This is a genomic window from Apilactobacillus apinorum (assembly GCF_001281175.1).
In the GTDB taxonomy this organism is placed as follows: Bacteria; Bacillota; Bacilli; order Lactobacillales; family Lactobacillaceae; genus Apilactobacillus; species Apilactobacillus apinorum.
Map to the genome: position 1 here is coordinate 362,484 of NZ_KQ440395.1, position 48,129 is coordinate 410,612.

At 36.1% G+C, this 48,129-nt stretch carries 44 protein-coding genes and 1 tRNA gene; 39 read left to right on the plus strand and 6 right to left on the minus strand.

Going from position 1 to position 48,129, the window contains the following annotated elements; genetic code table 11:
* Positions 1-55: 55 nt before the first annotated feature.
* A tRNA-Thr gene (locus RZ74_RS01305) sits at positions 56-128 on the plus strand.
* A gap of 58 nt (positions 129-186) precedes the next feature.
* Here the strand turns inward: RZ74_RS01305 and helD are convergent.
* Positions 187-2,490, minus strand: coding sequence for an RNA polymerase recycling motor HelD (gene helD, locus RZ74_RS01310; protein ID WP_053949655.1), 2,304 nt, complete (start codon positions 2,488-2,490; stop codon positions 187-189).
* 333 nt (positions 2,491-2,823) lie between these two features.
* Here helD and trpS point away from each other — a divergent pair, with 333 nt between their 5' ends.
* The 16 genes from trpS (at position 2,824) to RZ74_RS01390 (ending at position 18,235) form a co-directional block, all read left to right on the plus strand.
* Positions 2,824-3,843, plus strand: coding sequence for a tryptophan--tRNA ligase (gene trpS / locus RZ74_RS01315; protein WP_053949656.1), 1,020 nt, complete (start codon positions 2,824-2,826; stop codon positions 3,841-3,843).
* Positions 3,844-3,875: 32 nt separating this feature from the next.
* Positions 3,876-4,808: a Ppx/GppA family phosphatase gene (locus tag RZ74_RS01320; protein ID WP_053949657.1), complete on the plus strand. Its 933-nt coding sequence runs from the start codon at positions 3,876-3,878 to the stop codon at positions 4,806-4,808.
* A 91-nt stretch (positions 4,809-4,899) separates the two neighbouring features.
* Positions 4,900-6,159: a hydroxymethylglutaryl-CoA reductase, degradative gene (locus RZ74_RS01325; protein ID WP_053949658.1), complete on the plus strand. Its 1,260-nt coding sequence runs from the start codon at positions 4,900-4,902 to the stop codon at positions 6,157-6,159.
* A gap of 2 nt (positions 6,160-6,161) precedes the next feature.
* Positions 6,162-7,124, plus strand: a complete 963-nt coding sequence (locus RZ74_RS01330; protein ID WP_053949659.1) for a hypothetical protein — start codon at positions 6,162-6,164, stop codon at positions 7,122-7,124.
* 20 nt (positions 7,125-7,144) lie between these two features.
* Positions 7,145-7,852, plus strand: coding sequence for an NAD-dependent protein deacylase (locus tag RZ74_RS01335; protein WP_053949660.1), 708 nt, complete (start codon positions 7,145-7,147; stop codon positions 7,850-7,852).
* Positions 7,853-7,867: 15 nt separating this feature from the next.
* Positions 7,868-8,719: a DUF72 domain-containing protein gene (locus RZ74_RS01340; protein WP_053949661.1), complete on the plus strand. Its 852-nt coding sequence runs from the start codon at positions 7,868-7,870 to the stop codon at positions 8,717-8,719.
* 76 nt (positions 8,720-8,795) lie between these two features.
* Positions 8,796-10,832: a methionine--tRNA ligase gene (metG, locus tag RZ74_RS01345; RefSeq protein WP_053949662.1), complete on the plus strand. Its 2,037-nt coding sequence runs from the start codon at positions 8,796-8,798 to the stop codon at positions 10,830-10,832.
* A 74-nt stretch (positions 10,833-10,906) separates the two neighbouring features.
* On the plus strand, positions 10,907-11,674 hold the full coding sequence (locus tag RZ74_RS01350) for a TatD family hydrolase (RefSeq protein ID WP_053949663.1): 768 nt from the start codon (positions 10,907-10,909) through the stop codon (positions 11,672-11,674).
* Positions 11,674-12,225, plus strand: coding sequence for a ribonuclease M5 (gene rnmV, locus RZ74_RS01355; protein ID WP_053949664.1), 552 nt, complete (start codon positions 11,674-11,676; stop codon positions 12,223-12,225). Before RZ74_RS01350 ends, rnmV begins: the two co-directional genes overlap by 1 nt.
* 3 nt (positions 12,226-12,228) lie before the next feature.
* The gene (rsmA, locus tag RZ74_RS01360; protein ID WP_053949665.1) at positions 12,229-13,116 is read left to right on the plus strand and encodes a 16S rRNA (adenine(1518)-N(6)/adenine(1519)-N(6))-dimethyltransferase RsmA; all 888 of its coding nucleotides are present in this window, start codon (positions 12,229-12,231) and stop codon (positions 13,114-13,116) included.
* 88 nt (positions 13,117-13,204) lie between these two features.
* A complete protein-coding gene (locus RZ74_RS01365) occupies positions 13,205-13,450 on the plus strand; it encodes a Veg family protein (protein WP_053949666.1) in 246 nt (81 codons plus the stop codon).
* Between the two features lie 142 nt (positions 13,451-13,592).
* Entirely contained in the window at positions 13,593-14,441 is an 849-nt protein-coding gene (gene ispE / locus RZ74_RS01370) for a 4-(cytidine 5'-diphospho)-2-C-methyl-D-erythritol kinase (protein ID WP_053949667.1), read from the plus strand.
* A gap of 120 nt (positions 14,442-14,561) precedes the next feature.
* Positions 14,562-15,404 carry a pur operon repressor gene (gene purR, locus RZ74_RS01375; protein WP_053949668.1) on the plus strand — a complete coding sequence of 281 codons (843 nt, stop codon included), beginning with the start codon at positions 14,562-14,564 and terminating at the stop codon, positions 15,402-15,404.
* A gap of 2 nt (positions 15,405-15,406) precedes the next feature.
* Entirely contained in the window at positions 15,407-16,780 is a 1,374-nt protein-coding gene (glmU, locus tag RZ74_RS01380) for a bifunctional UDP-N-acetylglucosamine diphosphorylase/glucosamine-1-phosphate N-acetyltransferase GlmU (RefSeq protein ID WP_053949669.1), read from the plus strand.
* A 124-nt stretch (positions 16,781-16,904) separates the two neighbouring features.
* On the plus strand, positions 16,905-17,885 hold the full coding sequence (locus RZ74_RS01385) for a ribose-phosphate diphosphokinase (RefSeq protein WP_053949670.1): 981 nt from the start codon (positions 16,905-16,907) through the stop codon (positions 17,883-17,885).
* Complete coding sequence (locus tag RZ74_RS01390) at positions 17,885-18,235, plus strand: DUF3899 domain-containing protein (RefSeq protein ID WP_053949671.1); 351 nt, start codon at positions 17,885-17,887, stop codon at positions 18,233-18,235. The genes RZ74_RS01385 and RZ74_RS01390 overlap by 1 nt, the downstream gene beginning before the upstream one ends.
* 50 nt (positions 18,236-18,285) lie before the next feature.
* On the opposite strand, the gene yidA is transcribed toward RZ74_RS01390, so the two are convergent.
* Together yidA and RZ74_RS01400 are read right to left on the minus strand one after the other, a co-directional pair.
* Positions 18,286-19,098 carry a sugar-phosphatase gene (yidA, locus tag RZ74_RS01395; RefSeq protein ID WP_053949672.1) on the minus strand — a complete coding sequence of 271 codons (813 nt, stop codon included), beginning with the start codon at positions 19,096-19,098 and terminating at the stop codon, positions 18,286-18,288.
* Positions 19,099-19,111: 13 nt separating this feature from the next.
* Positions 19,112-20,458, minus strand: a complete 1,347-nt coding sequence (locus tag RZ74_RS01400) for an HD domain-containing protein (protein ID WP_053949673.1) — start codon at positions 20,456-20,458, stop codon at positions 19,112-19,114.
* Between the two features lie 157 nt (positions 20,459-20,615).
* On the opposite strand from RZ74_RS01400, the gene RZ74_RS01405 reads away from it, so the two are divergent.
* From RZ74_RS01405 to RZ74_RS01425, 5 genes are all read left to right on the plus strand, one after another.
* Positions 20,616-21,053: a YwiB family protein gene (locus tag RZ74_RS01405; protein ID WP_053949674.1), complete on the plus strand. Its 438-nt coding sequence runs from the start codon at positions 20,616-20,618 to the stop codon at positions 21,051-21,053.
* 43 nt (positions 21,054-21,096) lie between these two features.
* Positions 21,097-21,678: a DNA-directed RNA polymerase subunit delta gene (rpoE, locus tag RZ74_RS01410; RefSeq protein WP_053949675.1), complete on the plus strand. Its 582-nt coding sequence runs from the start codon at positions 21,097-21,099 to the stop codon at positions 21,676-21,678.
* Between the two features lie 189 nt (positions 21,679-21,867).
* Positions 21,868-23,484: a CTP synthase gene (locus RZ74_RS01415; protein WP_053949676.1), complete on the plus strand. Its 1,617-nt coding sequence runs from the start codon at positions 21,868-21,870 to the stop codon at positions 23,482-23,484.
* Between the two features lie 154 nt (positions 23,485-23,638).
* The gene (locus tag RZ74_RS01420; RefSeq protein ID WP_053949677.1) at positions 23,639-24,913 is read left to right on the plus strand and encodes a UDP-N-acetylglucosamine 1-carboxyvinyltransferase; all 1,275 of its coding nucleotides are present in this window, start codon (positions 23,639-23,641) and stop codon (positions 24,911-24,913) included.
* 101 nt (positions 24,914-25,014) lie between these two features.
* Entirely contained in the window at positions 25,015-25,260 is a 246-nt protein-coding gene (locus tag RZ74_RS01425; protein WP_053949678.1) for a type B 50S ribosomal protein L31, read from the plus strand.
* Positions 25,261-25,310: 50 nt separating this feature from the next.
* Here the strand turns inward: RZ74_RS01425 and RZ74_RS01430 are convergent, their stop codons facing one another.
* Positions 25,311-25,772 (minus strand): low molecular weight protein-tyrosine-phosphatase, encoded by a 462-nt coding sequence (locus RZ74_RS01430; RefSeq protein ID WP_053949679.1) that lies wholly within the window; start codon positions 25,770-25,772, stop codon positions 25,311-25,313.
* Between the two features lie 194 nt (positions 25,773-25,966).
* On the opposite strand from RZ74_RS01430, the gene RZ74_RS01435 reads away from it, so the two are divergent.
* From RZ74_RS01435 to RZ74_RS01455, 5 genes are all read left to right on the plus strand, one after another.
* Positions 25,967-27,337, plus strand: a complete 1,371-nt coding sequence (locus RZ74_RS01435) for a UDP-N-acetylmuramoyl-tripeptide--D-alanyl-D-alanine ligase (RefSeq protein WP_053949680.1) — start codon at positions 25,967-25,969, stop codon at positions 27,335-27,337.
* 158 nt (positions 27,338-27,495) lie between these two features.
* Positions 27,496-29,031: a degradosome RNA helicase CshA gene (locus RZ74_RS01440; RefSeq protein ID WP_053949681.1), complete on the plus strand. Its 1,536-nt coding sequence runs from the start codon at positions 27,496-27,498 to the stop codon at positions 29,029-29,031.
* Positions 29,032-29,131: 100 nt separating this feature from the next.
* Positions 29,132-30,250, plus strand: coding sequence for an alanine racemase (gene alr, locus RZ74_RS01445; protein ID WP_053949682.1), 1,119 nt, complete (start codon positions 29,132-29,134; stop codon positions 30,248-30,250).
* A gap of 19 nt (positions 30,251-30,269) precedes the next feature.
* Positions 30,270-30,494, plus strand: coding sequence for a hypothetical protein (locus tag RZ74_RS01450; RefSeq protein ID WP_053949683.1), 225 nt, complete (start codon positions 30,270-30,272; stop codon positions 30,492-30,494).
* Between the two features lie 60 nt (positions 30,495-30,554).
* A complete protein-coding gene (locus tag RZ74_RS01455; RefSeq protein ID WP_053949684.1) occupies positions 30,555-30,908 on the plus strand; it encodes a type II toxin-antitoxin system PemK/MazF family toxin in 354 nt (117 codons plus the stop codon).
* Positions 30,909-30,965: 57 nt separating this feature from the next.
* On the opposite strand, the gene cbpA is transcribed toward RZ74_RS01455, so the two are convergent.
* Together cbpA and RZ74_RS01465 are read right to left on the minus strand one after the other, a co-directional pair.
* Complete coding sequence (gene cbpA, locus RZ74_RS01460) at positions 30,966-31,607, minus strand: cyclic di-AMP binding protein CbpA (protein WP_053949685.1); 642 nt, start codon at positions 31,605-31,607, stop codon at positions 30,966-30,968.
* Positions 31,608-31,762: 155 nt separating this feature from the next.
* Entirely contained in the window at positions 31,763-32,713 is a 951-nt protein-coding gene (locus tag RZ74_RS01465) for an L-lactate dehydrogenase (RefSeq protein WP_053949686.1), read from the minus strand.
* Between the two features lie 188 nt (positions 32,714-32,901).
* Here RZ74_RS01465 and pth point away from each other — a divergent pair, with 188 nt between their 5' ends.
* The 12 genes from pth (at position 32,902) to lysS (ending at position 47,589) form a co-directional block, all read left to right on the plus strand.
* On the plus strand, positions 32,902-33,459 hold the full coding sequence (gene pth / locus RZ74_RS01470; RefSeq protein ID WP_053949687.1) for an aminoacyl-tRNA hydrolase: 558 nt from the start codon (positions 32,902-32,904) through the stop codon (positions 33,457-33,459).
* A gap of 22 nt (positions 33,460-33,481) precedes the next feature.
* Positions 33,482-37,009 (plus strand): transcription-repair coupling factor, encoded by a 3,528-nt coding sequence (gene mfd, locus RZ74_RS01475; RefSeq protein WP_053949688.1) that lies wholly within the window; start codon positions 33,482-33,484, stop codon positions 37,007-37,009.
* On the plus strand, positions 36,999-38,588 hold the full coding sequence (locus RZ74_RS01480; RefSeq protein ID WP_053949689.1) for a putative polysaccharide biosynthesis protein: 1,590 nt from the start codon (positions 36,999-37,001) through the stop codon (positions 38,586-38,588). Before mfd ends, RZ74_RS01480 begins: the two co-directional genes overlap by 11 nt.
* The gene (locus RZ74_RS01485; protein ID WP_053949690.1) at positions 38,575-38,847 is read left to right on the plus strand and encodes an RNA-binding S4 domain-containing protein; all 273 of its coding nucleotides are present in this window, start codon (positions 38,575-38,577) and stop codon (positions 38,845-38,847) included. Before RZ74_RS01480 ends, RZ74_RS01485 begins: the two co-directional genes overlap by 14 nt.
* Positions 38,848-38,937: 90 nt before the next feature.
* On the plus strand, positions 38,938-39,315 hold the full coding sequence (locus tag RZ74_RS01490; RefSeq protein ID WP_053949691.1) for an FtsB family cell division protein: 378 nt from the start codon (positions 38,938-38,940) through the stop codon (positions 39,313-39,315).
* 95 nt (positions 39,316-39,410) lie between these two features.
* Positions 39,411-39,875, plus strand: coding sequence for a S1 domain-containing RNA-binding protein (locus RZ74_RS01495; RefSeq protein WP_053949692.1), 465 nt, complete (start codon positions 39,411-39,413; stop codon positions 39,873-39,875).
* 73 nt (positions 39,876-39,948) lie between these two features.
* A complete protein-coding gene (gene tilS, locus RZ74_RS01500; RefSeq protein ID WP_053949693.1) occupies positions 39,949-41,313 on the plus strand; it encodes a tRNA lysidine(34) synthetase TilS in 1,365 nt (454 codons plus the stop codon).
* 23 nt (positions 41,314-41,336) lie between these two features.
* Positions 41,337-41,879 (plus strand): hypoxanthine phosphoribosyltransferase, encoded by a 543-nt coding sequence (gene hpt / locus RZ74_RS01505; protein WP_053949694.1) that lies wholly within the window; start codon positions 41,337-41,339, stop codon positions 41,877-41,879.
* 117 nt (positions 41,880-41,996) lie between these two features.
* A complete protein-coding gene (gene ftsH / locus RZ74_RS01510; RefSeq protein ID WP_053949695.1) occupies positions 41,997-43,979 on the plus strand; it encodes an ATP-dependent zinc metalloprotease FtsH in 1,983 nt (660 codons plus the stop codon).
* A gap of 64 nt (positions 43,980-44,043) precedes the next feature.
* Positions 44,044-44,928, plus strand: a complete 885-nt coding sequence (gene hslO / locus RZ74_RS01515) for an Hsp33 family molecular chaperone HslO (protein WP_053949696.1) — start codon at positions 44,044-44,046, stop codon at positions 44,926-44,928.
* Positions 44,929-45,003: 75 nt separating this feature from the next.
* Positions 45,004-46,014 carry a tRNA dihydrouridine synthase DusB gene (gene dusB / locus RZ74_RS01520; protein WP_053949697.1) on the plus strand — a complete coding sequence of 337 codons (1,011 nt, stop codon included), beginning with the start codon at positions 45,004-45,006 and terminating at the stop codon, positions 46,012-46,014.
* A gap of 84 nt (positions 46,015-46,098) precedes the next feature.
* Entirely contained in the window at positions 46,099-47,589 is a 1,491-nt protein-coding gene (lysS, locus tag RZ74_RS01525) for a lysine--tRNA ligase (RefSeq protein ID WP_187291389.1), read from the plus strand.
* Positions 47,590-48,129 lie beyond the last annotated feature (540 nt).

A 48,129-nucleotide genomic window follows, 5' to 3' on the forward strand; every position in this document is an offset into this window, starting at 1 on the left:
TGCCGCGCAATTAAAAAAGTCTTCGATGAATAATCGAAGGCTTTTTCTTAACTATGCCGTTTTAGCTCAGGAGGTAGAGCGTTTCCATGGTAAGGAAGAGGTCCCGGGTTCAAATCCCGGAAACGGCTTAATAATTATTATCACATACATAAAAAGCCATCTTCATTATGAAGGTGGCTTTTTTGATTATTGTTGATGGTCAATTTTAACTTCATTAATTGGAATGTTTGCATTCGCAATAATTGGTGAAATTGGTCCATTACTGATTAATGTTAAATGATGCATTGCACGAGTAGCAATTGTATATAAAGTTCCAATGTATTGGTCATTAGGGAAGTTATCTTTTGAAACATCCCAGGCAATCACTGAATCAAACTCTAGTCCTTTTGCTAAGTAGATAGGCATTACAATAACTCCTTTAGGTAATGATCTATCGGTATCAGCTAGCAGAGTTGGATTTAATTGTTTATAAATATGTTGATGTAATTCCTTAGATTGCTTCAAGTTTTTTGTCACGATTGCGACAGTGCCTTCTTCAGTTAATTCTTGTTTAGCACATTCCACTAAAGCGCTTAAACTTTGCTCAATATTATGTCTAACGAATAATTCAGGCGTTTTTCCCGGACGGTTAAATGCTTCAATTTCATCTCCTTTAGGTAAAAATGATTTCGCAAAGTTTGTAATTGGATAAGTCGAACGATATGAACGATTTAATGTAACTAAACGGGACTTCTTAGTTGAAAAAGCTTCGTTTAATTTATTCAATAAGGCTTGTGGTGCTTCGACTTCCTTAAACAATGCTTGCTCACTGTCACCGATTAAATTAATCTTGGTTTCAGGGAAAGCATGCTTAATGTAAATTAATTGTGCAATTGAGTAGTCTTGCATTTCATCAACGAATAGGTATTGCATCTTACGGTTTTGACCTCCACCGACCATTAAATCACGTAGATATAATAGGGGAGCAGCGTCATCTAAACGGACTTGGTGTAACTCTAGCTTATCTTCAAAGTCTTTTTCATCTTGATTCCATTTATCGACATTTAGTTGTTCTGGTAATACTACTTGTTGCATGAATTTTTCATATTGACGATAGGCATCAAAGAATGAATTATTGTATAACGCATCATAAACTTTTCTGAATTTTTTAGTAACAATCTGTTTAGCGATGTAGTAACGTTCGTCATCTTGATCTTGAAAACTACCTAATTGTTTGCCAGTCATGTAATCATGGTATTGTTCAGAACTAAGTTGATCAATTTCTTCATCAACCCAAGGTTTATAAACTTCAATTTCAATTCTTTTTTTCAATATTTCAATTAAACGGTTCTTTGTTTTTAAGAATTTATCAGCCGGTTTCATCAACTTAGGCTGTTCAGCGTATATGTTTCTAATGACATCTTTATCAAAGAAAATATTTCCATCAACTAAAATACTTTGAAAAGCGATATCTTCATTGAAGATAGTTTTAATATATTCTTCAATTCGTTGCATGTAGGCATGACTTTGTTTAAAAGCTTGAATTTCTTTATCATCAACACTATATTGTGTTTCTAATTCGTATTGGTCAAATAAGCTTTGTACGTTGATTCCTTCTAAACGGTGATCAATAAATTCTTGTAATGTCACCTGTCTCATATTACGTTCACCCAAACTAGGGAGAACATCTGAAATATAGTGTGAGAACAAACGGTTAGGGGAGAACAATATGATTTGGTCTGCTTCAAGTGAACTTCTACTGTGATATAACAAGAATGCAATTCGTTGAAGAATAGCAGAAGTTTTACCTGATCCAGCGACCCCTTGAACGACTAGTAAATCGTTGTAAGTATCACGAATAATATCGTTTTGTTCTTTTTGAATTGTAGAAACAATGTTTTGCATTACTTCATCATGTTGTTGACCTAAAACATTTTGCAACATTTCATCACCAACGGTTTCGTTGGTATCAAACATGTTATCAATATGGGCATTACTAATTTGAAATTGACGTTTCTTAATTAATTCTGTTGATTGGGTTCCAGCGGGCGTTTGGTATTTTACTTTTCCTAACGTTCCGTTGTAATAAATACTAGAAATTGGTGCACGCCAATCATAAACTAAGAAGTTTTCGTCGTCATCAACGAATGAAGCAGTTCCAATGTATAAGCTATCAGAATCGGTTTCATCTTCATCTTGGATATCAATTCGACCAAAATAAGGTGAATCAGCTAGCTTTCTGTAAGTATCTAGTTGGTTCTTGATGATTGCTTCGCTTTGGACTACTTTATTAACTAATCCTCTTTGTTGTTGTAAATCGGCAGAGGTTTCAATTCTATCATCGACTTCGACGTAGTTAACGGAGGTATTATTACCGTAGTTCTGTTGAACACGCTTAGTTTCGTTATGTGCTTTATCGTATTCAATTTGAGTCTTATCAATGCGATGATATAGTTTTTCAACAACTTCATCGACACGGTTTTGCTCATTATTTAAATCGTTATTGCCCATTTTTTCCTCCTTACTCGAACTCGAAAATCCGTTCATTTATGCTCTACAATTCTAATGAGAATTTAGGCTTGTGTCAATTAATATCCTTTTTGACATGCCCTATTAAATCCAGTAAAATATAGTTAATATTAAAGTAAGTAGCGATGTCATTTACAGAGAGATTATTACGTAGTGAAAGTAATCACGACTAGCGAAATGGATGAATAACGGGAATGCACCCTTATCGCAGAGTGGCAAACGAATTACGTTTGCAAGTTAGGTGGTACCGCGCTAAAGCGTCCTATTGTTTTTTTAACAGTGGGACGCTTTTTTTCTAGAAAGGAAGTTTCAAAAATGGCAGATAAAAAAGTAATTTTAACTGGTGATAGACCAACAGGAAAACTACACATTGGACATTATGTTGGTTCTCTAAAGAACCGTGTTCAACTACAAAATTCAGGCGAATATGACACTAATATTATGATTGCGGATATGCAAGCATTGACTGATAATGCTCGTGATCCTGAAAAGATCAGAAATTCGCTATTACAAGTGGCATTAGATTATTTAGCTGTCGGAATCGACCCTGAAAAATCAACTATCTTAGTTCAATCACAAATCGATGCTTTAAACGAATTAACTATGCACTACTTAAACATTGTTTCAGTTAACCGTTTAATGAGAAACCCAACTGTTAAAACTGAAATTCAACAAAAGAAATTCGGTGAAAGTGTGCCAGCTGGTTTCTTAATTTACCCAGTCAGCCAAGCAGCTGATATTACTGCGTTTAAAGCTGATACAGTTCCAGTCGGTGAAGACCAAGAACCAATGCTAGAACAAACCAGAGAAATCGTTAGAAGTATTAACGGTATCTACGGAAAAGACGTATTAGTTGAACCAGAAGGTTACTTCCCACCAAAGGGAATGGGACGTATTCCTGGTTTAGACGGGAATGCTAAGATGAGTAAATCATTAAACAACTGTATTTACCTATCAGACGATGAAGATACTATTCAAAAGAAAGTTATGTCAATGTACACTGACCCTAACCACATTCACGTTGAAGATCCTGGTAAGGTTGAAGGAAACACTGTTTTCACTTACTTAGATATCTTTGCTGAAGATAAAGCCAAAGTCGCTGATCTAAAAGCCCAATACGAACATGGTGGTCTAGGGGATGTTAAGATTAAACGTTACCTAAACGAAGTCCTACAAGCTGAATTAGCACCAATTCGAGAACGCCGTATGGAATTTGAAAAGGATCCACAAGGCGTTTACGATATTCTAAAAGCTGGTAGCGAAAAAGCTAGCAAGGTTGCCAACCAAACTCTAGACGAAGTTAGAGATGCTATTGGTATCAACTACTTCAAGTAATGCAAATTATTTTATAGTTTAGGGTGAATCGGATGGAAAACTTAGTAATTGTTGACATCGGTTCTAATTCTGCTCGAATGTCTATTTACCGAATTGAAAGTGACGGATACTGCGTCGAAATTAAGCGTAGTAAAAGCGATAGCCGACTTTCAGAGGGGATGGGTAAAGAGAAGATGTTACAACCGGTTGCAATTAATCGGACAATCAATGCGTTAAAATCATTTAAACGAATTTATAGTGCAATGAATAATACAACTGTAATTACGATTGCGACCGCTGCTGTTCGTCAAGCCGAAAATCAAAAGGCCTTCCTTAGAAAAGTACGTAAGAAGGTTGGATTAGACATTCGGGTTCTCTCTGGTAGAGAAGAAGCTTATTATGACTACTTAGGAGTCGTTAATAAGATTAAGATGAATGATTACATGGTAATGGACATCGGAGGTGCTAGCATTGAGTTAGTACGTGTCCAAGGTAAAAAGCGCCGTGATTTAATTAGTTTGCCAATCGGAGCGGTTAATATTTCAGAACGTTTTAAACTAAATAACTCTGTGCATGCTGCAGATTTATTTAATGCTCAACGTTTCTTAAAGGAAAATATTCACCGTGTTCCGTGGTTGAAAAAAGCGGACCATTATCAATTAGTTGTATTAGGTGGTGCGGCACGTAGTCTAGCGCGTATTAACCGCAGTTACCAACACTTCTCAAATTCAGATAATTTAAATGGTTATCATTTAAATCAACGACAAGTCATGGGAACCTATGAATTGTTGTTACGAAAGAACTTACACAATCGAAAAGAAATTCACGGATTAGAAAATGAACGTGCAGATATTATCTTAGGTGGGCTACTACCATTAATTACTGTCATCGATGAAATTGATTCAAGAAGAATCGTTTTCTCAGAAGGTGGCGTACGTGAAGGATTAATAGCTGAATATCTAAAGAAACATTATCGACACTATTAATCAGGTTTTTAATCCTTTGGGGATTGAAAACCTTTTTAAATCTAAATTCAAACATACGTGTTATTATGAGCATTGAATAGGAGAGAAATCAATGGGCACATTTAAGCATTTTTATCATCGTGATTATCAAGAACGAACTGACTTAATTAGTGAATTCGCACAATTATCAGATGCACAAAAACAGCAACTAATTTCAGATCACCAAGCCAAAAACGATCAATTAATCGAGAACTATTTAACTGATTACGCTCTGCCAGAAGGAGTCGCGGTTAATTTAGTGGTTAATGGGGATGAAAAAGTGGTTCCGATGGTGACTGAAGAACCCTCTGTAATTGCCGCAGCTAGTAATGGTGCGCGTTTATTAAGTAGTTATAACGGGATTGAAGCCAAAGTATTAGGCCATAACCTAATGGGCCAAATTGTCGTTAAGACGGATAATGTCAATCTATTGATCGGCTTCGTCAACACTCATTTTGATAAGATGATTGAAGTTGCTAATCAAGCGCATCCATCCATCTTAAAATACGGTGGCGGTGCCAAAGAAGTGCGTGTCCGTAAACTTGATGAAACTTATTGCTCAATTGATTTATTCGTCAATGTCGGTGAAGCAATGGGTGCTAACATGATGAATACGATGTTAGAAGCACTAGCTGCTTTTCTAACCGATAAAATTGAAGGAACCATTTTAATGAGTATCCTTTCTAATTACGGCGAAGACAGTTTAGTGCAAGTCCAAGGTGCCGTATCAGTTGCTAAGCTATCAACCGCTGGAATTGATGGACAAACAGTTGCCAAACAAATTGTGGCTGCGTCACACATCGCCCAAATTGATCCATATCGTGCAGCAACGCATAATAAAGGAATCATGAATGGGATTGATGCGGTCGTAATGGCGATGGGAAATGATTGGCGTGCAGTGGAAGCTGGTGTTCATTCGTTTGCTAGTCAAAGTGGTCAATACCGTGGTCTATCGGATTGGCAAATTGATGGTAATAAGTTAGTTGGTAAGCTCACGATTCCGTTGTCATTAGGTTTCATAGGTGGGGCTACTAAGGTGTTTGATAAAGTTAAAACTAACCAACAAATTGCCAAAATAACTTCTAAGAAAGAGCTAAGTGAAGTGGTGGCTGCCATTGGATTAGCTCAAAATCTTGCAGCTTTAAAAGCGCTCGTGTCAGAAGGAATCCAAAAAGGCCACATGGGACTTCAACTAAATTCACTAGCGATTACAGCTGGTGCGACTGAAGATGAAGTCAGCCAAGTGGTCCAACAATTAAAAGAACAACATCAAGCTGATTTAGCATCGGCAGAAAAAATCTTAAAATCAATTAGAAATAATGAAGGTGAATAAATATGGAAATCGAATTAAATCAAGATACACAAAGTTTAATTAACGTGGTAAATAAATTCTTCCCAGGAACCATCGAAGTTCAATTTATCGGTCAATTACAATCAGGATATGTGCGACATGATCAAGCCCAAGTGGTTCAAGATGGCAAGAACCTATACGTTCAAATCTCAGATATGTCAGCACCAAACTACACAGCATCTCACGAATTAATTCATTTATTAATGACACTTCGTGGATTCCCACAAATCTTCTTTACTTTATCAACTGGTCAAGATGACTTAGATGAACAACTAGAAGTAATGGGAACTGAATTATTCGACATCATCGCACACTTCGTTGTCGTATCAGAACAACGTAAGCACGGTTTAATTGATGATGAAATCGAACAAATGTATCTAAAAGGAATTCAAAACACTATCAAGCCAGAACCAGAAAAACTAGATAATGAAATGGAATTACGTTTACTAACTTTAATTGATGCGCGTGTCTTCTTCGGTGACAAGTTTGATCAACTAGCACGTAAGACTTTAGAAAAGGATTACCCAACTGCACTAGCCGCGGCTGATAAGATTTACGATATCATTACTGAAAAGCCAACTGATTCACCATTTGGTTTCAGAAGAAACGTAGTGAAATTATTCAGAGTCTTTGATGAACAACTAACTAAGTGGGGCTTACCAGCACTACACAACAATGAATACGCTACTATTTCTAGTGTTGTTTCAGAACGTCAATTGAACTTAAACGTTAAACAACAATTTGAAATCTTCCATTCAGAATTGCACGATAAGGAAACTAACCGTCGTGCATACGTTGGATTCAACAAGTCTGATGACCAAAATTCATTTGTAATTCCAGCACCAACTGGAATGGATGATAGTCCTGAATACTTTAAGAAGTTATACGCAATGACTGTTAAAGACCTATTTAAAGAACTAAAGATGCCATACATCATTAGAAAATAGTTTTTGAGGGAGGAATTGTTTTGGATAGTAAAATTCAATCATTATTTGATGAAGCCAAACATATTGTATTTCTGACTGGAGCGGGGGTTTCAACAGCTTCTAACATTCCAGATTACCGTTCTAAAAACGGCTTGTATGCGACTGATACAACTGGGAAACCAGCAGAGTATTATTTAAGTCATGCTTGTTTAGTTAATGAACCAGAAGTCTTTTACACTTTTGTGAAAGAAAATATGTATTATCCAAATGCGAAACCTAACGTTATTCATCAAAAACAAGCGCAATTAACCCAGCAAGGAAAAGCAAGTGTGATTACTCAAAACGTTGATGGATTATATTCAGCCTGTGGTACTGAGAACTTAATTGAGTTTCATGGCACTTTATACAATGTGATTTGTCAGAAGTGTCATCAATCAGTTGATTGGCATGAATATATGCAAAGCGATGTGCATAATGATTGTGGTGGTCGTTTGAGACCTGGCATCGTGTTATACGACGAAGGATTAAATCAAAAGAATATTGTCGACAGTATTGAATTAATGCAACAAGCTGATTTAGTGGTGATTGTCGGTACTTCCATGCGTGTATATCCGTTTGCAGGATTATTAGATTATCGTAATTCAAGCGCAAAAGTGATTGCGGTGAACCAAGAACGTTTGAATCTAGGTATCGATTTTGAAATGATTCGAGGGGATGCCACAGAATTCTTTAGAGAGTTAAATTGTTAGAAAGCAGATGAGGAAATGATAACTTTAGGTGTGACTACTTGGAGTGAACATCCAGCACTGATTAATGGAGAAGAACGACCAGTGAAGTTAAATGAATATGCTGCTCATTTTCCAGTAGTTGAAGTGGATAATCCATTTTACGGGATCCCACAAAATAAGACGGTGCAACAATGGATGCGTCAAGTTCCAGAATCGTTTCAATTTATTTTAAAAGCAAATCAACTGATGACGAAACACGATATGCGTTCTAGTCTTGCTGCTGATGATGATCAACGCAAGAAAGCGTTTAGCGATTATCGTAATATGATTCAACCGTTGTTAGCAACTAATCAGTTGAAGACCATCTTGTTTCAATTTCCACCATACTTTGAACGAAGTAATGAAAACATTCGCTACTTAATGGAAATCCGCCAATTGATGGGACCGAAAACACCAATTGCGGTCGAGTTTAGAAATCCCAGCTGGACCGAAGCAAGTTTACGCCAATCAATGGCCGATTATTTAAAACGCCTTGGAATCACCTATGTGATTGCGGATGAACCACATAACGTTAATAATGGGGTTGAATTCTTGCCACTAGTATCGACTAAGAAATTAGCGTTTTTAAGACTGCATGGACGCAATGCTCAAGGTTGGTTTAACCAGGATAAGAACTGGCGAAGCCAAAGAACACTTTATAATTACAGCAAAGAAGAACTACAAGCATTTGCAAAAATGGTCCAAGATTTAAATGAACAAGTTGATGAAGTATGTGTTATTTTCAACAACAATTCGGGTAGGGATGCAGCGCCAAACGCACTGCAACTACAAGAATTACTGCATGTTTCATTTAATGATTTAGCACCAATGCAATTAGATTTGTTTTAACATCAATATAATTGCTAAATTAATTATGATATACTATTAATTAATATTAAGATTACTGGTTGAAAGGATGATAAAAATGGCAGATAACAAAACATTTTATGTTACAACGCCAATCTATTACCCATCTGGACGTTTACACATTGGGAACTCATACACTACTATTGCGTGTGATGCATTAGCCCGCTACAAACGTGCAGAAGGATATGATGTGTTCTTCTTAACGGGGACAGATGAACATGGATTAAAAATCGAAGAAAAAGCAGAAAGTCTAGACATGACTCCACAAGCTTATGTGGACCAAATGGCTGCACAAATTAAGGATTTATGGAAGGCTTTAGATATTTCTAACGATAAGTTTATCCGTACTACTGACCAACAACACAGAGAAGTAGTTCAAAAAATCTTCCAACAACTATTAGACCAAGGTGACATTTACCTAGGCGAATACAGCGGTTGGTATTCAGTATCTGACGAAGAATACTTTACTGAATCACAACTAGCAGAAGTATACAAAGACGACAACGGTAACGTGATTGGTGGTAAAGCACCATCTGGCCACGAAGTTGAATTAGTAAACGAAAAATCATACTTCTTCAAGATGAGTAAGTATGCTGATTGGTTGTTAGATTACTACAAGCAACATCCTGATTTTATTCAACCAGAATCAAGAATGAACGAAATGATTAATAACTTCATCAAACCAGGACTAGAAGATTTAGCTGTTTCTAGAACTTCATTTAACTGGGGAGTGCCAGTTAAATCAGATCCAGAACACGTTGTTTACGTGTGGATTGATGCGTTATCTAACTATATTACTGCACTAGGTTACGACACTGATGATGATTCATTATTCAAGAAGTTCTGGCCTGCAGATATTCAAATGGTCGGAAAAGAAATTGTTCGTTTCCATACTATTTACTGGCCAATCATCCTACATGCATTAGGTTTACCATTACCAAAACATGTTATTGGTCACGGTTGGTTAACCATGAAAGACGGTAAGATGTCTAAGTCTAAGGGAAATGTTATTTACCCAGAAGTACTAGCAGACCGTTACGGGTTGGATGCTGTTCGTTACTACTTACTAAGAGCAGTACCATTTGGTAACGACGGAATCTTTACTCCTGAAGACTTCGTTGATCGTATAAACTACGATTTAGCGAACGATTTAGGAAACTTATTAAACAGAACTGTTTCAATGATTAATAAGTATGAAAGTGGAGTCATTCCAGAATTCAAACCAGGTTTCTTAGATGCTGATAAAGAATTGGAAGTACTAAGTGACGAAGTAATTGCTGAATACAAGACTAAGATGGATGAATCTCGTTTCTCAGACGCCTTAGCTGCAGTATGGCAATTAGTATCACAAACTAACAAGTACATTGATCAAACTACCCCTTGGGTATTAGCAAAACTTGAAAATGATGATGATGCAGACAAATTAGCTGATGTAATGGCTCATTTAGCAGCTAGTTTACGTGTAATTGGTCTTTTAATTAGCCCAATTATGACTAAAGCACCTCAACAAATTTTTGCTCAATTAGGACTAAGCGACCAACAATTGGACTTAACTAACATTTCAATCAAGGACCTACCAACTGGTGTTAAGGTGGTTGAAAAGGGAACTCCAATCTTCCCTCGTTTAGATAAGGATGAAGAAGTCGACTTTATCAAGAACCAAATGACTAAGTCTGACAAACAAAAAGGTCGTGCAGCGAAAGAAGAAGCTAAGAAACAGGCTCAAGTCGCTCAAGATGGCGCTGAAAGTGCTGCTGATAAGAAAGAAATTAAATTCGATGCTTTTGAAAAGGTAGAACTAAAGGTAGCCGAAGTTAAGAATGTTGAAACCGTTGAAGGGGCCGACAAGCTATTGAAGTTCACTTTAGACGCCGGTAAGACTGAAACCACTCAAATTCTATCTGGAATTGCTAAGTGGTATCCAGAATATACTGAATTAGTCGGTAAAAAAGTAATCATTGTTTCCAACTTGAAACCAAGAAAGATGCGTGGCCAATTAAGCCAAGGAATGCTATTGTCTGTTGAATATGATGACGGTAGTATTGAACTAGTAACAATTGGTAGCCAATTCGAAAACGGAGCCACTTTGGAATAATGGTATAGTCATAAATCAAGATAGCCATTGATTCTATTGAATTGATGGCTATTTTTACGGATAGGAGTAGAATAATGCAAATTTTTGATTCTCATACTCATTTAAATGATGATGCGTTTCGTGATAACGTCCAAGCATATATTGATCATGCCGCCAAATTAGGGGTTACTAAGATGGCAATCGTCGGTTCTAACCGTGCGATGAATGAAGAAGCAATTCAATTAGCTCATCAATACGATAATTTATATGCGATAGTTGGATTTCATCCCGAAGAAGCACTAAATTATAATGACGAAGAAGAAGCTATCTTACGCCAACAATTGGCTGATGAGAAAGTCGTTGGATTAGGTGAAATTGGCTTAGATTACTATCAAGACCAAACACCTAAAGTAGCCCAATTTAATGTGTTCAAACGTCAAATTAAAATAGCCCAAGAAATGAATTTACCAATTTCTGTGCATAATCGTGATGCGTTTGAAGATACTTACGCCATTTTAAAAGAGTGTGGAGTTAATAACGGTATTATTCACAGTTTTAACGGGGATGATGAATGGTTAAACAAGTTCATTGATTTAGGGATGTATGTTTCTTATTCAGGTGTTGCTAGTTTTAAAAAGACTAAGGAAATTCATGATGCGGTTGCAAAGACCCCTAGTGATAAGATGTTAGTGGAAACCGATGCACCATACTTAGCACCGGAACCATTACGTGGTCATCAAAATGAACCTGGCTTTACTTTATACACTGTTGAAGCAGTTGCACGTTTCCGCGATACTACTCCAGATAAAATTGCCGATATGACATATCAAAATGCTTTAAGAATTTTTGGATTGGAAGATTAATGGATAAGATTAAAGAAGTAATCGTGGTGGAAGGCCGCGACGATACCAAAAGAATTAAACAAGCAGTCGATTGTGACACAATTGAGACCCGTGGATCAGCAATTGATGATGACACGATTGCTTTAATAAAAAAACTAGATCAACAACGTGGTGTGATTGTGTTTACTGACCCTGATTTTAATGGGGAACGAATTCGTAAGATTATTACGCAAGCAGTACCAAACGCCAAGCATGCCTTTGTTGACCGTAAGAAATCAGTACCAACTAAAAGTGACGGTTCACTGGGGGTTGAACATGCGAGTGTTGAAACCATCAGAGAAGCGCTAATGAACGTTTACACGGCTAGCGATGATGTTGCGGGGGGAATTACCTTAGACAATTTAAAATCCGCCAGAGTGATAAATGATCCGCATGCAAAGACACGCCGTACGCAACTTTGTGATATTTTGAAAATTGGTTATGTGAATGGAAAGCAACTCTACAAACGTTTAGAAATGTTTTCAATTACTAAAACTGATTTTGACAACGCTGTTAACCAAATTAAGGAGTAAATTATGCCAAATAACCCAGATATTGCCAGTCCAGCAAGAACCCAAGCGATTTTAAATCGTTTCCACCTATCAGCTAAGAAGAGCTTAGGACAAAACTTTTTGACCGATTTAAACGTGTTATCAAAAATTGTTGATGCTGCACATTTAACTAAGGATGATAACGTAATCGAAATCGGTCCTGGTATCGGTGGTTTAACTGAATACATTGCCAGAAGTTCCAAACAAGTACTAGCTTTTGAAATTGACCAAAGTTTATTGCCGGTTTTAGCCGAAACACTAAGTCCCTATGATAATGTCGAAGTCATAAACCAAGATATCTTACAAGCCAATTTACCAGCGATTATTGATGAAAAATTTAATAATGAACGTCCAATTAAAGTGGTAGCGAACTTACCTTATTACATCACGACACCAATCATTTTGGATCTATTAAAAGGGAATGCTGAATTTGATAACATTACCGTCATGATGCAAAAAGAAGTTGCCCAACGCTTAGAAGCTAAACCAGGAACTAAAGACTACGGTTCATTATCAGTCATCATCCAATACCTAAATGACACCAAGATTGCCTTTGAAGTATCTAGAAAGGCATTTATTCCAGCGCCTAAAGTTGATTCTGCAATCGTGACTTTAGAAAAACGTGAAAATATTGAAAACGAAGTGTATGATGAAGCTGCTTTTGCTGGATTCGTTCGTGGTTGCTTTAACCATCGTCGTAAGACACTTTGGAACAACTTACAAGGAGTCTTTGGTAAAGATGAAGAAACTAAGGCAAATGTCCAATCTGTATTAGAAGAATTTAATATCGCACCAAGTATTCGACCTGAAAAACTTACAGTGGATCAATATGTAGATTTAACCAATCGTTTCCATGAAAAAAATATGTTATAAAATGATTGAATATTAAAAAAATATGTGATATAATTTTGAATTTTTAATAAATTTATGGTATAATAAGAGACCTAGAGAGGTGAATATTATGCCAACCAGTTTGACAGACATTAAGAACCACTTGGACAATCGCTTAGGCGAAAAAGTAATTGTAACTGTTCAAGTCGGTAGAAACAAAACACTTGAACGCCATGGAATGCTAGCTGAAACATTCCCTGCAGTTTTTGTTGTTGAGTTAGAAGAAGATGAAAATCTAAAGCGTGTGTCATATAGTTACACCGATATCCTAACCAAAAACATCGAAATGGACTTCGCTGAAGAAGTTAATGAATAAGCAAATCAAACAAGAAGCTAATTATTTTAATTAGCTTCTTTTATTTTTTACTGACACAATAAAAGTAAAAGATACACTGACTTTTTAATTTAACTTTAGTATAATGTTAATAACTATTAAGTTGAATTGGGGGGTGTGATACTTGAAGACTGTTGAGAAAGCATGCGCCAAACTTAACCTAGGGTTGGATACACCTTTTCGTCATGATGATGGTGAAATTGAATGGGAAATGTTAATGACATCAATTGATTTAGCTGATTATGTCGAAATTATTACCGGCAAAGGTAATGGCATTTCCGTTCATTGTAATCGTGTATTTTTACCACAAGATCAACGTAATTTGGCGTATCAAGCGGCACTTCTACTTAAAAAGAAGTTTAATATTCATCAAAAAGTCGAGATTAATATCAAAAAGAACATTCCAGTGGCGGCTGGAATGGGTGGTGGATCATCTGACGCTGCAGCAGTGATTCGCGGATTAAATCGACTATGGGATTTACATATGTCTAATCAAGAGATGGCCACATTTGGTCTTCAGTTAGATTCTGATGTACCATATTGTGTTTATAGCCAAACGGCAATGGTCACCGGAAAAGGTGACGACATTGAATTAATGCCGAAGTTACCTAAGATGTATTTTGTGGTGGTCAAACCAAAAGTGAGTGTTTCGACACCAGAAATACTAAACAAAATTAATTATGATAAGTTAAATCACGTTGATATTGATGGATTAGCTAACGCTGTATCAACGCAAGACTACGACGATATCGTTTCACACATGGGCAACGTGTTAGAACCATTATCTTCAAAGCATCATGCAGAAATAAGACGTATCAAAGAAAAATTCGAAAAATACGGTGCGGATAACGCTCAAATGAGTGGGACGGGGCCAACCGTATTTGGAATTTGTAAAACAGAAAGCCAAGCCAAACATATCTTTAACAGTATCCGTGGATTCTGTTCAGAAGTTTACATTGTGCGACCAGTTTAAAAATATCCGTTTAGGTATGAACCTAAACGGATGTTTTTTATTTATTTCAATAAAAAAGTGTCTAAAATCCGAACATTATGATAAAATTTAGATGTAGTTTTTACTTAATGAGGTGAAAGAATGAAAGCAAAACGTAGTGCGCGTCTAGTAGATATGACTCGCTACTTAATGGAGAATCCTAATACGGTAGTACCATTGACTTTTTTTGCAAACCGTTACGGTTCTGCTAAGTCATCTATTAGTGAAGACCTAACCATTTTAAGAAATACATTTATGGAAACCGGTACTGGTGTCTTGGAAACAATTCCTGGCGCTGCTGGCGGTAGCATGTTTATGCCTGGTATTCAAAAAGCTGAAGCCAGTCAATTTATCGATGAAGTACAATCAGCTCTAGCTGATAACACCAGAGTATTACCTGGTGGATATGTATATATGAATGACTTATTAAACCGACCATCAATTTTACGTCAAATTGGTCGTGTGATCGCAACTTTATACAGTGATAAAAAAATCGATGCTGTCTTAACTGTCGCAACTAAGGGGATTCCCATTGCACAAAGTGTAGCGACATTGTTAAACGTGCCATTTGTAATTGCTAGACATGATTCTAGAATTACTGATGGTTCTACTATCAGTGTGAACTATATTTCAGGTTCTCAAAAGAGAATCGAAAAGATGGTGCTATCAAAACGTAGTTTACCAGCCAACTCAAACGTTTTAATCGTAGATGATTTCTTACGTGGTGGAGGTTCAGCCGATGGATTATGTAGTTTAATTCGCGAATTTGATAGTCAAGTGGCCGGAATTGCATTTGTTGCAGAACGTGATTACGAAGGTCAACGTAAGATTAGTGATAATGATTACACATCATTATTCAAAATCGATACTAATAATGGGGACATTAAAGTTGAATTAGGTAACTTTACCTATGACAAGTTTAGTGATTACACCAAGGAGGATTAATCATGGCGACTAGAAATACAATTATTTTAGCGGCTGGTAAGGGAACTCGTATGAAGTCAAAATTATACAAAGTTTTGCATCGAGTTTGTGGCCGTACGATGGTAGATTGTGTTTTGTCACAAATTGAAAAAATCGAAATGGACAACATCGTTACCGTTGTAGGTTTCGGTGCTGAAGATGTCGAAAAACAATTAGGTGATAGAAGCCAATACGCATTACAAGAAAAACAACTAGGAACTGGGGATGCAGTTAAAAAGACTGCTAGCATTCTAGAAAATGTCGAAGGTTCAACTATGGTAGTTAGTGGAGACACTCCATTATTTACCGCTGAAACATTTAAGAACTTATTTGATCAACATGAAGAAAGTCATGCTGTTGCAACTGTTCTAACTTCTAAAGCACCAAACCCATTTGGTTATGGTCGTATTGTTAGAGATGAAAAGGGCAACGTTAACAAGATTGTTGAACAAAAAGATGCTTCAATGACTGAACAAACAATTGATGAAATCAATACAGGGGTTTACGTATTTGATAACCATGAATTATTTGAAGCATTAAAACAAGTTAACAATGATAACGCTCAAGGTGAATACTACTTACCTGACGTTATTGGTATCTTTAAAGACCAAGGCAAGAAGATTGGTGCTTACCAAATGGATGATTTTGATGAATCTATGGGTGTAAACGACCGTGTTGCCTTATCTAAAGCAAACCAAGTTATGCAACAAAGAATCAACGAATATCACATGCGTAATGGTGTTACTATGGTTAACCCAAGTGATACTTACATCGATTTCGGTGTTGAAATTGGTCAAGATACTATCGTTGAACCTGGTGTTCACATTACTGGAAACACTAAGATTGGAATGGACTGTAAGATTGGTGCTAACTCTGAAATTAGAGATTGTATCATTCATGATAATGTGACGGTTACTGCTTCACTATTAGAAGAATCAGAAATGCTAGAAGGTTCAAATATTGGACCATACAGTCATTTAAGACCAGAAGCAGTTATCGGTAAGAACGTTCACTTAGGTAACTTTGTGGAAGTTAAGAAAGCCCAAATTGATGAAGGAACTAAGGTTGGTCATTTAACTTATGTGGGTAATGCTCACCTTGGTAAGAACATCAACGTTGGTTGTGGTGTGATTTTTGCTAACTACGATGGTAAAAACAAACACAATACTGAAGTGGGGGACGATTCCTTTATCGGAAGCAACGCCAATTTAATTGCTCCATTGCATATTGATGATCATACATTTATCGCTGCTGGTTCAACTATCACAGATGATGTTAAACAATATGAAATGGCAATTGCTCGTCAAAGACAAACTAATAAACCGGGATACTTTAAAAAGCTTCCTTACGCTGATTAGTATTGGATAGATGAATTATTGTTTATTATTTCTATAATTTTTGAATGAAATAAATTGAATTATAGTGTAAAATTAATTGTGAATTAGAAACGAATATAGAATTGATTGTTAGGTGGAGGACTTTATGGCTGAAAGATATTCTGATCCTAAATTAAAGATTTTTGCTTTAAACTCAAACATCCCATTGGCAGAAAAAATTGCTGACCGTGTCGGTGTTGACTTAGGTAAAACATCTGTAGACAGATTTAGCGATGGCGAAATTAGAATTAACATTGAAGAAAGTATCCGTGGGGATAACTGTTACATTATTCAATCAACATCAGCTCCTGTTAATGATAACTTAATGGAACTAATGATTATGATTGATGCACTAAGACGTGCAAGTGCAAAGACTATTAACGTAGTGATTCCATACTACGGTTACGCTAGACAAGACCGTAAAGCGCGTTCAAGAGAACCAATCACTGCAAAGTTAGTAGCTAACATGCTAGAAACTGCTGGAATTGACCGTGTAGTTGCTCTTGACTTACATGCTGCTCAAATCCAAGGATTCTTTGATGTTCCAGTTGATCACATGATGGGTGCACCATTATTAGCAGATCACTTTATTAACAAAGGCTGGGATTCAAATGCAGTCGTAGTTTCACCTGACCATGGTGGAGTTGTACGTGCCCGTGCATTAGCTGAATTCCTAAAAGCACCAATTGCGATTATCGACAAGCGTCGTCCTAAAGCAAATGTTGCTGAAATCATGAACATCATTGGTGATGTTAAAGGTAAATCATGTCTAATGGTCGATGATATGATTGATACTGCCGGAACCATTACACTAGGTGCTCAAGCACTTATGGATGCTGGTGCAAAAGAAGTTTACGCTTGTTGTACCCATCCAGTATTATCTGGTCCAGCCATTGAACGAATTGACAAATCACCAATCACTAAGCTAGTGGTTACTGATACCATTCGTTTACCAAAAGAAAAACAAATCGACAAGATTGAACAAATTTCTGTTGCTCCACTTATTGGGGATGCTATCAAACGTATTAATGAAGACCGTGCAGTTAGTCCATTATTTAGCAACCGTTTCAGAAGTGACGCTGAATAATGAATAAGGCTAAGCTATACGGATTATTGATTGCCGTGATTGGAGTAATGGTTGGTTTAATTGCCGTACTATTGCATGTCAAAGTAGTGACAGTTAGCAACTATTTCTTCTTCATTGGGTTATTATTTTTCCTAGTTGGTGCAATCGCTGTTTTATCAAAAGGACATCTATTCACTGGATGGCGCATTTTTCACCGCAAGGGTGATAAAGAACGTTTTGAAAATGAAAAGATTCCAGCGGATAAAATCGGCGGCATTAAGAATGCTAAGATTATGATTCGTCCAACTGCGCAATTAACGTTAATCATCGGAGTAATCTGGATTGCATTTGCAATTGTGATTACGCTATAAAAAAAGAACTGATTTCATTTGAAATCAGTTCTTTTTTGTTTGCTTAAATTTTATTTTAAAGCAAAGTTTCTAATGGCGTATGCAACACCATTTTCTTTGTTAGTCTTAGTTTCCTTGTTAGCAACAGTTTTTAAATCATCAGCTGCATTACCCATGGCAACACCTAATCCGGCGTAAGTAACCATGCTGATATCATTACCTTGATCACCAATGGCCATAACATTATCAGCAGTGAAACCTAAACGAGTAGCTAGTTTACTTAGTGCAGCACCTTTAGAAGCTTTTTGGTTCATGAACTCAATGAAAACAGGTTCACTTCTTACCATTGAAAGGTGGTCTAAGAATCTTTCTGGAACAGCAGGAATTGCTTTAGCTACAATATCTGGATCAGCAATTAGCATAGCTTTAACGATTTCCATATCTTCAGTAATTTCTTCAGGAGTTCTTACTTTGATTGGCATGTTAACTAGGTAACTTTCCATGACACTGTAAGGGCTGATATCACGGTTAGTAGTGTAGATGAAATCAGTAGTTTCAATTTGGAAGTTAGTGTTTAATTCGTGACTTATTTTTTCTAGTTCCACGAAGTCTTTGTGGTCTAAATCAAACTTTTCGATGATGTTAGCATCAGCATCTTGAACTTGAGCACCGTTAAAAGTAATCGCATATTCATCGTGACCACTGATACCTAATGCTTTTAAGTATGGCTTTACACCAGTCAATGGACGACCGGTACAAAGAACAACTTTGATACCGTTATTACGAGCTTCGGTAACTGCATCAATAGTTTCTTGAGCTAAAATGTTTTGTTCGTTTAGAAGGGTACCATCGATATCAATGGCAATTAATTTAATATCACTCATGGGAAAAACTCCTTTAGTTAATTAATTCATCATTTTTAATGTGTTTTTGGAACTCTTGATAAACCGGTTCGAATAAATCAATGTTATTGTCGACCGATAACATTTCCTTAGGAAAGAAGAAACGTTCATCTCCTAAGTGTTTACCAGTAACGGCACTAACTAATTGAGAAATCTTTGATAGTTCAATCATGGAACCATCATTTCGGCGTAGTTCGATTTGTGTCGTGTGATGTTTTTTATTTGGATCATATGCATCATACGGTAAATCAAAACTGTTGTTAATTTCGGTGTAGTAGGTAACATCGAAGCCAGCTTGTTTGATGTAATCACGCATATTGGGAATTAGGTATTTAGTTTCATCGTTAAATTCGACTGACTTGAATGGTTTACGATTGATAAAACGATCAGCTAAATCAGATAGGACTTTATCATCTGAATCAATCCAGTGGATAAAGTAAGTGTTTAAAACACCATCATCTAGTTTTAAATAATCATCAATGTCGAATTCACCTTTGAAGAACGGCATCAATAAGTAAGGAGTAGTACTATCATTTTTATCTAGATTAGCAGATAGTTCTTTCGCACGTCTTAAAAGATGGTCTAAGATGACTTCCATTGAACGTGAAACGGGATGGAAATATACTTGCATGTACATTTGTAAGCGAGAAATAATGTAATCTTCAACGGCATGCATACCACTGATTTCAAAACAGATACCGCCTTCATAAGGACGCATTACTCGCAAAATACGGGTTAGATCGAAATTACCATAATTAGCTCCGGTGTTATAAGCGTCACGAAGCAAGTAATCCATTCTATCCGCATCGCATTGACTAGAAATCATTTGGACCACTTGCGGATTGCTATAGGTATGGTCAATCACACTGGCCACATCCTTAGCAAAATTAGGACCGATTTTGCTCAAAACTTGGTTCACTTCAGTTTTAGGGGAAGTAATAATTTCTTGAGTAATTTCTTCATGATTAGTACCGAAGATATGTTCAAATGTATGTGAGTAAGCTCCGTGACCAATATCATGAAGCAAGGCGGCACATAATGCGACTAATCTTTGGGAATCGTCCCAAAGACCATCGCCATCTTCTTGGGTAGGGTAGTTTCTTAAAAAGCCATCACAGATACGACGGGTAATTTCATAAACCCCTAAACTGTGAGTAAATCTTGAATGTTCAGCACCGTGGAAAGTAAATGATGCTGGACCTAGTTGTTTAATTCGTCTTAATCGTTGAAATTCTTTAGTATTAATCAAGTCTAAAATGACTTGGTGTTGTACGTAAATGTAGTTAAGAACCGGATCTCGAAAAACCTTTTCTCGAGTCAGTAGTTTTTCTTGGTATTCCAAATTCTTACCTCCTTACTTTGATATGGTTACTTATTTAAGCTTATTATAACAAAGATTGTCGATAAATAATTAATTTCCAACTATTAATTAATGCATTTATTGGCATCTCCGTATATAATGATAGTCTGTGATGAAAATGAAACGAGGTGTTGATTAGATGGAAGAAGAGAAGAATAATCAAGTCGCCGTTAACTTAAAGACGACCATATTTCAAGATGGTGAACGCCAAGATTTTGAATTCGTGGAACAAGGTAACTTAGTTAAGATGTCCAATGGACTATACTTACGTTTTAAAGAACATCAAGATGATAAAGAAGTGGCTACAGTAACCATTAAGATTACTGATGAACATGTTCAATTGACTCGTAAAGATGAGATGGGACATCAATCTAGATTAATTTTCAATGAAGAAAAGATTCATAAGACTGCTTACCAAACTCAATTTGGGGCACTTAAAATTGAAGTGAAAACCAAAGAAATTAATTGTGAAATCATTGAAGATGACAACTCTGGAAGCCTAATGATTGACTATGAATTATATACTGGCGGAATGATTGTCGGAGAATATAATATTAGATTGCATTTTTCTGCTTAAAAAGGTATGATATTAATAGTATTTTGAAAGGACGTGCACCGCATTGAAATTAGAAGCCTTAGAAGGTAAAGATAAAAAAGAATTATCAATGGTCGAAGTTGCTCACGCAATTCTATCCGAACATGGTGAGGTAATGGCCTTTGCTGATATCGCCAACGAAATCCAAAAGTATTTGGGTGATTCTGATGAAGAAATCCGCAAACGATTGGTACAATTCTACACAGATATGAACGTTGATGGTAGTTTTATTTCTTTAGGTGATAATCTTTGGGGACTAAGAACATGGTATCCATACGATTCAATCGATGAAGCTACTGTTCATCCTGAAGATGAAGATATTGATCGTCCTAGAAAGAAAAAGCGTCGTAAGGTTAACGCATTCTTAGCTGATGCTTCTGATGATGACGATGTTATCGATTACGATGATGATGATCCAGAAGACCAAGACGATGAATTTGAAGACGCTGATGAAGGTGTCGATGAAACCGATAAGTATCACAAAGATTTAGATGAAATTGACGAAGAAAATGACGTTGACGAAGACGATGTTCCTGACGGTATTGAAGGTGAATTATCTGAATTAAATGAAGATGATGACATCGACGACGAAGACGACAAAGATTAATTAATTCGAAAATAATGATTATATTTCTTGACTATATATTAGGAACAATGTAATATTATTTTTGGGCTCCTTACAAAAGAGTATTTTGTAAGGACAATTGATCGATTATAGTAATCAATGACTCCCTATTCTAAATGAATAGGGAGTTTTTAATTTTTACCCTAATAGATTTTATGAGGAGTTTTACACATGACTAAATATGTTTTTGTTACTGGTGGGGTTGTTTCTTCACTAGGAAAAGGAATTGTTTCTGCATCACTAGGCCGTTTACTAAAGAACCGTGGTTTAAACGTAACCATTCAAAAGTTTGATCCATACGTAAACGTCGACCCAGGTACTATGAGTCCATACCAACACGGTGAAGTGTTCGTTACTAATGATGGTACTGAAACTGATCTTGATTTAGGTCACTACGAACGTTTTATCGATAATGACTTAAACAAATACTCAAATGTAACTACTGGTAAAATTTATTCAGAAGTTTTGAGAAAAGAACGTCGTGGTGATTACCTAGGTGCCACTGTTCAAGTTATCCCTCATATTACCGGAATGATTAAAGAAAAGATTATGCGTGCCGCTAAGGTATCAAACGCTGATATCGTTATTACTGAAATTGGTGGTACTGTTGGTGATATCGAATCACTTCCATTCTTAGAAGCTATTCGTCAAATGAAGAGTGAGGTAGGGGATGAAAACACATTCTACATCCACACTACTTTAATTCCTTACTTACGTGCTGCTGGTGAAATGAAGACTAAGCCAACACAACATTCTGTTAAAGAATTACGTGCAGTTGGTATTCAACCAAACCTATTGGTTGTTAGAACTGAACAAGATATTACTGATGCAATGAAGAGAAAGATTGCGCTATTCTGTGACGTTAAGCCAGAAGCAGTTGTTGAATCAAAGGATGCACCTACTCTATACACCATCCCATTGATGTTAGAAGCTCAAGGTATGGATCAACAAGTTGTTGACCACTTTGGTATTGACGCTCCTAAGGCTGACATGACTGAATGGAAAGCACTAGAACAAAAAGTACAAAACTTGAAGAACGAAGTAAACATTACTTTAGTTGGTAAATACGTTAAACTAAAGGATGCTTACATCTCAATTACTGAATCACTAGAACATGCTGGTTACCCAGTTGATGCTAAAGTGAACCTAAAGATGCTTAACTCAGAATTAGTTACTGAAGATAACGTTAACGAACTACTTGGTGATGCCGATGGTATTATCGTTCCTGGTGGTTTCGGGGACCGTGGTATCGAAGGTATGATTACTGCTGTTAAGTATGCTCGTGAAAACGATGTTCCTTACCTAGGTGTATGTTTAGGTATGCAAATCGCAAGTATCGAATTTGCTCGTGATGTATTAGGTTACAAAGACGCTAACACTACTGAAATTGATCCAGATACTCCACACAAGATTATCGATTTAATGGCTGACCAAGCTGATATCGATGGTATGGGTGGAACTCAACGTCTTGGTGCTTACCCATGTAAGCTAAAACCAGGTACTGTAACTGCTGCTGCCTACGACAACAAGACTGAAATTTCAGAACGTCACCGTCACCGTTACGAATACAACAATGAATACAGAGAAGAAATGGAAGCCCACGGACTAGTTATTGCTGGTACTTCACCAGATGATCACTTGGTTGAAGTTGTGGAAATTCCAACTAACAAGTTCTTCGTTGCTGCACAATACCATCCTGAATTCCTATCTCGTCCAACTAGACCAGAAGGTTTATTCAAGGCTTTCGTTGCTGCTTCATACGACCAACATGTTGAAAACAACAAATAATTAACAAAAAGACTAGGATAATTCCTGGTCTTTTTTAATTATTTGTTAAATCTAGGTTTATTTTTATGCAAAGTATTGTATTTTTAACTTTTATTATTTATGATGGTTATTGTTCACTGAAATCGGTGAAACTGTAAGCGAGGAATTTTAACTAATGAATAAAATGATAATAAAAGGCGGACATCGACTATCTGGTAGTGTCACAATTGGTGGAGCTAAAAATAGTACGGTAGCATTAATTCCAGCTGCCATTTTAGCAGATACAAAAGTCCAATTTGACATGGTCCCAAACATCTTAGATGTACATAATCTAATGGTGATTTTGGAATCAATGAATGTCTCATCAGATTTTGCCGATGGAATACTAAACGTCGACCCAACAAAAATAGTAGAAAGTGCTTTACCTAGTAAAGCAATTAAAAGTTTAAGAGCATCATATTACTTCATGGGAGCATTATTAGGCCGTTTTGGTCGTGCGAGAATTACGTTCCCAGGTGGTGACAACATTGGACCTAGACCAATTGATCAACACATTAAAGCTTTCCAAGCAATGGGAGCTAAGGTAGTTAATGACGGGGATGAAATCATTATTACTACTGATGAAAATGGCCTACATGGGGCACAAATTTTCTTAGATGTTGTATCAGTCGGGGCAACTATTAATGCTATTCTAGCTGCAGTTAAGGCTGATGGTCACACTGTAATTAGAAATGCTGCAAAAGAACCAGAAATTATTGATGTAGTTACATTTTTAAATAATATGGGGGCAAAGGTACGCGGTGCCGGAACTGATGTAATTAGAATTGAAGGGGTTGAATCTCTTCGTGCTAAGAACACCCACATTATTATTCCAGATCGAATTGAAGCTGGAACTTATTTGTCGATGGCAGCAGCCTATGGGGATGGTGTAACCATCAAAAATGTCATTCCAGAACATTTGGAATCATTTATCGCCAAGGTTCAAGAAATGGGTATCGATTTAGAAATTAATGAAGATAGCATTTATGTACCAAAGACAGATGAACTAAAAAACATTGAGATTAAGACAATGCCATATCCTGGTTTTGCCACTGATTTACAACAACCAATTACACCATTACTATTGATGGCCAAAGGGGATAGTACCATTATTGATACTATTTATCCTGAACGAACTAAGCATATCGAAGAATTGAAAAAGATGGGTGCTAAGATCAAATATGACCATGGTAATGGGACTATTATCGTTAGCCATACTGACAAGTTAGTCGGTTCTCAAATTGAGGCTGGTGAAATTCGTGCCGGAGCATCAGAAATGATTGCTGGTTTAATGGCTGAAGGAACTACAGTGATTGATAATGCTGATAACATTTTACGTGGTTACGATAACATTATTGATAAACTTACTAATCTTAATGCAGACGTTGAAATGGTACACAGTGAAAGTTAATTTTATGTTGAATTAACTCTTATTTAGTGTTAATATAATCAAGTCGACTAATCGATAATCTCTGAATCAACATATGATACAGGGCAAAGGAGCGATTTATAATGAAACAAGGAATTCATCCTGAATACCGCCAAGTGGTATTCCAAGATTCAAGTACTGGTTTTAAATTCATGGCTGGTTCAACTATGAGTTCAGCTGAAACTATCACAATGGATGATGGTAATGAATACCCATTAGTACGTCTTGAAATTTCTTCAGATTCTCACCCATTCTACACTGGACGTGAAAAGTTCACTCAAGCAGATGGTGCTGTGGATCGTTTCAACAAGAAATACGGTTTCAAGTAAAGATAAAAAAGAGATATCCAAGCGGATATCTCTTTTTTTGTGCTCATATCTTAAATGTTTAATACATAATCTAGCCATTTTGGCATGGCAGCGTTAATTTGGTTATATGTTAAAGCAAAATTACCTGTGTACCATGGGTCAGCGATAGCATCACCTTTTTGATTTTCCATAATATCTAGGCATAAGTGAATTTTATGAGCTTGATCTTTAGGACACCAGTGAAGGAGGTTTTTGATATTTTCATAATCCATTCCAATGATTAAATCATACTTGATGAAGTCACTGGATTCGATTTGACGAGAAGATTGTCCTTGATAACTAATATCTAAGTTATCTAATATTTTTCTGACCTCAGGGTGTGGCGGGTTGCCAATTTCTTCAGTGCTAGTTGCAGCAGAGTTTACTATCACTTCGTTTTCTAAATGTCTTTGCTTAATTAATTGATTGAAAATTGCTTGTGCCATTGCTGAACGACAAACATTTCCGTGGCAAACAAATAAGACTTTTTTCACAGTAGTCACATCCCCAAATATTTTATTCCATAAAATATATTAACAGTGTTTTATGGAATAGTTAATAGTTTTTATAAGTCTGCATTAAACATATATTATTAATTAATCAAGCCTGATTAAAACAATTTTGCGTTTCATGTTATAATATATGTAACACTAATTCGAAAAAAAGAAACATAGGAGAACGATTTAATATGAAAATGTCACTTACAGAAGTAAGTCGAGCAGTTGCTGCGCAAAATGATACTAGCGAATATGAAGAAAATGATATTACTAGTGTTGCTTTTGATAGCAGACAACTAGAAGAAGACGCATTATTTGTACCGTTAGTTAGTGAAAACGACGGCCATGATTATATTCAAAGTGCTATTAAAAATGGAGCTGTTGCTACATTCTGGCAAGCAGATCATGAAAATGTCCCAACTGATATTCCCGTCATTATCGTTAATAATACTTTGGAGGCACTTCAAATGCTTTCTCAATATTACTTAGCTAAGATTAATCCAAAGGTAGTTGCAATTACCGGAAGTAATGGTAAGACTACTACTAAGGATATGGTGGCATCAGTACTATCAACCCAATTTAACGTTACTAAGACTAATGCTAATTTTAACAACGAAATTGGGGTTCCAATGACGATTTTAGACATTGAACCTAACACAGAAATTCTAGTTGTTGAAATGGGGATGGATCGTCCGGGTCAGCTAGACTTATTAAGTCATTTAGTTGAACCAGATGTTGCTGCAGTTACTATGATTGGTGAAGCCCACATCGAATTCTTCGGTACTCGAGATAAGATTGCTGACGCTAAGATGGAAATCGTTAACGGACTAAAAGAAGATGGTATTTTCGTTTATAACGGGGATGAACCATTACTAGCACAACGTAGTGAAAACTTACCATTCACTAAAACATTTGGGCTAAGTGAAGATGATGATTTTACTGCATATGACATTACATCAACTCCACAAGCTACTAGTTTTAAAGTAAAACAAATCGAAGATACTGAATTTAAAATTCCAATGCTAGGTTCATACAACGTTAACAACGCTTTAGTAGCAATTGCGATTGGTTCATTATTCAGAATTCGTGAAGAAAATATGGCCAAAGCATTATTAGAAGTGGACCTTACTAATAACCGAACAGAATGGATTGAAGGAACTAAACACGAAAAGATTCTTTCAGACGTATATAATTCCAATCCTACAGCTGTTAAAGAAGTGTTGAAGGCATTTACTGCTGATAAGATTAACGGTCGTAAAATCGCTGTTTTAGGCGATATGTTGGAACTAGGTGATCAGTCTAGTCAATTGCACGCATCATTAGCGGATTCACTTAACCCTGATGAGGTGCAAAGTGTTTATTTAATTGGGGATGAAATTAAGGTTTTATATGATAAATTGGTGGATGTTTATCCAGCCCAAAATTTATTCTATTTTAAGGCTGACCAATTAGATGATTTATATGAACAATTGAACTCAGAAATCTATGAAGGTGACGAAGTTTTATTAAAGGCTAGTCATGGAATTCATTTGGAACAACTATTAGCTAAATTAACTGATTAATTAATTTGCTTAATTATGGTAAAAGAGTTATATTAGTTTAGTTACATTTTTTAGAACACGGAATTTTTTAATCAAGTCATTAGCGCACCAAAAGGAACGGATTCTTCCTTAGCTAGTGATGGTATTATTGAAAATGTTTCGTTTAGGAGGAAACATATTTGAAGTTTAGAGAATTAGGTCTATCAGAAGATCTATTAAAAGCGATTGAAGACAAGGGTTTTAAGGAAGCCACTCCAATCCAAGCAGAAACAATTCCTTTGACCTTACAAGGTAAGGATGTTTTGGGACAAGCACAAACAGGTACAGGTAAGACCGCCGCTTTTGCTCTTCCCATCATTGAACATGTTGATTTAGACAACCCTAATGTTCAAGCTTTAGTTATTTCACCAACTCGTGAATTAGCTATCCAAACACAAAGCGAAATTAGTCGCTTCGGAAAAGAAAAGGGCGTTAAGGCTGTATCAGTTTTTGGTGGTTCTGACATCAGAAGACAAATTCAAAGTTTAAAACGCCGTCCACAAATCGTGGTTGGTACTCCAGGTCGTTTATTAGATCACATTAACAGAAAGACTTTGAAATTAGATCATGTAAAGACATTAGTTTTAGATGAAGCTGATGACATGTTAGACATGGGATTCTTAGATGATATCGAAAGCATCATCAAGCAAGTTCCAGAAGACAGACAAACACTGCTATTCTCAGCAACTATGCCTGCTCAAATTAAGCGTGTTGGGGTTCAATTCATGAAAGACCCACAACAAGTTACTATCAAAGCCAAAGAATTAACCACTGATTTAGTTGATCAATACTACATCCGTGTAAAACAATTTGAAAAGTTTGATATCATGACTCGTTTCTTTGATATTCAAGCACCTAAGGTTACTATCGTATTCTGTCGTACTAAGCGTCGTGTTGATGAAGTTTCTAAAGGACTTCTATTACGCGGTTACCGTGCTGCCGGAATTCATGGTGATTTAACACAAAACCGTCGTTCACAAATCATGAAAGATTTCAAAAATGACAAGATTGACGTATTAGTTGCCACTGACGTTGCTGCCCGTGGAATTGATATTTCAAGTGTTACTCATGTTTATAACTATGACATTACTCAAGACTCAGAAAGTTACGTTCACAGAATTGGACGTACTGGACGTGCCGGACGTCATGGTGTTTCAATGACTTTTGTTGAACCAAACGAAACTAGTTACTTAAGAGATATCGAAAAGTTAACTAAGGTAAGAATGTTACCTCTAAAACCACCTTCGGCTGATGAAGCTCTAAAGGGTCAATTAGAAGTAGCTACTAAAGAAATTGGTTCACTAATTGAAAAGACTAAGATGGATGCCTTTGCTGATTCTGCTGATGAATTATTGTCACAATATGATGCAAAAGATTTAGTATCAGTATTACTAAGTAAGATGACTAGAAACCAAGTTAAGGTTCACATCTCTGCTGAAAAACCATTACCTAACAAGAACAAGCGTGGTCACGGTGGTGGCTATCGTGGAAACCGTGGTGGCGGTAACCATCGTCGTAATGGTGGCGGATACCGTGGAAACCGTGGTGGTGGAAATGGTAATAACCGTCGTCGTTACAGTGGTAACGGTAACCATAGAGATGATCATAAGAATGGTGGTCGTTCATCAAACGGTAAACGTCCTAACAAATCATTTACAATTAAAAACAAAGATTAATTAAAAAAAGCCATTGATATTGATATAGTCAATGGCTTTTTTGTACATAAAGACTTACAATGAAATAAATATTCCATTATTAATTGGAGGAAAGATTAATATGGTTGTAGGAAATCACAGAAATGCACAGATTTTAATTAGTGAAAGTGCTGTGCAACATAACATAAGACAAGAAAGAAAACGTTTAAAAGATTCAGACAGTTTATTTGTAGTCGTCAAAGCTAATGGATATGGTCATGGTGCTGTGAACATTGCTAAGATTGCTGAACAAGCGGGGGCAGATGGATTTTGCGTTGCTATTTTAGATGAAGCCTTGGAACTACGTGAAGCTGGAATTGAAAAACCATTACTAGTATTAGGGTTAACTGACGTTCAATATTCATCAATTATGGCTGAAAAGAATATTTCAGTTACCATTTCTTCTTTAGAATGGTTAAAAGAAGCAGATGCGTTATTAGAGCATCAAGGTTTACCAAAATTAAATGTGCATGTCGGTTTAGATACCGGAATGGGAAGAATCGGTTTCCAAACTAAAGAAGAATTTTCAGAAGTTGTAGATTACTTAAAATCTTCGCCAAATCTGAATTTTGAAGGTGTTTACACTCATTTTTCAAAGGCAGATTCTAAAGATGAAGAATATTTTAATTTGCAAGTTGAACGATTTAATGATTTAATTTCTGTTATAGATACATTACCTAAGTATGTACATGTGTCTAATTCTGCTACTAGTTTATGGCATGCTAGCTGCAATGGGAATATGATTCGCTTTGGGGTGGCAACATACGGATTAAATCCGTCAGGTGGAGAACTAAAAGAACCATTTGATTTAAAGCCAGCAATGAGCTTAACTAGTGAGGTTATTTATTGTAAAAAGATTGAAGCGGGTAGAGCTGTTGGCTATGGTGCTACATATGTAGCACCTGCTGCTGAATGGATTGGCACGGTTCCATTAGGTTATGCCGATGGAATCGTGAGAAAATTGCAAGGATTTAAACTATTGGTAAACGGTAAATTTTGTCCAATTGTCGGAAGGATTTGTATGGATCAGTTAATGATTCGTTTAGATGAACCTGTGCCAGTTGGAACTAAGGTTACAATTGTGGGTCAAGATGGTGGAGAAAATATTTCTTTGCAAGACATTGCCACATATTGTGATACAATTCATTATGAAGTAGCTTGCTTATTTACAAACAGACTCCCACGGATTATTGTCAAATAATGATTTTGAGGAGACCAAAATGCCAGCAAAGAATCAATTTATTTACTCAGTAAATCGCATTTCTGTTTTAAAAGCCAGTTCCAATCATACTTGTGATGACTTAAAATTAAGTCAAAGTAGGGTTGTGATTAGTCCGTGCTTTAACGATTATTTAATCGTTAAGGGACTAATTGCTGGATATACTGAAATGACCGAAATTAACCGTGAAATATCTGAAGAATTCACATTATGTGATGATCTTTAGAAGTATTACGATAGATTAGATCGTTTTTATGAAGTTAAGAATGGATAGGGGATGTTTACAATGGCTAACGTTGATATTAAACGTGGCGATGTGTTTTATGCTGACCTATCACCTGTTGTTGGTTCAGAACAAGGTGGGATGAGACCGGTATTGATTGTACAAAATAATATCGGTAACCACTATAGTCCGACCGTGATTGTAGCCGCAATTACTGCTAGAATTTCAAAACCAAAAATGCCTACTCATGTGGCAATTAGCGCTGATAAGACTAGAATCGAAAAAGATTCCGTCATCTTGTTAGAGCAAATTAGAACAATTGATAAGCAACGATTACATGATCGAGTTGATCATTTAAGTGATAAGTTTATGAAACGGGTAGACGAAGCGCTGAAATTAAGTGTGGGTGTTCAGTAATAATATACATAAAAAAAGGATGCGAATTATTCGCATCCTTTTTGTTTGGGATAATGATTATTTTTCGTCAGCTAAATCTTCAATTTCAGCAACTCTGAAACCTTTTCGTTCTAGAGCAGCAGTAATTCGTTTTAGTAACTCTAAATCAACATCTGCAGGGAGGGTGAACATAACTCTGTGAACTAGTTCGCCTTCTTGCGCGTCTAAACTGATAACGCTGGCAATTGCAGTGTACTTAGTAATGATCTTAGACATTGCTTCTAGATCACCACGATTACCTGGAGCTAAAACTGTGACTACATAACTACCAACATTGACATTCCATGATTGTGATAGCATATCCAATAATCGAGTATGAGTTAGAATACCATAAAAACGATTATTATCATCTAAAACTGAGATATATGGTAAGTCTTTGATTGAGAAGAAAATGTGGAAGAAAGCGGAGTTTACATTAATAAACTTAGTAGCATTCTTTAATAGTGTTGTAACAGGTTGTGACATATCACCACCTCGTGATTTGTGACGGTAGATATGCATTTTATAGATGTTACCTCTAAAAATGGTTCCAGTTTCATCTAGAATAGGGATACATCTGTATCCCGAATCTTCTAATGTTTTTAACGCTTCCTCTAATGAAACATTTTCGGAAACAGTAACTAAACTCCCTTTAGGCTTAACTAATGACTTCAAAAGCATATTAAAACCTCCCTTTTAATTATTAGAATTTTTCTCATAAACTAATTTTAACATAAAACTAAATTAATGTGTCGACAAATATCATTTAATTCAAAAGAAAAAGCCGAGGCGCAATGCACCTCGACTTAGTTAATCTAATTAATTTATTAATTAGATTATTTTAAAGCTTCCATACCCTTTTCGGCAGTTTCCTTTAAGGTCTTACCAGAAGCTTGCATTTTAGCTTTTTCTTCGTCACTTAGTGGAACTTCGATTACTTGTTTGATACCAGAAGCGTTAACTACGGCAGGTGTACCAATGTAAATATCGTTTAGACCATATTCACCATTAACTGGAGCACCAACAGGTAATACTGAGTTTTCATCACGTAAGATAGCACGAGAAATTCTCATTAGGGCAGTAGCAACACCGTAGAAAGTAGCACCTTTCTTGTTGATGATTGTGTATGCCTTATTTCTAGTTTCATCTTCTAATTGTAGTAAGTCATCTTTGCTTACGCCAGCATCTTTAGCAACGTCTAGTAATGGACGTGAACCAACAGTTGCTTCGTCAATAGCAGCAAATTCTGAGTCACCATGTTCACCCATGATGTAGGCGTTAACGTCAGCAGGGTTAATACCTAACTTCTTAGCAACAGCAACTTGGAAACGAGTAGTATCTAGTGAAGTACCAGAACCAACAACCTTTTCCTTTGGCCAACCTGAAAGTTTTTGAACACCGTAAGTTAAGATGTCAACTGGGTTAGCAGCAACTAAGAAAATGCCCTTAAATCCTGACTTAACAACTTCAGGAACGATTGATGAAAGAATCTTTAAGTTCTTTCCAACTAGATCTAGTCTAGTTTCACCTGGTTTTTGAGGTGCACCGGCAGTGATAACAACTAAGTCAGCATCTGCACAGTCACTGTAATCACCAGCGTAAATGTTCTTAGGAGCAGTAAATACTTGAGCATCTTCTAAGTCAAGTGCGTCTCCTTCGATACGATCTCTAATAATATCAACGATGACGAATTCTTCGCCTAGTCCTTGTTGCATCATTGCAAATGCGTATGAAGAACCAACGGCACCGTCACCAACTAAAACAACTTTTTGATGTTTTAAAGCCACAATAATCATCCCTTCAAAAACATATTTAAATCTACAACTGAATTATATCATTAATTTGGAAAATAGTAATTACAAAGCATGAAAAAATATCAGGTTTTTCCAGATTTCGATAGGTTTCACTTCGGATAATAGGGGCCAGACTATGATATAATTTACATATTATTGTTACGAAAAAGGAGCGTTTTTTTATGAAGATGATTGTGGGATTAGGAAATGTGGGACCACAATATAAAGAAACCAGACATAATACTGGTTTTATGGCAATCGATGCATTTGCTGAAAAACACGGAGTAGAGTTAAATACTCAAAAGATGGAAGCTAAAATTGGCACTACCACCATTAATGGTGAAAAAGTAATGTTAGTGGAACCACTTACTTTCATGAATGAATCAGGTCGTTCAGTCGGACCACTAATGAAATACTTTAAGTTAGATTTAAGTGACTTAATAGTAATATATGACGATATGGATTTACCTGTCGGCAAAATCAGATTAAGAACACACGGTTCAGCTGGTGGTCACAATGGAATTAAGAGTCTAATTGCGCACCTACAGACTGATAAGTTTAACAGAATCAAAGTGGGAACTGACCACCCAACTAACGAAAGTGTCGTTAACTATGTATTAGGTCAATTTACTAAGGATCAAAGAATTGATTTAGATCCTGCATTAGATCGTACTGTTGATGCAATCGAAGAATTTATTGATGGGGTCGACTTTAACAAGTTGGAAAACAAATATAATTAATTAATCAGAGGGGATAACGGTTTTGGAATTAAGTCAATTTTTTACACAATTACCACAGTTTGAAACAGTTGTAGAAGATTTACAGCCGAAGCATCGTCAACTAGTGACCGGATTATCTGGTTCAGCTAAGACAATGATGATTGTGGCTTTATTTAATGAAACTAAAAAGAATATCTTAATCGTGACAGATACGCTTTCCAGATGTGATGATATCGTAGAAGACTTGCAAAACGTTATTGCTGAAGATGATGTAATTGAGTTTCCAGTGGAAGAAGTTTTAGCAGCTGAGGTTGCTACTAGTTCACCTGAATATAAGGCTACTCGTGTGCAAACATTGGCGGCGTTGTTAGGGGATGAACCTAAAATTGTGGTGACTTCTGTTTCTGGAACCAAGCGTATTTTGCCATCAGTAGATGATTTTAAAGCTGCTAATTTAACGATTAAAGTTGAAGATGATATTGATTTAGATCAAGTTCGGAATCAGCTTTATCAAATGGGATACGTCCCAGAAAAAATGGTGGCAGCGCCGGGAGAATTTTCTTTCCGTGGATCAATTATTGATATTTATCCATTGAACTCAGATTATCCGGTGCGAATTGATTTATTTGATACTGAAGTGGATTCATTACGTTATTTTGACGTTTCCAACCAACGAAGTGTTGAAAATATCGAATCGATTAGTATTTTACCGGCAACAGATATGGTGTTAACTGCCAATCAAAAGGATGAAGCCATTAATAAGTTGTCTGATTTATTGGCAAAACGTCAACCTCAATTATCGGATGAAGAACAACAATTACGACTATCCAATACAGTCGAAGGACTTCTATCAGATGCGAGACAAGGTGTCATCACTCCTGATTGGTTAATGTATGCCAAATTAATTTATGATAACGAAACCACGATTTTTGATTATTTAGATCAAGAAGGAGTGGTCTTATTTGACGACTACAGCCGGATTTTAGAAAACAATCAACAATTAGTCGAAGAAGAACAAGCGTGGGCGGATGATAAGTTTGAACATGGTGAAATCGTTGCTAATGATTTATATACAGTTGATTTTAGAGAACATTTTCACCAAATTAAGCAAGCAGAAGTCTTATTATCATTATTTCAAAAGGGATTAGGAAACTTAAAACTCACCCAGTTAAATGATATTAAAGTGCGTCCAATGCAAAAATTCTTCGGTCAAATGCCATTGTTGAAGACTGAAATCGACCGTTGGCACAGACAAGATGATACCGTTGTTATTTTGGTAAAAGACAAAGCTAGAATGCAAAAGGTGACCCAAACGCTTGCTGATTTTGAAATTAAGGCAACGCAAACTAACGGTGATGAAATTCTAGAACACCAAGTGCAAGTTGTTAATGAACGATTAAAAAATGGTTTTGAATTACCAATCAAACAATTAGCGGTAATTACTGAATCAGAAATGTTTACGACCGTGCATAAAAAAAGAGCCCGTCGTCAAACCTTCTCTAATGCCGAAAGAATTAAGAGTTATACCGATTTAAAACCGGGTGATTACGTTGTTCATGCTAACCATGGGATTGGTAAGTATGAAGGTATGAAAACAATGGAAGTCGATGGTAAGCACCAAGACTACATGACCATTGCTTATCAAAATAATGCCAAGTTGTTTATTCCGGTTACGCAATTAAACTTAATTCAAAAATATGTTTCATCCGAAGATAAGCATCCGAGAGTTAATAAATTGGGTGGAAGTGAATGGCAAAAGACGAAGTCAAAAGTTCAAGGCAAGATTGAAGATATTGCCGATGACTTGATTGAACTTTATGCTAAACGTTCTAACCAACAAGGCTATGCTTTCCCTGAAGACGATGAATACCAAGAAGAATTCGAAGCAGCGTTTCCATATCAACCAACACCTGATCAAGTGAAGAGTTCAGAAGAAATTAAACGTGATATGCAACAACCACATCCGATGGATCGACTATTAGTTGGGGATGTTGGTTATGGAAAGACAGAGGTTGCCTTGCACGCTGCATTTAAAGCAGTCGAAGCAGGAAAACAAGTTGCCTTTTTAGTACCGACAACTGTTTTAGCTCAACAACACTATGAAACAATGGTCAATCGTTTTGAAGGATTCCCAGTCTCAGTAGCGGTGCTTTCAAGATTTAGAACTAAAAAACAAGTCGAAGAAACTAAAGCAGGTTTATTGGATGGTTCAATTGATATCGTTGTTGGAACGCATCGTTTATTATCAGATGATATTAAATTCGCTGATTTAGGACTATTAATGGTTGATGAAGAACAACGTTTTGGGGTTAAACACAAGGAAAAGATTAAGCAACTTCGTTCCAATGTTGACGTTTTAACCCTAACTGCAACACCAATTCCTAGAACATTGAATATGTCGATGATGGGAGTGCGTGATTTATCAGTTATCGAAACCCCACCAGCAAACCGTTATCCAATTCAAACTTATGTAATGGAAGAAAACGCCGGAGCAATTCGTGAAGGAATCACCCGTGAAATGCATCGTGGTGGACAAGTCTTCTTCATGCATAATCGTGTTTCAGATATTGAAGAAACGGTGATGAAGCTACAATCCTTGGTACCAGATGCACGAATTGGTTATATTCATGGTCAAATGACCGAAAACCAATTAGAAACAATTTTGTATGATTTTGTGAATGGTGAATATGATGTCTTAGTAACTACTACGATTATTGAAACCGGAGTTGATATTCCGAACGCGAATACATTATTCGTAGAGGATGCTGACCACATGGGATTATCTCAGTTGTATCAAATTCGTGGAAGAATTGGCCGTTCCAATCGAGTTGCCTATGCTTACTTTATGTATAAACCAAATAAGGTACTAACCGAAGTATCAGAAAATAGGTTGGAAGCAATTCGTGATTTCACTGAACTGGGATCCGGTTTTAAAATTGCGATGCGTGACTTATCATTACGTGGTGCCGGTAATTTATTAGGAAAGCAACAATCAGGATTTGTCGATTCAGTTGGGTATGATATGTATACCCAAATGCTAGCGGATGCCGTCGCCACAAAACGTGGTAAAAGAGCTGAACAACGAGTGGATACTACCGTTGAAGTTGATGTTGAAGCTTACCTACCTAGTGACTACATTGATGACTCACAACAAAAAATCGAATTGTATAAACGTATTCGTCAAATGCAAAATGATGATCAATACCGTGAATTACAATCTGATTTAATCGACCGTTTTGGTGATTATCCAACGGCAGTTGAAAACCTATTAACGATTAGTCGAATTAAAATGTATGCGGATGCTTCATTAATTGAAAAGATTCGCCAAGTACCAAAACAAATTGTAATTACACTATCGAGAATTGGAACAGAATTTTATGATAGTAAGCAAGTCTTAAAAGCCATTGCACAAACTAGTTTTAGATCAATGGTCGGGACTGCCAACGATAAAATGCAAATAACTTTGATTATTCAACCTAATATGGATGAACAAGAATGGTTAGCTGAATTAACTAAGTTTGTCGTGTCATTAGATAAAGAACATACAGGAAACTTAAACAATGAAAAATGAAAATAAATTAGCGATTATTATGAAGGGTGCGATGATTTTATCAATCGCATCTTTAATCAGTAAGGTCTTAAGTGCCGTTTATCGAGTGCCATTTCAAAACCTAGTAGGGAATGTGGGCTTCTATGTTTTCCAACAGGTTTATCCTATCTATGGAATTGGAATGGTGTTTGCGTTAAGTGGTATGCCAATGCTGATTTCACAAGTGATATCTGAACAAGACTCAATCGAACAGCAAAAAGGACTACTGCGCCAAATATTTATTATTTTGGCCGTCTTTGGGGTAGTCGTCTTTTTGGTTGCACAATTGAAAGCCACATCCATTGCGGCAATGATGGGCGACATTCGATTAGATAGTCTAATTCGTGCAGTTAGTTGGATGTTCTTAATGATGCCAATTCTTGCTTGTTTGCGAGGATACTTTCAGGCTACTTTAGTGATGAAACCAACGGCATACTCACAAGTGATTGAACAAATTATTCGAGTCGGTTTAATTATTTTAGCAGCGTACGTTGGGGTTCATCACGGCATTGATCCATATACAATTGGAACTTATGCGATGATTGCCACACCTTTATCTGAATTATTTTCAGTCGCAATCCTGGTTAAATACTACGTTAAAGATATTAAACGATTACCGAAAATCAAAGTGCTATCATATCGAGTATTATTCAAACGAATGGTATTTGAAGGTGGAACCATTTGTTTACTGTCATCTTTGATGGTACTAATGCAGTTAATTGATTCATTCACGGTCCGCAAAGGATTAATTATGAATGGATTATCGATGTTAGATTCACAGGTTGTTAAAGGAATTTATGATCGTGGCCAACCATTAGTTCAATTAGGTTTAGTGATTGCGACATCATTTGCTTCTGCAATCTTGCCGTCATTAAGTTTGGCATACAGAAAAAAGAAACTTAAATCATTTCATCATTTGGCATCTGAAATGCTACGCGTTAGTATGTTTTTAACTGTTGGTGTGGCTGTAGGGATGATTAGCCTAATGCCGCTGATTAATCGCTTATTGTTTAACAGTGTTCAACAGAATACAACAATTAGTATTTTCATGATTAGTGTGATTTTAACTACGATGATTACCATCTATAGTAGTATTTTGCAGAGTGCAAATCATTTTAAGGTTACGATTATATCGATTATAATTGGTTTAACAGTGAAGTTATTAATCACTCAGACGATGGTAATCTATATGGGAATTATCGGAGCAAGTATTTCAACGGTGGTTAGTTTATTGATTATGCTAATGTTTACCGTTAAATTTGCTCCAAAGACAATTGTTAATATCGAACAAAAATGGTTATTTATGTTTAAATTAGCCATCATGGCGATTGTGATGTTGGTAATTGAATTAGTATTAATGCAATTCTTAGGCCAATACGTATTTATCCGTAGTAGAAGATTACAAGCCATCATCTGGTTAGTATTATTTATCCCAGTTGGTGCCGCAGTATTTGGTGGACTAGCAATCAAGATGAAATTATTAACTTATCAAGAATGGCAGTCAGTCCCAGTAATAAATAAGTTTATAGATAAGTGGGGATTAAAGAATGAGATTAGATAAATTTTTGAAAATTTCAAGAATCATTAAAAGAAGAACAGTAGCAAAAGATATTGCTGATCAAGGTAGAATCACAGTTAATGACCGTGTTGCTAAATCATCATCAAACGTTGTCTCTAACGACATCTTGGTGATTAAATTTGGTAATAAAACTTTAACGGTTCAAGTAAACCAACTGTTTGAAACTACTAAAAAGGCAGATGCAGATAGAATGTATACTGTCTTGGATGAAAAGTATGAACGTGACTTTTCTGAAGAATAATTAAATTTACATTAAAAAAGCTAATTATTTGTTTATTTTTTTAAGGAATCAATTATACTAATAAATAGTAATTTGAGAGGAGGAATCGATATGGCTGTCAATAATGTTCATCATCTAGATAATCAATACACTAGAATGAAGCAGTCTAGACACAAAGAAATTCTAAAAAGTAGAAAAAAACGTGGAATTATCCTAGTGTCATCATTCCTCTTAGTATTTGCTGTGTTGGCGTTTCAAATTATTACAACGAAACAAAAGGTAAACAGCATGTCTGAACAGCAAGTACAGTCTCAACAAGAACTAAAGAAGAGTAAAGTTGATAACAAAAAGCTAAAAGAAAATATTAAGCAGTTACATGATAATGATTACATCCAAAAAATCATTCGTGAAAGATACTACTACACTAAGCCAGGAGAAACGGTATATAGCCTTCCTGGGGATGTTTCAAAAGATGTAACCCAAAATTAAAATGGTATGAAAAAATACCATTTTTTTTATACAATTATCATTTAAATGGTGCTATACTTAAATTACTAATCATTTCTAGGAGGAACATTTTTTTTATGGCAATTGAAGTTGGAGCAAAAGTTTCCGGCAAAGTATCAGGAATCACTAATTTTGGTGCTTTTGTTGATCTAGGCGAACACAAAACAGGATTGGTTCACATTAGTGAAATTTCTGATGGCTATATCAAAGAAATTAAAGATGTATTAAAGGTTGGCGACGACGTTAAGGTTAAGGTTTTAAGCGTAGGTGATGATGGTAAGATTGCACTATCAATCAGACAAGCTACTGATAAACCAGCACCAAAAGAAAAACCAGCAGCACAACCTAATAAGATGGCAAATAATCGTTCAACTCATGGTAAGTTTGGCGATAATCGTCATCACAATGACAACCATAAAAATAATAAAGCTAATTTCGATGACTTAATGGATAGTTTCCTAAAGGAAAGTGAAAGTCGTTTAGCAACAATCAAGAAGAATACAGAAGGTAAGCGCGGAGGCCGTGGCGGTCGTCGTAGCTAATCATAAAAAATGATTGGGGGAAACCTTAATCATTTTATTTTTACCTAAAAATATAAAAGGGGATGAGTTTGGGATGGTAAAACCAGAAAAATTGCAACAGCGCTTTAACTTGTATGTGAAAAATAAAAATTGGTTTACGCCCAAACAAACCGTTGTAATCGGAGTATCAGCTGGGGTGGATTCAATGAGTCTATTGAATCTAATGATGAATTTACCAGCCGAGAATAAACCACAGATTGTGGTCGCCCACGTTAATCATCAGTTGAGAGAAGTTAGTGATGAAGAAGAACAATATGTAAAAACTTTTTGTGATAATCATGGATTAACACTTAAGGTAGCTCATTGGGATATAGAAAATCATCCACAAAATGGCGTCGAAGAAGCTGCTCGTAAGTTTAGATACGACTTCTTTTTAGAAGTGTTGAAGAAATATCATGGGGATATCTTAATCACTGCGCATCATGAAAATGATCAAAGTGAAACGGTGTTGATGCGATTAATCCGTGGTACGTTTATCAATCATTTAAGCGGGATTAAATCAGTAAGAGACTTTCATGGTTATCAATTAGTGCGACCATTACTACATTTTAAAAAGCAAGAATTAAAACAATACGCTTTGGATAATGCAATTATATGGTATGAAGATGAGACCAATCAAGATTTAGCAATTACTAGAAATCGGATGCGACATCAACTAATACCACTAATTGAAAAAGAAAATCCGCAAGGAGTCGCCCATATTGCAGATTTTGCTGATCAAGTAGAATTGATGCAAAAGCAAAATGAGTATTTAATTAAGCAAATCATCAAACAAATTGATGATGAAAAAAGATACGATTTAAATCAATTTTTAAGTTATCCAGAGTATATTCAACAAGGGATAATTGATTTGATTTTAAATGAAAATGTTCCTAATCAATTTAATTTATCACTAATCAAACAAGTTATGCAGTTACTCAATAACCGAACTAAACCACAAGGTCAGGTTCAATTAGCACATAATTTTGTCATAAAAAAGCAATATAATTATTTTTTTGTCGAAAAAATAGTTAAAAAGCAAATATCAGGATTAAAAAATGAGTGTTTTGTGGTAACATTGAATCAATGGTATTCAGGTAATCATTTTAAGTGGATGCTTACTGATAAATCAGACTACCATGACGAATTAAACAAACGAGAGGCAACTATTTATCTGAGCGATGAACAGTTTCCAATCACTGTACAGCCCACCAAAAACGATGATAAAGTGACGCTAAAAGATGGTGGACATCAGATGGCTAAGCGCGTATTTATTAACGGCAAAGTACCGATTAAAGATCGAAAGCAGTCCCAAACATTGGTAGACAGTAGTGGGAAAATATTAGCTATCCTAGGTTATCGTGAATCAGTTTTTAGCGCGGATGTACAGAAGCAAAAATATGTATTAATAATTAAATAATAACGATGTGGAAGGAGCAGCTAATGAACAACGACATTCTAAAAACCTTGTATAGCAAAGAAGATATTCAAGATGCTTGTCGCAGATTAGGACAACAAATTACTTCAGACTATAAAGGTAAAAAGCCAATTGTAATAGGTGTATTAAAGGGTGCTATTTTCTTCATGACTGATGTTGTAAGAGAAATGGACGTATACATTGATATTGATTTTATCGATGTTTCAAGTTATCACGGAGGAACAGCATCTAGTGGTTCAATTGAACTTGTTAAAGATGTTGAGCTTGATGTGAAAGGCCGTGATGTTATCTTTATGGAAGATATCATTGATACTGGTCGTACTCTAAAATATCTAGAAGATCTATTAGCTGAACGTGGTGCTAAGTCAATCAAGGTATGTACTTTAATGGACAAACCAGAAGGACGAGTTGTTGATGCCAAGGCTGACTATGTTGGTCTAGAAGTACCAAATGAATTTGTTGTTGGATACGGATTAGATTATAAAGGGATGTACCGTAATCTTCCATATGTGGGTGTATTAAAGCCAGAAGTATATTCAGACAAATAAATGGAGTATTTGTTTCAAAAATGATAATATATGTTTCGTGCAATGTATTGAAGAAAGTGGCGGTCTCACCACGTGATTTTTAATACATAGACAAGCATTAAACACAGGAGGCAATTGATGCGTAATAACAACAAAGGATTATTCAAGAACAGCTTGTTTTACATTGTTTGTTTCTTGATAGTCTTGGGAGTTACCTTCTTTGTAACATCTAAGAACGGTCAACCTCAGACTCAAGATTTACAATCAAGCCAGTTTGTTCAAGAACTAAAAGATAATAAAATTAAGAGCTTCTCAATTCAACCAGAAGACGGTGTTTACACAGTTACTGGTGAATACAGAAAAGCACAAAGCGTTAAATCAGATTCTAACAGCAGCATTTTATTTACTGGTGCTAAGAGTGAAACTAAAGTTTCTTCATTCAAGACTAAGGTATTGAAGAACAATAGTACTATCAATGAAATCACAGAATATGCTAAGAAGAACGGCGTTAAGATGGGCGCTAAGGGTGCAGATACCGATGGTGGATTCTGGTCAAACCTAATCTTCTCGTTATTACCAATGTTAATTATCATCGTGTTCTTCTTTATTATGATGAACCAAATGGGTGGTAAGAACGGTAGTAAAGGTGGCATCATGGGTGTTGGTAAGTCAAAAGCTAAGCCAACTAAGAGTGATGTTAGATTTAGTGATGTTGCTGGTGAAGAAGAAGAAAAGCAAGAACTTGTTGAAGTTGTTGAATTTTTAAAAGATCCTAAGAAGTTCACTAAATTAGGAGCTAAAATTCCACATGGTGTCCTATTAGAAGGACCTCCAGGAACTGGTAAAACTTTACTAGCTAAAGCTGTTTCAGGTGAAGCAGGTGTACCATTCTACTCAATCTCTGGTTCTGACTTCGTTGAAATGTTCGTTGGGGTTGGTGCTAGTCGTGTTCGTGACTTATTTGAACAAGCTAAGAAAGATTCTCCAGCCATCATTTTCATCGATGAAATTGATGCTGTTGGTAGAAAACGTGGTAACGGTATGGGCGGTGGCCATGATGAAAGAGAACAAACATTGAACCAATTATTGGTTGAAATGGATGGTTTCTCAGGTAATGATGGCGTAATTGTAATTGCTGCTACTAACCGTGCTGACGTATTGGATCCTGCTTTAACTCGTCCAGGTCGTTTTGACCGTAAAGTGCTTGTTAGTTATCCAGACGTTAAAGGTAGAGAAGCAATTCTTAAGGTCCATGCTAAGAACAAGCCAATCGCTGATAACGTTGACTTACATGCAATTGCTCAACAAACTCCAGGTTTCGTTGGTGCTGATTTAGCTAACTTGTTAAACGAAGCTGCATTATTAGCTGCTAGAAGAAATAAGTCAGAAATTGGCCCAGCTGAACTTGATGAAGCTGAAGATAGAGTAATCGCTGGTCCTGCTAAGAAGGATAAAGCTGTAAGTAAGAGAGAAAGAAACATTGTTGCGAACCACGAAGCAGGACATGCTATTGTTGGTTTAGTATTAAACGATGCTCGTGTCGTTCATAAGGTAACTATCGTACCTCGTGGACGTGCCGGAGGATACGCAATTATGCTACCTAAAGAAGACCAATACTTCTTATCAAAGAAGAATGCAATGGAACAACTTGCTGGTTTAATGGGTGGTAGAACTGCTGAAGAAATCGTTTTCGACTCTCTAGATTCAGGTGCTTCTAATGACTTTGAACAAGCTACTAATCTAGCTCGTTCAATGGTTACTCAATACGGTATGAGTGAAAAACTAGGAACTGTTCAATTGGTTAACCCAAGTGATGACCCATACGCAAGAAGATACTCTGAAAAGACTGCCGCAATCATCGATGAAGAAATCAAACGCATTATCGATGAAGCTCATGGTCAAGCTCATGATATTATTGCACAACACCGTGAACAACATAAGGCAATTGCTGATGCATTACTTGAATACGAAACTCTAGACGAAAAGCAAATCTTAAGTCTATATCGTACAGGTAAAATGCCTGAAGAAGAAGAAACTAATGAAGATTCTTCTTTTGAAGAAAGCAAAGAAAAACTAGAACAAAAAGAAAACCAACATCAAGAAAACAATGATGAAGACTAACTAATAAAAGCGTGGGTTGAATTTATTTGACTCACGCTTTTTTAGGTGATTAGGAGGAATAAAATTGACTGATTATTTAACTAAAAGTGTAACTAAAGACGGAATGTTTAGAGCATATGCTATGGAAGCTACTGGTGTAGTGAGTGAAGCTCAAAAGGATCATCAAACATGGCCAGTATCATCTGCCGTATTAGGACGCTCATTGGTTGCTAGTTTATTACTATCAACTTCTGTCCTTAAGGGTAAAGAAACTATGACGGTTAAAATTCTAGGGGATGGACCTGCTGGTGGCATCGTGATTGATGCGGATGCCAATGGACACGTTAAAGGATACATTCATAACCCACGTGTTGATTTACCATTAAATGCCCACCATAAATTAGACGTAGGTGGAGCTGTTGGACAAGGTAGCCTAGAAGTAATGAAGAATCTAGGCGGGGATGAACCATACGTAAGTAACGTTCAATTAGTTTCAGGAGAAATTGGTGATGACTTTACTTTCTATCTTGCTCAATCGGAACAAATTCCATCTGCAGTAGGTGTTTCTGTTTATGTTAACGAAGATGGTACGATTGGTGCAGCCGGTGGATACTTAATTCAAGTATTACCAGGTGCATCCGAAGATGCGATTGCAAAGTTGGAAGAAAGATTAAAATCAATTCCGATGATTTCTGAATTATTCCTATCTAAACAAAAACCAGAAGATATTTTAAAATTAATTTTCGGTGAAGATAACATCGATATTTTACAAAACATGCCAGTTGAATTTAGATGTGATTGTTCAAAAGAAAAATTTGCTGAACGTATTTCAGGAATTAACGATGATGAAATTCAAGCGATGATTGATGAAGATCATGGTGCAAAAGTATTATGTAATTTCTGTCAAAGTGAATATAATTATACTGAAGACGATTTAAGAGCGCTTTTAAGTAGTAACAAAGATGAATAATTGAAGTTAGGTAGTTTATTAATTAGTGTGATATTATATTTATCATATTAGATGTGTTTAATAGAGGTGAATAAAATGGAATGGAAAATAGGAGACGTTAAGATTCCTAATCAAGTAGTTGTTGCGCCAATGGCTGGGGTAACAAACACTGCTTTTAGAATGATTTGTAAAGAATCTGGTGCCGGTCTAGTAGTCTGTGAAATGATTTCAGACCGTGGACTAATGCACAAAAACAAGAAGACCTTAAGTATGTTAGATATTGACCCTAAGGAACATCCAATGAGTATTCAAATCTTTGGTGGAACTAAGGAAACTTTAGTTGAAGGTGCGAAGTTTATCGATCAAGAAACTGAAGCAGATATTATTGATATCAACATGGGTTGTCCAGTAAACAAGGTAATTAGATCTGATTCAGGTTCAAAGTGGTTACTAGATCCAAACAAGGTATATGAAATGGTTTCATACGTTACTGATGCTGTTAAAAAGCCAGTTACTGTTAAGATGAGAACTGGTTGGGATGAAGACCACGTTTATGCTGTCCAAAATGCTTTGATGGCAGAAAAAGCGGGAGCATCTGCAATTGCTATGCATGGTCGTACTAGAAAACAAATGTACACCGGGGATGCTGATTGGAACGTTTTAAAACAAGTTGCTGATGCATTAACTATTCCTTTCATGGGTAATGGGGATGTTAGAACACCACAAGAAGCTAAGAAGATGTTAGACGAAGTTGGAGCTGATGCTGTTATGATTGGTCGTGCAGCAGAAGGGAATCCATGGATGCTAGAACAAACTAGACACTACTTAGAAACTGGTGAACTTTTAGAAGAACCTTCAGTGGATGAAAGAATCGAAACTGCTAAGGAACATCTACACCGTTTAGTAGGGGTTAAAGGTGACTTTACAGGTCCTCGTGAATTTAGGGGCCAAGCTGCATATTACCTAAAGGGAATTTCACATTCTGCTAGAGCTAAGGTAGCACTAAACAATGCAGAAACAGAACAAGAAATGATTGATATTTTCGACGAATTTGTTGAAAAAACACATAAAAGACAAGCAAAAAATGCAGATTTAAGTGAAATCTAATTTTTTGATATATTTTATGGTATTATGTAAATAGATATAATAATTTATTCTGATGGAGGTTTTACTGTGGCACAAGAAAAGCAAATGAATGACCAATTGCGAGTTCGTCGCCAAAAGATGAATGAATTACGAGAAGAAGGCGTAGATCCATTTGGTAGCCGTTTTGAACGTACTCATTTAGCTAAACAATTACACGATAACTACAAGGATTGCTCAAAAGAAGAGCTTGAAGAAAAAGATATTAAAGTAGTTATTGCAGGACGTATGGTTGCTAAACGTGGTAAAGGTAAGGTAGGTTTCGGTGATCTACAAGACCGTACTGGTAGAATTCAACTTTACGTAAGAAAAGATGAAGTTGGAGAAGATAACTATCACTTCTTCAAACGTGCCGATTTAGGTGATCATTTAGGAATTGAAGGGGACTTAATTAAGACTGACATGGGTGAACTAACAGTTAAAGCCACTCACGTTACTTTCTTATCAAAAGCACTTCGTCCATTACCTGATAAATACCATGGACTACAAAATAAAGAACAAAAATACCGTCAAAGATACTTGGATCTAATCTCTAACCAAGATAGTTTTGACCGTTTCCAAAAACGTAGCAAGATAATTTCAGCAATTAGAAATTATCTAGACAACGAAATGGATTGTACAGAAGTAGAAACACCAGTGCTACATAACCAAGCTGGTGGTGCTAGTGCACGTCCATTTATTACTCACCACAATGCATTGAACATTGATTTATACCTACGTATTGCGCTAGAACTTCACTTAAAACGACTAATCGTTGGTGGAATGGAAAGAGTATACGAAATTGGTAGAGTATTTAGAAATGAAGGGATGGACCAAAACCACAACCCAGAATTTACTGAACTAGAATCATACATTGCATACTTCGACTTCCATGATGTTATGGATGAAACAGAAGGTATCTTTAAGGCAGCTGCTAAAGTAGTTACTGATAATGGAATTATTTCATACCGAGGGGATGAAGTAGACTTCAACAAGCCATTTGAAAGATTACACATGGTAGATGCAATTAAAGCAGAAACTGGAATCGATTTCTGGCAAGAAATGAGTTTAGAAGAAGCAAGAAAACTTGCTGATAAACATCACATTCAATACCAAGACTTCTGGACTGTTGGACACATCATTAACGAATTCTTCGAAGAAAAAGTACAACCTAAGATTACCAACCCAACATTCATCTACGGTCATCCGGTAGAAATTTCTCCATTGGCTAAGAAGAATGCAGAAGATGGGCGTTTTACTGATCGTTTTGAATTGTATGTAGAAGGAATGGAATACGCTAATGCCTTCTCTGAATTAAACGATCCAATCGATCAAAAAGAAAGATTTGAAGCACAAGCTGCAGAAAAAGCAAACGGTAACGATGAAGCTCAACCTGTTGACTTAGACTATGTTGAAGCTCTTGAATACGGTATGCCACCAACTGGTGGATTAGGTATCGGTATTGACCGTCTTGTAATGTTATTAACTGATGCAGAATCAATTAGAGATGTTCTATTGTTCCCAACTATGAGACCAGAAGACAACTCTGTAGAAAAATAAATATTTTAAAAAGAACTTTAAAGATTGAATTTCAATTTTTAAAGTTCTTTTTTTGTAAAATCGGTTGACGATGTTCCACAAAATTGATACTATATTAAATGTTGTTTGAAAAAACAAAACGAAAAAAATAAATATAAAAACATGTTGACTTTATAGTCATTAGATGGCATAATATTTATTGTTGTCGTTAAGGAAAACGACTCATCAAGTTAATAAAAAAGTTGTTGACTATGTTTCACAACTTTGCTATACTTAATAGGTCGTCAGAAAAGACAAATTGGTAGATCTTTGAAAACTGAACAAGATTGATAATCGATGATGTGTAAGGAATCTTACAACGAAGTTTGTAAGAATTAAACATTGCGAAGTCAATTCGCTTATAAAATAACAATTTATTCAGAAGAGCTAAGTTAAGCTTTTCATCTTAAGATGAGAGTTTGATCCTGGCTCAGGACGAACGCTGGCGGCGTGCCTAATACATGCAAGTCGAACGAGCTCTCCCAAATTGATTTTATGCTTGCATAAATGATTTTTGGATTT

Excerpts from the sequence above, each read along its gene's own strand:
- ftsH (WP_053949695.1), top strand. The coding sequence starts at position 41,997 with ATGCGTAATAACAACAAAGGATTATTCAAGAACAGCTTGTTTTACATT.
- RZ74_RS01365 (WP_053949666.1), top strand. The coding sequence starts at position 13,205 with ATGCCAACCAGTTTGACAGACATTAAGAACCACTTGGACAATCGCTTA.
- rnmV (WP_053949664.1), top strand. The coding sequence starts at position 11,674 with ATGGATAAGATTAAAGAAGTAATCGTGGTGGAAGGCCGCGACGATACC.
- RZ74_RS01340 (WP_053949661.1), top strand. The coding sequence starts at position 7,868 with ATGATAACTTTAGGTGTGACTACTTGGAGTGAACATCCAGCACTGATT.
- RZ74_RS01415 (WP_053949676.1), top strand. The coding sequence starts at position 21,868 with ATGACTAAATATGTTTTTGTTACTGGTGGGGTTGTTTCTTCACTAGGA.
- alr (WP_053949682.1), top strand. The coding sequence starts at position 29,132 with ATGGTTGTAGGAAATCACAGAAATGCACAGATTTTAATTAGTGAAAGT.
- RZ74_RS01495 (WP_053949692.1), top strand. The coding sequence starts at position 39,411 with ATGGCAATTGAAGTTGGAGCAAAAGTTTCCGGCAAAGTATCAGGAATC.
- RZ74_RS01435 (WP_053949680.1), top strand. The coding sequence starts at position 25,967 with ATGAAAATGTCACTTACAGAAGTAAGTCGAGCAGTTGCTGCGCAAAAT.
- cbpA (WP_053949685.1), bottom strand. The coding sequence starts at position 31,607 with ATGCTTTTGAAGTCATTAGTTAAGCCTAAAGGGAGTTTAGTTACTGTT.
- RZ74_RS01320 (WP_053949657.1), top strand. The coding sequence starts at position 3,876 with ATGGAAAACTTAGTAATTGTTGACATCGGTTCTAATTCTGCTCGAATG.
- RZ74_RS01455 (WP_053949684.1), top strand. The coding sequence starts at position 30,555 with ATGGCTAACGTTGATATTAAACGTGGCGATGTGTTTTATGCTGACCTA.
- RZ74_RS01425 (WP_053949678.1), top strand. The coding sequence starts at position 25,015 with ATGAAACAAGGAATTCATCCTGAATACCGCCAAGTGGTATTCCAAGAT.
- dusB (WP_053949697.1), top strand. The coding sequence starts at position 45,004 with ATGGAATGGAAAATAGGAGACGTTAAGATTCCTAATCAAGTAGTTGTT.
- RZ74_RS01325 (WP_053949658.1), top strand. The coding sequence starts at position 4,900 with ATGGGCACATTTAAGCATTTTTATCATCGTGATTATCAAGAACGAACT.
- RZ74_RS01385 (WP_053949670.1), top strand. The coding sequence starts at position 16,905 with ATGGCTGAAAGATATTCTGATCCTAAATTAAAGATTTTTGCTTTAAAC.
- purR (WP_053949668.1), top strand. The coding sequence starts at position 14,562 with ATGAAAGCAAAACGTAGTGCGCGTCTAGTAGATATGACTCGCTACTTA.
- RZ74_RS01480 (WP_053949689.1), top strand. The coding sequence starts at position 36,999 with ATGAAAAATGAAAATAAATTAGCGATTATTATGAAGGGTGCGATGATT.
- hpt (WP_053949694.1), top strand. The coding sequence starts at position 41,337 with ATGAACAACGACATTCTAAAAACCTTGTATAGCAAAGAAGATATTCAA.
- RZ74_RS01350 (WP_053949663.1), top strand. The coding sequence starts at position 10,907 with ATGCAAATTTTTGATTCTCATACTCATTTAAATGATGATGCGTTTCGT.
- RZ74_RS01390 (WP_053949671.1), top strand. The coding sequence starts at position 17,885 with ATGAATAAGGCTAAGCTATACGGATTATTGATTGCCGTGATTGGAGTA.
- glmU (WP_053949669.1), top strand. The coding sequence starts at position 15,407 with ATGGCGACTAGAAATACAATTATTTTAGCGGCTGGTAAGGGAACTCGT.
- RZ74_RS01490 (WP_053949691.1), top strand. The coding sequence starts at position 38,938 with ATGGCTGTCAATAATGTTCATCATCTAGATAATCAATACACTAGAATG.
- yidA (WP_053949672.1), bottom strand. The coding sequence starts at position 19,098 with ATGAGTGATATTAAATTAATTGCCATTGATATCGATGGTACCCTTCTA.
- pth (WP_053949687.1), top strand. The coding sequence starts at position 32,902 with ATGAAGATGATTGTGGGATTAGGAAATGTGGGACCACAATATAAAGAA.
- lysS (WP_187291389.1), top strand. The coding sequence starts at position 46,099 with ATGAATGACCAATTGCGAGTTCGTCGCCAAAAGATGAATGAATTACGA.
- RZ74_RS01330 (WP_053949659.1), top strand. The coding sequence starts at position 6,162 with ATGGAAATCGAATTAAATCAAGATACACAAAGTTTAATTAACGTGGTA.
- metG (WP_053949662.1), top strand. The coding sequence starts at position 8,796 with ATGGCAGATAACAAAACATTTTATGTTACAACGCCAATCTATTACCCA.
- trpS (WP_053949656.1), top strand. The coding sequence starts at position 2,824 with ATGGCAGATAAAAAAGTAATTTTAACTGGTGATAGACCAACAGGAAAA.
- RZ74_RS01485 (WP_053949690.1), top strand. The coding sequence starts at position 38,575 with ATGAGATTAGATAAATTTTTGAAAATTTCAAGAATCATTAAAAGAAGA.
- RZ74_RS01420 (WP_053949677.1), top strand. The coding sequence starts at position 23,639 with ATGAATAAAATGATAATAAAAGGCGGACATCGACTATCTGGTAGTGTC.
- helD (WP_053949655.1), bottom strand. The coding sequence starts at position 2,490 with ATGGGCAATAACGATTTAAATAATGAGCAAAACCGTGTCGATGAAGTT.
- tilS (WP_053949693.1), top strand. The coding sequence starts at position 39,949 with ATGGTAAAACCAGAAAAATTGCAACAGCGCTTTAACTTGTATGTGAAA.
- RZ74_RS01450 (WP_053949683.1), top strand. The coding sequence starts at position 30,270 with ATGCCAGCAAAGAATCAATTTATTTACTCAGTAAATCGCATTTCTGTT.
- RZ74_RS01405 (WP_053949674.1), top strand. The coding sequence starts at position 20,616 with ATGGAAGAAGAGAAGAATAATCAAGTCGCCGTTAACTTAAAGACGACC.
- rsmA (WP_053949665.1), top strand. The coding sequence starts at position 12,229 with ATGCCAAATAACCCAGATATTGCCAGTCCAGCAAGAACCCAAGCGATT.